We start from the raw sequence: 57,671 nt of genomic DNA, 5'->3' as shown, positions 1-57,671 counted from the left end.
GGGTGATCCCGGGATAACGGGACGCGGACAAAAGGGCGTTGCGCTCCGGGGCGGACCGGGTGCGGCACCGTGTGCGGCAGAAAACTCCGTGAGCATTGTCAGTGGTGCGCCTTACGCTCGCGAGTGTGGCCGATACCGCACAGACGACGCCCTTGCCCGAACCCGCCGCCTTGCCCCAACGCTCCGCCGTGCGCTCGCTGTTGCGCCTGTGGCCGTTCGTCCGTCCCGTGCGGGCGCGGCTCTTCACGGCCGCGTTCGTGGCGGTGCTCGCGTCGTGCATCGGGCTGGCGATTCCGCTGGTCCTCAAGTGGCTGGTGGACGGTCCGGTGGCGGCGGGGGATCCGGGCGGGGTGTGGCTGGGCGGCGGATATCTGCTGCTGCTCGGGGTGGCCGAGGCGGGGCTGTTCGGGCTGCGGCGGTGGCTGGTGGCGCGCCCGCTCGCCGGGGTGGCCATCAGTTCCCTGGACATCCCCGGCGAGCGCGCGGTGCAGCGCGCCATGGACACCGTCCTCCGCGGCCGCACGGCCGTGGTGATCGCCCACCGCCTGTCCACGGTCGAGATCGCCGACCGGGTCCTGGTCATGTCCGGCGGCCGGATCGTCGAGGACGGCCGGCCGGACGAACTGATAGCCGCCCGGGGCCGGTTCGCGGAGCTGCACCGGGCCTGGCGGGAGAGTGTGGGGTGAGGGGCGAGGGCACCCGCGGCCCGGGCTGACACCGCCGCCACGCAGGGCCCGGCCCACACCGTACTCGCGCCGTCCGGCCGCGCCATCCGTCCGTCTTCCGAACGCCGATTCCGCGCAACGGACGTTTTCCGGCCAATTAGTTGAACGGAGCCTGACAATCGGCTGTCCGCGGTGGGACTCTTCCCCGCAGCCGCCGCGCGGGCCCCCACAGCCCACGCCCCGCGGCAGCCCGTACCACCGGCATCCGCCGTGCACGCGTACGTCTCCCCCCACACGCTCCACGAGTTCTGCCTCGCTCTGCCCGGACGGCCGCTTTGCCGCCCGGTCCCCCTCGGCCGCACCGTCATGTCGCGGCCACCGCAGAAGGAGTCAGTGTGAGACGCACCCCCCATGGGCCGACCCGCATCACCCGCCCCAGACGCACCGTGGCGACCGGCGCACTGGTCGCCGTCACGGCGCTGCTCGCCGTCGGCGTACAGGCCGGCACCGGCACGGCGGCCGCCCAGCGGCCGGGCACCGCGCATGCCGTACCCGACCCCGGCGCACTGCCGGTCAAGCTGTCCCCGTCCCAGCGTGCGGAGCTGATACGGGCGGCCGGCGCCACCACCACCGGGACCGCGCGGCAGCTGAAGCTCGGCGCGCAGGAGAAGCTGGTCGTCAAGGACGTCGCCAAGGACGCCGACGGCACGGTCCACACCCGCTACGAACGCACCTACGCCGGACTGCCGGTCCTCGGCGGCGACCTCGTGGTGCACAAGAGCAAGGGCGGCGCTCTCAAGGGCGTCACCAAGGCCGTGCGCTCCCAGCTGAAGGTGGCGAGCACCACCGCGAAGGTGACGCCGGCCGCGGCCGAGGAAAAGGCCGTCGCGGCCGCCCGGACGCTGGGGTCGAAGAAGACCGCGGCCGCCAAGGCACCGCGCAAGGTGGTCTGGGTCGCCGACGGCACGCCACGGCTCGCGTACGAGACGGTGATCGGCGGGCTGCAGGACGACGGCACGCCCAATGAGCTGCATGTCATCACGGACGCCACGACCGGCGCCAGGATCTTCCAGTACCAGGGCATCGAGAACGGCGTCGGCAACAGCGAGTACAGCGGCAAGGTCACCATCGGGACGTCCGGTTCGGCGCCGAACTTCACGATGACCGACGGCACCCGCGGCAACCACAAGACGTACGACCTCAAGCACGGGTCGTCGGGGACGGGTTCGCTCTTCACCGACGCGGACGACACCTGGGGCGACGGTACGCCGCAGAACGCCCAGACCGCGGGGGTGGACGCCGCCTACGGCGCCCAGGAGACCTGGGACTACTACAAGAACGTGCACGGCCGCAGCGGCATCCGCGGTGACGGCGTCGGCGCCTACTCCCGTGTGCACTACGGCAACAGCTACGTCAACGCCTTCTGGGACGACGGCTGCTTCTGCATGACGTACGGCGACGGCAGCGGCAACGCCGCCCCGCTGACCTCCATCGACGTGGCCGGCCACGAGATGTCGCACGGCGTGACCGCGGCCACCGCCAACCTCACCTACAGCGGCGAGTCCGGCGGCCTGAACGAGGCGACCTCGGACATCTTCGGCACCTCGGTCGAGTTCTACGCCAACAACACATCGGACCCCGGTGACTACCTCATCGGCGAGAAGATCGACATCAACGGCGACGGCACCCCGCTGCGCTACATGGACAAGCCGAGCAAGGACGGCGCGTCCGCCGACTCCTGGTCGAGCAATGTCGGCGACAAGGACGTGCACTACTCGTCCGGCGTCGCCAACCACTTCTTCTACCTGCTGTCCGAGGGCAGCGGACCGAAGGACATCGGCGGCGTCCACTACGACAGCCCGACCTTCGACAACCTGCCCGTTGCGGGCATCGGCCGGGCCAACGCCGAGAAGGTGTGGTTCAAGGCGCTCAGCCAGTACATGAGCGCCAACACCAACTACGCGGGCGCCCGTACCGCCACCCTCCAGGCCGCGGCGGACCTCTTCGGCCAGGGCAGCGCCTCGTACAACGAGGTCGCCAACACCTGGGCGGCGGTCAACGTCGGCTCCCGTGTCCCGGACGGCGGCGGGGTCACCGTCACCCATCCGGGCAACCAGACCAGCACCGTGAACCAGGCGGCGAGCCTGCAGATCAAGGCGAGCAGCGGGACGGCGGGCGCGCTGTCGTACGCGGCGAGCGGGCTGCCGGCCGGGCTGTCGATCAATGCGGGCACCGGGCTGATCTCGGGGACGCCGACCGCCACCGGCACCGCCACTGTGACGGTGACGGTCACCGACGCCGCGAAGAAGACGGGTACGGCCGCCTTCACCTGGACGGTCAACCCGGCCGGCGGCGGCAATGTCTTCGAGAACGCCGACGATGTGGCGATCCCGGACGCGGGCGCGGCGGTCACCTCGCCGATCACCGTCAGCCGCAGCGGCAATGCGCCCAGCACGCTGAAGGTGGGCGTGGACATCGTCCACTCCTACCGCGGTGACCTGGTCATCGATCTGATCGCGCCGGACGGTACGGCGTACCGGCTGAAGAACTCCAGCGCGTTCGACTCGGCGGCCGATGTGAAGACGACCTACACCGTCAATGCCTCCTCGAAGGCGGCGAGCGGCACCTGGAAGCTGCGGGTCCGGGACGTCTACGCGCAGGACTCGGGCCACATCAACGGCTGGAAGCTCACCTTCTGACGGTCCGGCCGCACCTCGGCGTCATCTTCGTGTGGCAGAGAGCGGACGGTGAGTCGGCCGCATCTCAACTGGCCTGACAGAAAAGCGAGTTGGGCGTCGTCCTCGGATCTTCGGGGACGGCGCCCCATTCCGTTATACGAACAGCCGTCCTCGCTCTACGGACGATTTTCGGCCAACCTTTGCGCAGACTCCTGACATGCACGCGTTCGAATGGCAGTCTTCCCGACGCACGTCACACCCGCATCGCTTTGCACCCCCACCACTTGGCAAAGTTGAAGGAGTCCGCGTGACCCCCCGCATATCCCGTAAGACCCGTATAACCGGTACCGCCGTCGCCGCCGCTGCCCTTCTGGCCGCCGGCATCACCGTAGGTACCGCAGGCGCCTCGACCACCACGAAGACCGCCGCGCTGGGCGGCGCTCCGCTGAAGCTGAGCGCCTCGCACCGCGCCGAGCTGCTGCGTGACGCGGACGCCACCAAGGCGCAGACCGCCAAGGACCTCGGCCTCGGCTCGCAGGAGAAGCTGGTCGTCAAGGACGTCATCAAGGACGCCAACGGCACCACGCACACCCGCTACGAGCGGACCTACGCCGGACTGCCCGTGCTGGGCGGCGACATGGTCGTGCACACCGCCAAGGGCGGCGCCGTCAAGAGCACCACCAAGGCCACCGAGAAGTCCGTCAAGGTCGCCTCCACCACGGCGAAGATCGCCCCGCAGGCCGCGCAGAAGTCGGCGCAGGGCGTCGCGGTCAAGGCCAACAGCGCGAAGTCGGCCGCCGCGAAGACCGCCCGCAAGGTCGTCTGGGCCGCCTCCGGCAGCCCCGTCCTCGCGTACGACACCGTCGTCACCAGCGTCAAGAAGGACGGCACGCCGAGCCGGCTGCACGTCATCACCGACGCCAACAGCGGCAAGAAGCTCTTCCAGTACGACGAGATCCGTACCGGCAAGGGCGAGAGCGAGTACAGCGGCAGCGTCGAGCTGGGCACCAAGAAGGACGGCAACAAGTTCACGCTGACCGACGACGGTCGCGGCGGTCACAAGACCAGCAACCTGGAGAACTCCGAGAACGGTGAGGGCAAGCCGTTCACGGACGACGACGACGCCTGGGGCACCGGCAAGCCCGACGACCCGCAGACCGCGGCCGTCGACGCGCACTACGGCGCCGGCGTGACCTGGGACTACTACAAGAACGTGCACGGCCGCAGCGGCATCAAGGGCGACGGCAAGGGTGCCTCCTCGCGCGTCCACTACGGCGACAGCTACGTCAACGCCTTCTGGGACGACAGCTGCTTCTGCATGACGTACGGCGACGGCCAGGGCAACAAGGCCCCGCTCACCGCCCTCGACGTCGCCGCGCACGAGATGTCGCACGGTGTCACCTCCGCCACCGCCAACCTCACTTACAGCGGTGAGTCCGGCGGCCTCAACGAGGGCACCTCGGACATCTTCGGTACCTCCGCCGAGTTCTACGCCAAGAACGACAAGGACCCGGGCGACTACCTCATCGGCGAGAAGATCGACATCAACGGTGACGGCACCCCGCTGCGCTACATGGACAAGCCCAGCAAGGACGGCCAGTCGCAGGACAACTGGGACTCCAACACCGGCGGTCTCGACCCGCACTACTCCTCGGGCGTCGCCAACCACTTCTTCTACCTGCTGTCCGAGGGCAGCGGCCCGAAGGAGATCGGTGGCGTGAAGTACGACAGCCCGACGGCGGACGGCAAGAAGGTCGAGGGCATCGGCCGGGACAAGGCCGAGAAGATCTGGTTCAAGGCCCTGACCGAGTACATGACCTCGAACACCGACTACAAGGCCGCGCGCGAGGCGACCGTCAAGGCCGCCACCGACCTCTACAAGGCCGGCAGCCCCGAGGTCAAGGGCGTCGAGGCCGCGTGGACCGGCGTCGCGGTCAAGTAACCACCTCTGCAGGAGCGTTCGGCCGCATGCCGGGCGCTCCGGGGTAACGTGACCTCAAGAGCGGGCGGTGTCCGGAGTCCCTCCGGGCACCGCCCCTTCGCGTGCGACGGGGGTCCGGATGAGCCGAACGATCACAGTGCTGCTGGCCGACGACGAGCCGATGCTGCGGACCGGTGTCCGCACGATCCTCGGCGCGGATTCCGGGATCGGGGTCGTTGCGGAGGCCGCGGACGGCCGCGAGGCGGTCGAACTGGCCCGCAGCCACCGCCCGGACGTCTGCCTGCTGGACATCCGGATGCCCCGTCTGGACGGGCTCGCCGCCGCCGCGGAGCTGGCGCGGCTGGTCCCCCCAACGGCCGTCGTGATGCTGACGACATTCTCCGACGACGCCTACGTGGCGGACGCCCTCGGCTCCGGCGCCGCCGGGTTCCTGCTCAAGTCCGGTGACCCGCGGGAGCTGATCGCGGGGGTCCGGGCGGTCGCCGAGGGCGGCGCCGCGCTCTCGCCCGTCATCGCCCGCCGGGTCATCGCGCACCTGGGCGACGGCCGGCTGGGCCGCGGCGTGGCCGCCCGCGCCCGTACTGCCGAACTGACCGCACGCGAACGCGAGGTGCTCGCCCTGGTCGGCGCCGGGCTCTCCAACGCCGAGATCGCCCGGCGGCTGTTCCTGACCGAGGGCACCGTCAAGACGTATGTCAGCACCGTCCTGGCCCGCCTCGGCTTCAAGAACCGGGTGCAGGCGGCGATCCTCGCGTACGAGGCGGGGCTGGTCCCGGCGTCATGATCGGCCCGCATCCGCGCGGCCCGGTCCACCGCCGGCTCCCGGCCCGCCTGCGCGGGCGGCTCCCCGGTCTCGCGCTGTGGCTGATTCTGTGCGGTGGGCCCGCTGCCACGTTCGACTCCCCTGGCGCGCTCCAGCGGTGGGCGACGCTGGCCGGCTTCCCGCTGCTCGGCCTGGCCGTACTGCTGCGCAAGCGGTGGCCGCTGGGGGCGGTGGCGGTCCCGGTGGCGCCGAGCCTGATGATCTCCGTGCAGCTGGCCACCGGGGCGTACTCCCTCGCCCTGGCCCTCCTCGGCTATCTGGCCGGCGTCCGGATGGGGCGCGCCCAGCCCGCGCTGTGGTTCTTCACCGGCATTGCGGTGGCCGGGGTACCGCTGTGCGCGCTCGTCACCCACTCCCTGTGGCCCTGGTTCACCTTCCTGATCGCGCTGCTGCTCAATGTGGTGCTGCCGTGGCTGGTGGGCCGCCACGGCCGCCAGTACGCCGAACTGGCCCGCACCGGCTGGCAGCTCGCCGACCGGATGGAGCGCGAGCAGCAGGCCGTCGCCGACCGCACCCGGCTGCGCGAGCGGGCCAGGATCGCCGGTGACATGCATGACTCCCTCGGCCATGACCTGGCCCTGATCGCTTTGCGCGCGGGCGCACTGGAGATCGCTCCGGGGCCGGACGCGGACCGCCGGGCGGCCGCCGGGGAGCTGCGGGCGGCGGCCGCCACCGCCACCGAACGGCTGCGGGAGATCATCGGCGTACTGCGCACGGACGACGAGGGCGCGCCCCGGACCCCGGCCGCCGAGAGCGTGACCGCGCTGGTGCGGCGTGCGCGGGCGTCGGGGATGCGGGTGACGGTGGAGGAGGCCGGCGAGGTCCCCGACGCGGAGCTGCCGCCCATGACCGGCCACGCCCTGCACCGCGTCGTCCAGGAGGCGCTGACCAATGCCGCCAAGCACGCGCCGGGCGCGGCCGTCACGGTGCGGATCGTACGGTCCGCCGAGCGGCTCCGGGTGACGGTGGCCAACGGCCCGCGCCCGGAGGGTCCCGCGCCGGATCCGGCCTCCGGTGGCAGCGGGCTGGTGGGCCTGGACGAGCGGGTACGGCTGGCGGGCGGGACGCTGCGCAGCGGGCCGACGCCGGAGGGCGGCTTTGCGCTCACGGCGCGGCTGCCGCCGCACGGCGGGCCGGTCACCGCGGCGGCGGCGCCCGAACCGACCACCGCGGCACGGGAGTTGGCGAAGGCGCAGCGTCAGGTCCGGCGGCGGCTGCGGCAGACGGTGAGCCTCCCACTGGCGGCGCTCGTCGCGCTGCTCGCGCTGATGGGCGTCTTCGCGCTGGTCAGCCCCGGGTGGACGGCCCTGGACCGGGCGGCCTACGACGGCCTGCGGACCGGGATGCGGCGCGCCGAGGTGGTATCCGCGGCCCCGTTCTTCACGCTGGATGCCGCACCGGACAGCACACCGGCGCCCCCGCGCGGCTGGTCGTGCACGTACTACAGCGTGGGCCCGGACTCCTCGTCCGCGTACGAACTCTGCTTCGCCGACGACCGGCTGGTCCGCCGGCAGGTCGTGCACGCCCGCCGGGACGCCCCTTAGCGACGCACTCCCCGGCCCGACGAGGGCGGGCGGAGGCACCGGATCCGGCCGCCGCACGGCGGCGGCCGGTGCGCTCGCCCCGCCGTACGCATGCCCCTCCGCCCACTGCGCCGCGAAGCCGTGCCGCCGACCGTCGCCCCAGGTCAGGACCTCGTGCGCGACGACGACCCGCGGCCCCTGGCCACCGGTCCCGTCCCCCACCGTCACCTGTACACCGCCGGCCGCCCCGGTGTCCCTGCCGCCACCGCAGGCACGGCCGGCCCGTCCGTACTCCCGCGTCCGCCGATATGGCCGATTCCACCCCCTCAGGCGCTCTTGTACGGACCCCCTCCTGGCGAGAGGCTGCGGTGTGACGCCGACGGGCCCGGCGCGGCATCCACATCCGCACACCGCACCTCCCTTGTGATTCAAATCTCTTGTGATTCACCTGAGTTGAGGAGGCGACCCGATCGTGCCAGTGCTTTTCCGTTCCGCCCCGCGAGAGTTCTGAGGCATGCCCGACGGGTCGTGGCGGGCGAGGAGTTACGAACGAGTAGTTCACCTGCACACCGGATTGCCCGGGCGTGCGCGCCGGGCAGGCTCACCGAGTACGCCGCCACTCGCCGCACCCACCGCCAACCGAGTGAAAGCGGACAGGAGCGTCCATGCCCGCACCCCGTCCCCCTACCGTGGAGCGGATACAAAGGACAAAATCCCGCAAAGTATCACTAGCCCAGGTGAGCCCATGATCGGTCGCATCCCTGTACTGGACATCCGCCCGCAGATCGATTGCGGCCGCCGCCCGGCGAAGGCGGTGGCCGGCGAGACCCTCGAGGTCTCGGCCACCGTGTTCCGGGAAGGCCATGACGCGGTCGCCGCCAATGTGGTGTTGCGCAACCCCGCCGGCCGCTGCGGCCCCTGGACCCCGATGCGTGAGGCCGCACCCGGTACCGACCGGTGGACCGCCGAGGTCACCCCCGCCATCGAGGGCCGCTGGACCTACACCGTCGAGGCCTGGTCCGATCCGCTCACCACCTGGCGCCGGCACGCCGCGATCAAGATCCCGGCGGGCATCGACACCGAGCTGGTGCTCACCGAGGGCGCCGCACTGCACGAACGGGCCGCCGCCGACGTCCCCAAGAGCGACGGCCGCGAGACGGTGCTCGCCGCCGTGGACGCCCTGCGCAACGGCAAACTCCCCGCCGTCACGCGCCTCGCCGCCGCCCTCGCCCCCGAGGTCACCGACGCCCTCGACCGCCACCCGCTGCGCGAACTGCTCACCGTCTCCCGGGCGATGCCGCTGGTCGTCGAGCGCCAACGGGCCCTGTACGGCTCGTGGTACGAGCTCTTCCCGCGCTCCGAGGGGGCGATCACCGCACCCGACGGCAGCGTCATCAGCGGCACCCTGCGCACGGCCGCCGAACGGCTGCCCGCCGTCGCCGCGATGGGCTTCGACGTCGTCTATCTGCCGCCCGTACACCCCATCGGCACCGCCTTCCGCAAAGGCCCCGACAACGCGCTGTCCGCAGGCCCGGACGACGTCGGCTCCCCCTGGGCGATCGGCTCGTCCGACGGCGGCCACGACGCCCTCCACCCGGACCTGGGCACCTTCGAGGACTTCGACCACTTCGTGCGCACCGCCCGCGATCTGCGGATGGAAGTGGCCCTGGACTTCGCGCTGCAGTGCTCCCCCGACCACCCCTGGGTCGAGCAGCGCCCGCAGTGGTTCCACCACCGCGCCGACGGCTCCGTCGCCTACGCGGAGAACCCGCCGAAGAAGTACCAGGACATCTACCCCCTCGCCTTCGACACCGACTTCCGCGGGCTGGTGCGCGAGACGGAGCGGCTGCTGCGCTTCTGGATGGCCAAGGGCGTACGGATCTTCCGCGTCGACAACCCGCACACCAAGCCGGTGGCGTTCTGGGAGAAAGTGCTCGCCGACATCAACCGCACCGACCCCGATGTCCTTTTCCTGGCCGAGTCGTTCACCCGCCCCGCGATGCTGCACACCCTCGCCCAGATCGGCTTCCACCAGTCGTACACCTACTTCACATGGCGCAACACCAAGCAGGAACTCACCGAGTACCTCGGCGAACTGTCCGGTGAGAGTGCCGACTGTCTGCGGCCGAACTTCTTCGTCAACACCCCGGACATCCTGCACGCCTACCTTCAGGACGGCGGCCGCGCGGCCTTCGAGATCCGTGCCGTACTGGCCGCCACGCTCTCCCCGTCCTGGGGCGTCTACGCAGGTTATGAGCTCTGCGAAGGGACGCCCCTGCACCGCGGCAGCGAGGAGTACCTCGACTCCGAGAAGTACCAGCTGCGGCCCCGGGACTGGGAGGCGGCGGCCCGCGAAGGGCGTACCATCGCCCCGCTCATCACCGCGCTCAACCGCATCCGGCGCCGCCATCCCGCGCTCCAGCAGCTGCGCAACCTGCACTTCCACCACGTCGACAACGATTCCGTGATCGCGTTCTCCAAGCGGTCGGGACACGGCGACGGAGCCGACACAGTGCTCACAGTGGTCAACCTCGACCCGCACCACACCCACGAGGCGACGGTGTCGTTGGACATGCCGGAACTCGGCCTCGGCCGGCACGATTCCTTGCCGGTGCGCGACGAGCTCACCGGCGACACCTACCACTGGGGCAGGGACAACTATGTGCGCCTGGAGCCGGGCCGCTCGCTCGCGCCCGCTCATGTGCTGTCACTGCGACCGTCCTCACCGATCGGAGGGTCACCCAATTGATCGTCAATGAGCCCGTCCCCGACACGTTCGAGGACACACCGGCGAAGGACCGCGATCCCGACTGGTTCAAACGGGCCGTCTTCTACGAAGTTCTGGTGCGCTCGTTCCAGGACAGCAACGGCGACGGCATCGGGGATCTCAAGGGCATCACGGCGAAGCTCGACTATCTGCAATGGCTGGGGGTGGACTGCCTCTGGCTCCCGCCGTTCTTCAAATCCCCTCTGCGGGACGGCGGATACGACGTCTCCGACTACACCTCGGTGCTCCCCGAGTTCGGCGACCTGGCCGACTTCGTGGAATTCGTGGACGCCGCGCACCACCGCGGTATGCGGGTCATCATCGACATGGTGATGAACCACACCAGCGATCAGCACCCGTGGTTCCAGGAGTCCCGCACCGACCCGGAAGGGCCGTACGGCGACTACTACGTCTGGGCGGACGACGACAAGCAGTACGGCGACGCCCGGATCATCTTCGTCGACACCGAAGCCTCCAACTGGACCTTCGATCCGGTGCGCAAGCAGTACTACTGGCACCGCTTCTTCTCCCACCAGCCGGATCTCAACTACGAGAACCCCACGGTCCAGGAGGAGATGATCTCCGCCCTGCGGTTCTGGCTCGACCTGGGGATCGACGGCTTCCGACTGGACGCGGTGCCGTACCTCTACGCCGAAGAGGGCACCAACTGCGAGAACCTGCCCGCCTCGCACGCCTTCCTCAAGCGCGTCCGCGCCGAGATCGACGCGCATTATCCGGACACCGTGCTGCTGGCCGAGGCCAATCAGTGGCCCGAAGATGTCGTCGACTACTTCGGCGACTACGCCGTCGGCGGCGACGAGTGCCATATGGCATTCCATTTCCCGGTCATGCCCCGGATCTTCATGGCGGTACGCCGCGAATCCCGCTACCCGGTATCGGAAATCCTCGCCAAGACCCCGGCGATTCCGTCCGGCTGTCAGTGGGGCATCTTCCTTCGCAACCACGACGAGCTGACCCTCGAAATGGTCACGGACGAAGAACGCGACTACATGTACGCGGAATACGCCAAGGACCCGCGGATGCGCGCCAATATCGGCATCCGCCGCCGGCTCGCCCCGCTCCTCGACAACGACCGCAACCAGATCGAGCTCTTCACGGCCCTGCTGCTGTCACTGCCCGGCTCGCCGATCCTCTATTACGGCGACGAGATCGGCATGGGCGACAACATCTGGCTCGGCGACCGGGACGCGGTACGCACCCCGATGCAGTGGACGCCGGACCGCAACGCCGGCTTCTCCTCCTGCGACCCCGGCCGGCTCTCGCTGCCGACGATCATGGATCCGGTCTACGGGTACCAGGTCACCAACGTCGAGGCGGCGATGAGTTCACCGTCCTCGCTGCTGCACTGGACCCGCCGGATGATCGAGATCCGTAAGCAGAACCCGGCGTTCGGACTCGGCAGCTACACCGAACTCCCCTCCTCCAACCCGGCGGTGCTCGCCTATCTGCGGGAATCGCCCGGCACCGGAGGCGCGGACGACGACCTGGTGCTGTGCGTGAACAACTTCTCGCGCTTCGCGCAGCCGACGGAGCTGGACCTCCAGGCCTTCAGCGGCCGGCACCCGGTCGAGCTGATCGGCGGCGTCCGTTTCCCGCCGATCGGCGAACTGCCGTACCTGCTCACCCTCGCGGGCCACGGCTTCTACTGGTTCCGCCTGCGCAGGAACCCTGCGTGAGCGCCGCCTGACGGAGCCGCCCCGCCCGGCACGGGCTCCCAGAAATCCGCCCGTACGCGGCCGCACGCGCGTACGGGCGTTTTTTGACCTTTCGCCCGGGCAGTCTCCCTACTGCCGCGCGGGCCGGGTGAGTCACCGGCGGGCCCCGGGTTCCAGGGGCCCGCCGCGCACAGCATGCAGCGCCACCCCCGACTCCGTCTGGGGGTACCCCCACCGCGCCGCCGCACAGTCAAGGCCGCATTCCGGGACACTTTGCGCTATCTGTCGTGTGCCCGGGGAAAGGACGCGACGCCATGTCGGACACCGCCTCGACCCGTGCCATCCGAAACACCCCTGACCGTCCGCTCGTCACCGCACCCGATCTGCTGTCCTCGCTCGTGCCCCTGCTCGCCGAATGGGTGCCGCGCCAGCGCTGGTTCGCCGGCAAGGGACGGCTGATCACCGGATTCTCCCTGGTCTCGGCGACCGAACTGCTGCCGTGCACGGGCGAGGGCACCACACCGGGAATACTGCAGCTGCTCGTGCGCGCCCAGCAGTCGTCGCCGCCGAACCGGACAACCGTCGCGGGCGACTGCTATCAACTCCTGCTGGGCGTCCACCCCGCGCTGCCGCCGCAGCTGGCGCCCGCCGCGATCGGCCGCCCCTCCGGAGGCCCGCTGCGCGGCCGCAGCGTCTATGACGCGCTGCTCGACAACCGGTTGTGCGGGCTGCTGCTGGAGCGGCTGCGGGTGCCCGGCCGGATCGGCGCGCTGCGCTTCGGCCGCGAGCCGGGCACGGAGCTGCCCTCCGGGCTGCCGGCCCGGCCGATCGCCGTGGAACAGTCCAACTCCTCGGTCGTGTACGGGGATTCGTTCATCCTGAAAATCTTCCGGCGGATCGCGCCCGGCATCAACCCGGACCTGGAACTGCCCCGCGCGCTCGCCGACGCCAAGTGTGCGCGGGTGCCCGCGCCCGTGGCGTGGTTCGAGGCGGAGGCCGCCGAGGAGGGCGGCGAGGCGACCACGCTGGGCGTCCTCCAGCCGTATCTGCCGGGCTCCGCGGACGGCTGGCAGCTGGCGCTCAACGCGCTCGCCGTACGGGCCGACTTCACCGGCTCGGCACGGGCGCTCGGCCATGCCACCGCCGAGGTGCACACCGCCCTCGCGCAGACGCTGCCGACCACCGAACTGCACCGCCCGCAGCTGGCCGCGATCGCCGCCCGGATGAACGCCCGGCTGGAGGCCACCGCCCGCGCGGTACCCCTGCTGGAGCCCTACCGGCCCCGGCTGCGGGAGGCGTTCGACGCGCTCGCCGCCGTCGGCCGGGACGGGCACAGCTGGGCCGCCCAGCGCATCCACGGCGATCTGCATCTGGGCCAGACACTGCGCTCCGCCGACGAGGGCCGCTGGTCGCTGATCGACTTCGAGGGCGAACCGGCCCGCCCGCTGGCCGAACGGCGCCGGCCGCAGCCCGCGCTGCGCGATGTCGCCGCGATGCTGCGCTCCTTCGACTATGCGGCGCGCAGCGGCCCGGCCGGCGGCGACCCCTGGTCGCTGGAGTGGGCGCGCCGCACCCGCGACGCCTACTGCCTCGGCTATGCGGAGGCGGGCGGGCTCGACCCGAGCTCGGCGCCCGAGCTGATGCGCGCCTACGAGACCGACAAGGCCGTCTACGAGGTGCTGTACGAGGCCCGGCACCGGCCCGACTGGCTGGGCGTCCCGATGGCCGCCGTCCGGCGTCTGGCGGCGGGCGCCTGACCTCCATGTCTCCTGTGCCCCCCCGTACGCCTGCACCCCCGTGGTCCCCGTCCGTGGTCCCCGTCCCGCCCTTGCGATTCCTCCACTCCCCCGATTCCCGAGTTCCGGCCGATGCCCCGCACCGCCCCGAGGAGGCACTCACGTGACCGCCCGTCCGCCGTCCCGCCGTACCACCCCCGATCCCGCGCCCGGACCGCCCGAGCCCCGGACCGCGACCGCGACCGCCCGGGCAGCGAAACCCAAGGCCCCGAGCCGTGGCGTACGGGCCGCCGCCCCGCTCGGCGAGGAGGACCGGGGACGGCTGCTGGGCGGCTTCCATCACGATCCGCACGGGCTGCTCGGCGCACACCCGGTGCGCGGCGGGCTGCTCTTCCGGGTCCTGCGGCCGCACGCCAGGAGCGTCACCGTCGTGGCGAAGGGGCTGCGCGCGGCCCTGCACCCCGAGGGCGACGGGCTGTTCGCCGGGGTGCTGCCGCTGCGCAAGATCCCGGACTACGATCTGCTGGTCGAATACGACGACGGCACGGTGACCGTGCGCGATCCGTACCGCTTCCTCCCCGCGCTCGGCGAACTCGATCTGCACCTCTTCGCCGAGGGCCGGCACGAGCAGCTGTGGCGGGCGCTCGGCGCACGGACCATGGACCACCAGGGCGTGACCGGCACCCGCTTCACCGTCTGGGCGCCCAACGCCCAGGGCGTCCGGGTCGTCGGCAATCTCAACTTCTGGGACGGCACCGGGTATCCGATGCGGTCGCTGGGGTCGTCGGGCGTCTGGGAGCTGTTCGTGCCGGGCGTCGGCGAGGGCGAGCTCTACAAGTTCGAGATCACCCGGCCGGACGGCTCGAAGACCGTACGCGCCGACCCCATGGCCCGGCGGACCGAGTGCCCGCCCGCCAATGCCTCGGTCGTGGAGGAGTCGCACTACCGCTGGAAGGACGCCGACTGGATGGCACGGCGCGGCGAGCGCCCCGTGCACCGGGCACCGTTCTCCGTCTACGAGCTCCACCTCCCCTCCTGGCGCCCCGGCCTCACCTACCGCCAGCTCGCCGTCCAACTGCCCGCCTACGTCAAGGACCTGGGCTTCACCCACGTCGAGTTCATGCCGGTCTCCGAGCACCCCTTCGGCGGCTCCTGGGGCTACCAGGTCACCGGCTTCTACGCGCCCACCGCGCGGATGGGCACCCCGGACGACTTCAAGTACCTCATCGACGCGCTGCACCGGGCCGGTATCGGCGTGCTGATGGACTGGGTACCGGCGCACTTCCCGCGCGACGACTGGGCGCTGGCGGAGTTCGACGGGCGTCCGCTGTACGAGCCCCAGGATCCGGCACGGGCCGCGCACCCGGACTGGGGCACGCTGGAGTTCGACTACGGCCGCACCGAGGTCCGTAACTTCCTGGTCGCCAACGCCGTGTACTGGTGCGAGGAGTTCCATATCGACGGCCTGCGGGTGGATGCCGTCGCCTCCATGCTCTACCTCGACTACTCCCGCGAGGACGGCGGCTGGACCCCGAACATCCACGGTGGCCGGGAGAACCTCGACGCGGTCGCCTTCCTCCAGGAGATGAACGCGACGGTCTACCGCCGCTGCCCCGGCGTCGTCACCATCGCCGAGGAGTCCACCGCCTGGGACGGCGTCACCCGCGCCACGCACCACGTCGGGCCCGGCGGCTTCGGCGGTCTGGGCTTCGGCCTGAAGTGGAACATGGGCTGGATGCACGACTCCCTCGTGTACGTGTCCAAGGAGCCGGTGCACCGCAAGTACCACCACGGCGAGATGACCTTCTCCATGATCTACGCCTACTCCGAGAACTATGTGCTGCCGATCTCCCACGACGAGGTGGTGCACGGCAAACGCTCACTGGTGTCGAAGATGCCCGGCGACTGGTGGCAGCAGCGCGCCACCCACCGCGCCTACCTCGGCTACATGTGGGCCCACCCCGGCAAGCAACTCCTCTTCATGGGCCAGGAGTTCGCCCAGGGCGCCGAATGGGCGGAGAGCCATGGCCCGGACTGGTGGCTGCTGGATCCGTCGTACGAGGCGGAGCCGGACCACCGGGGCGTACGCGATCTCGTCCGCGATCTGAACCGCGGCTATACGGACGCGCCCGCGCTGTGGGAACGCGACACGGACCCGGCCGGGTTCTCCTGGATCGACGGCGACGCCGGCGAGGACAATGTCTTCTCCTTCCTCCGCTACGCCGCCGACGGCACCCCCCTGATCGCGGTCAGCAACTTCTCCCCCGTCGTCCGGCACGCCTACCGCCTCGGTGTGCCCTGCGAGGTCCCCGCCTGGCGCGAGGCCCTCAACACGGATGCGCTCCGCTATGGCGGCAGCGGGGTCACCAACCCGGAGCCCCTCAAGTCCGAGCCCACGCCGTGGAACAGCCGGGACGCCTCGCTTGCGGCCGTGCTGCCGCCGCTTGCCACGGTGTGGTTCCAGCCGGTCTTCTAGCTCCCCACGTTGTCGGCTTTCCCGCCGTGGGGGCTGGTCGCCGTTGCCGGTCCGCTGCGCTTTGCCGGGGCCCCACGTTGTTTTCTGCGGCGCCGCGGTGGTTTCTCGCCGTTGCGCCTGCGGCGGGCGTGGGTTTGTCGGGTGCGGTGACGGCCCTACACGGCTTCGCCGCTACGGTCCGGCCCCTCCCGTGGGTGGGTGGTGAGAGGCCGGTGGGGGCGGGCGTGGTCCCTCCAGTGCCCCATGACTGGGTCCACGGACAGCACCCGACCACGTACGCACACCCCCACCGGTCTTCCCCACCCACAACGGGGAGGGGCCGGGCCGCAGGACGGAGTCCGGAGGCCCGGTCCCGCAGCCGAACAGCCCCGCGCAAGCGGCACCGCCCGCCGCAGGCGCCACGGCGGGAAAGCCGGACGTCGGCCCAGGCAAAGCGCAGCGGACCGGCAACGGCGACAAACCCCCACGGCAGGACGGCCGAAAACGTGGGCCCCGACTCAGACCGTGGCGGACGGCTCCCGCGGATCCGTCGCCCCGCCGTCGCGCGGTGGGACCACCCCACCGGCGGCCGGGCCGGCCCCGGCCGCCGGCTCGTCGAACGGCACCCGGCCGGCCAGTACCTCGGACACCCGGGCCTTGTCGATCTCCTTGGTCCAGGTGCCGACCAGGACCGTGGCCACCGCGTTGCCCGCGAAGTTGGTCAGCGCCCGCGCCTCACTCATGAAGCGGTCGATGCCGACGATCAGGCCGACGCCGTCGACCAGTTCGGGGCGGTGCGACTGGAGTCCGCCCGCCAGCGTCGCCATGCCCGCGCCGGTGACCCCGGCCGCCCCCTTGGACGCGATGATCATGAAGACCAGGAGGGAGATCTGCTCGCCGAGGCCGAGCGGCTTGTCCATCGCCTCGGCGACGAAGAGCGAGGCCATCGTCAGATAGATCGCGGTGCCGTCGAGGTTGAAGGAGTAGCCCGTCGGGACCGTGATGCCGACCACCGGCTTGCTGACGCCCAGATGCTCCATCTTCGCGATCAGCCGCGGCAGCGCCGACTCGGAGGAGGAGGTCGACAGGATCAGCAGGAACTCCCGGCCCAGGTACTTCAGCAGGGCGAAGATGTTCACCCGGGCGACAAGGCGGAGCAGCGTACCGAGCACCACGATCACAAACAGCAGACAGGTGACATAGAAGCCGATCATGATGACCGCGAGGGACTTCAGCGCGTCCAGACCGGTCTCGCCGACCACCGCCGCGATGGCACCGAAGGCACCCACCGGCGCCGCCCACATGACCATGGCCAGTATCCGGAAGACCAGCTTCTGGAGGTGCCCGATGCCGCGCAGCACCGGCTCGCCCGCCGAGCCCATCGCCTGCAGGGCGAAGCCGGCGAGCAGGGCCACCAGCAGGGTCTGCAGCACCTTCTCCTGAGTGAAGGCGGAGACCAGGGTGGTCGGAATGATGCCGAGGAGGAAGTCCGCCGTGGACTCGCCGCCGCCCTCGGTCTGCGCCTGGCCGGCATGCCGGACCGACTCGGTCAGATGGAGCCCGGAGCCGGGCTCCAGGATGTTGCCGACGACCAGGCCGATGGCCAGCGCGACCGTCGACATCACCATGAAGTAGCCGAGTGCCAGCCCGCCGACCGCGCCGACCTTGGCGGCCTTACGGACCGAGCCGATGCCCAGCACGATGGTGCAGAAGATGACCGGCGAGATCATCATCTTGATGAGGTTGACGAACCCGGTGCCGAGCGGCTTGAGCTCGACGGCGACGCCGGGTGCGGCGAAGCCCACGATGATGCCGAGCAGCACCGCGCCGATCACTGCAAGGTAGAGAAAGTGGGTCCGGTCCCGCTTCTTGCGCGCGGACTCCTTGGTGATGCCCCCGGACGGCGGGGTCTGTGCAGCCACGGCTGCCTCCTCGGGTTACGGCTGTGCGCTGATCTGCGGCTCTGGTGCACAACAAGTCCCCGCGACTATGCACGCCGTTGTGGCGCCCGTCACCCTTACGTGCATTTCGTTCGCGCAAAAGTGACCGCACAGACGGTTACCGGGATGAGCGTGCAGACTGTTGTGTATGCAACTTCCCCGTCCCCGGCCGCCCCGGCGGCTGCGCGGCCCGCGCAGTCTGGCCGGGCAGCTGTTCGCCATGCAGGTGGTGCTGGTGGCGGCGGTGGTGGCGGGCTGCGCGCTGTTTGCGTATCTGAGCGCGCAGCGGCAGTCGGAGGAGACCGCGCGGCGGCAGACGACGGCGGTGGCCACCGCCGTCGCCGATTCCCCGGCGGTGGTGGCGGCGGCCCGTACGAAGGACCCGACGGCCGCGCTCCAGCCGTACGCCGAGCGGCTGCGGCGCGATGCGGGCGTCGACTTCGTGGTCGTGATGGCGCCGGACAAGACGCGCTGGACGCATCCGGAACCGTCCGCGATCGGCGGGAAGTACCTGGGGCACATCGGGCCCGCGCTGCGCGGCCGGATCGTCCCCGAGACGCATCTGGGAGTGCTCGGCCCGTCCGTACGGGTCGTCGCGCCGGTGCACGATCCCCGGCGCGGCGGGCGGATCACGGCGCTGGTCAGCGCCGGTATCACGGTCGAGACGATCAGCGCGCAGCTGCGGGACCAGGTGCTGGCGGTGATCGGGGTCGCGGCGGGCGCCCTGGCGCTCGGCGGGCTCGGGACGTATGTGATCAACGCCCGGCTGCGGCGGCACACCCACGGGATGAACGCCGCCGAGCTGGGCCGGATGCACGACTACCACCAGGCCGCGCTGCACGCCGTACGCGAGGGGCTGCTGATGCTCGACGGGCAGCGCAGGGTGGCCCTGATCAATGACGGCGGGCAGGAGCTGCTGGGGCTGTCGGAGGGCGCGGTGGGCCGGCTCGTCACGGAGCTGGGGCTGCCGCGGCCGCTGACCGAGGCGCTGCTCGCGCCCGGCCCGCGGGTCGACGAGCTGCATCTGACCGCCGAGCGGGTCCTGGTCGTCAACTCCTCGCCGGTCTCCGGCGGCGAGCGGCGCGGCAGTGTCGTGACCCTGCGCGACCACACCGAACTCCAGGCGCTTTCCGGTGAGTTGGACTCCGTACGGGGCTTCGCCGAGGCGCTGCGCTCGCAGGCGCACGAGGCCGCCAACCGGCTGCACACCGTCGTCTCGCTGATCGAACTGGGCCGGGCCGAGGAGGCGGTGGACTTCGCGACCGGCGAGCTGGAGCTGGCCCAGGCGTTGACCGACCAGGTCGTCGGCGCGGTCGCCGAGCCGGTGCTGGCCGCGCTGCTGCTCGGCAAGGCGGCGCAGGCCAACGAGCACGGCGTCGAGCTGACCCTGACCCCCGACAGCCGGATCGACGACGGGCTGCTGCCGCCCGGCCTGCCCGCCCGCGACCTGGTGACGGTGCTGGGCAACCTGATCGACAACGCCATCGACGCCGCCGCCCCGCCCCGAGCGGCGGTAGTCGTCTGTTCGGAGACCGCCTGCCGGGCGGGACCACCAACGGCCCCTGCCCCCGCCCACCGCGCCGCGGGGCGCCCGGCCGTACGGGTCACCGCGCGGGCGACGGACGGCGAACTGCTGCTGTGCGTCGCGGACAACGGGCCCGGGGTGGCCGCGGGCACCACGGAGGAGATCTTCCGGCGCGGCTGGTCCACCAAGGCCGGGCAGGGCCACGGCCTGGGCCTCGCCCTGGTGCAGCAGGCCGTACGCCGCAACCGCGGCAGCATCACCCTCGACCGGGCGCCGGAGGGCGGCGCACGGTTCACCGTACGGCTGCCGCTGCACCGGCCCGGCGCACGCGCCACCGGCGGGGACGCGACCGGCGGGGACGCCACCGGCGGGGACGCGACGAGAGGAGGTGCCCGGTGAGCACCCCCGACATCCGGGTCCTGGTCGTCGAGGACGATCCGGTCGCCGCCGACGCCCACGCCCTGTACGTCGGGCGGGTGCCCGGCTTCACCGTCTCCGGCACCGTGCACTCCATGGGCGATGCCCGCCGCCACCTCGACCAGCACGGCGTCGACCTGCTGCTGCTCGACCTCTACCTCCCCGACGGCCACGGGCTGCAGCTCGTACGGGCGCTGCGCGCGGCCGGGCACACCGCGGACATCATCGCCGTCACCTCGGCCCGTGACCTGACGATGGTGCGCGAGGGCGTCTCGCTCGGCGTGGTGCAGTACGTACTGAAGCCCTTCACCTTCGCCACCCTGCGCGACCGGCTCACCCGTTACGCCGCGTTCCGCGCCACCGCGGGCGAGGCCGGCAGCCAGGACGAGGTGGACCGGGCGATCGCCGCGCTGCGCGCGCCGCGGCCGGCCGCGCTGCCCAAGGGGCTGACCGCCGCCACCCTGCGCGCGGTGACCGATGCGCTGCGGGCCGCGGAGGGCGGGCTGACCGCGGCGGAGGCGGCCGCCGGTGTCGGGATCTCCCGGATCACCGCCCGCCGCTATCTGGAACATCTCGTCGAGAGCGGCCGGGCCGCGCGCGCCCCGCAGTACGGCCAGGTGGGCCGCCCGGAATTGCGCTATCGCTGGTCGGGCCATTGACCGACTGTGAGCGGTGACCTACTTTCGGCGGGCAACCCACCGTGGTTAGTGGCTAGTTGGAGGTCGTGCCGTGCGCCCCACCGCCCCGCTGATTCTGCTCACCGCCGCCATCCTGGCCGCCGGCTCGCTCACCGCCTGCGGCAGCGGGTCCGGGAGCGACCGGAACACCGTCAAGGTCGCCTTCATCAAGGACACCAACGGCAAGGTCCTGGTCCGCGACCAGTACATCGAGCTGGTGGCCCGGGAGTTCGAGAAGGCCAACCCCGGCAAGAAGGTCAAGCTCATCCCGATCCAGGCGTCGGAGAACGACTACTACACCAAGATCCAGCAGATGATGCGCTCCCCGAAGACCGCACCGGATCTGGTCTACGAGGACACGTTCCTGGTCAACTCCGACATCAAGGCCGGGCTGTTGCGCCCCCTTGACCCGTATCTGGCCACCTGGCACGACTGGGCGCAGTTCGAGCCGAGCGCGAAGACCGCGGCGAAGGCGCAGGACGGCAGGACGTACGGCGTCCCGGACGGCACGGACACCCGTGGGCTGTGGTTCAACAAGAAGATCTTCAAGAAGGCGGGGCTGCCGGCCGACTGGCGGCCGAAGAACTGGGACGAGGTGCTGGAGGCGGCCCGCACCGTCAAGGACAAGGTCCCCGGCGTCGTCCCCCTCAATGTCTTCACCGGCAAGGGCGCGGGCGAGGCCGCCGTGATGCAGGGCTTCGAAATGCTGCTGTACGGCACCGGCAAGGATCAGCTCTACGACCCCGGTACCAAGAAATGGGTCACCGGCAGCAAGGGCTTCAAGGACAGCCTGGAATTCCTCGACACCGTCTACCGGGAAAAGCTCGGGCCCGACGTCTCCGACGCCCTCAGCCCCAACATCCAGACAAATGTGGCCGCCGAACTGCTGCCCGAAGGGAAGCTCGCGATCGACCTGGACGGCTCGTGGCTCGGCCAGCAGTGGCAGAAGACGGGCGGCGGCAACCCCTGGCCCGAGTGGCCGGCCACGCTCGGGCAGGCACCGTTCCCCACCCAGCACGGCGCCCCGCCCGGCAAGGTCAGCCTGGCCGGCGGCTGGGTCTGGTCCGTACCGCAGAGGTCCCAACAGCCCGGCCTGGCCTGGAAGTTGATCAAAACTTTCCAGACGAGGAAGAACGCCCTGGAGTGGTGTGTGCGGGGCGCACAGATCGCGGTCCGCAAGGACGTCGCCGCCGACCCGCGCTATCTGAAGTCCGTCCCCCGCATCGGATTCTTCACCGGCCTGGTCAAGATCAGCCGCTACCGGCCCGCCCTGCCCGCCTACCCCAAGGTCTCCGCGGCCATCGGTGAGGCAATGGAGGCCGTCACCGCCGGCACCGCCACGCCCGGCCGGGCGGCCAAGGACTACGACGAGCAGCTGGCATCCCTCGTGGACGGCCGGACCGTCGCCAAGCCATGAGCGGCGACAAGTCCGCGCGCCCGGCGGTCCGTACGGCCGTGCTGCGCTGGTCCCCCCTCGCCCCCGCCACCGTCCTCCTGCTGCTCTTCCTCGCCGGCCCGATCGGCTACTGCGTCTACATCGCCTTCACCAACACCCAGCTGACCGGCCAGGAGTCGGCATCCTTCGTCGGCCTGGCCAACTTCCGCCGCGCCTTCGGCGACCGCAATTTCCTCAACGCGGTCGTCCTGACGCTGGTGTTCACCGTGCTCTCGTCGGTGCTCGGACAGAACACCCTGGGGCTGGCGCTGGCCGGGCTGATGCGGCGCGCCTCGCGGCCGCTGCGGTCCCTGACCGGCGCGATCGTGATCACCGCCTGGGTGATCCCGGAGATCGTCGCCGGCTTCCTCCTCTATACCTTCTTCGAGCGCCGCGGCACGCTCAACGCCCTGCTGGAGTGGCTCCATCTGCCCACCCAGAACTGGCTGTTCACGCTTCCCATCCTGGCGGTGTCGTTCGCCAACGTCTGGCGCGGCACCGCTTTCTCGATGCTCATCTACTCCGCGGCGCTCGACGGGATCCCCCGGGAGGTCACCGAGTCCGCCCAGGTGGACGGCGCGGGCGGGCCGCGGCGGCTGTGGCACATCACGCTGCCGATGATCCGCCGCTCCATCGGCACCAACCTGATGCTCAACACCCTCCAGACGCTCTCCGTCTTCGGCCTGATCTGGGCGATGACCCGCGGCGGGCCCGGCAACCGCAGCCAGACCCTCCCCGTGTTCATGTACGACCAGGCATTCCTGAAGTCCCTGATCGGCTACGGCACCGCGGTGGCGCTGCTGCTGCTCCTGGTGGGCGCGCTGTTCTCGGCCGTGTATCTGCGCCTGATGCGCGAGGAGGTCTGATGGACGGCCGCCCGGCCCCGAAGCGCCGACCGCCGGCCACCCGCCGGCCGCTGCTCACCCGCCCGACCGGCCGCCGCCTTGCCGCCGACGCGGCCCTGCTGGTCGTCGCGGCGGCCTTCGCGGTGCCGCTGGTCTGGCTGGTGCTGTCGTCGCTGAACACCGAGGCCACCCTGCGCGTCCGGCTGCCGGAGTCGCCCACCCTGCACAACTTCTCGGCGGTCATGAACGACGAGATCACCTTCACGCCGATGCTCAACAGCCTGCTGCTGTGCGGCGGCGCCACCCTGATCACGGTCGTCTGCGCGGCGCTGGCCGCCTACCCGCTCTCCCGGTTCCGCGCCCGCTTCAGCCGCCCGTACCTGCTGACCGTCCTGTTCTCGACATGTCTGCCGATCACCGCGGTGATGGTCCCGGTCTACGCCCTGTTCGTGCAGGTCAACCTGATCGACACCAGGTACGGCACGGCGCTGTTCCTGGCTGCCGCCCAGCTCCCGTTCGCCATCTGGCTGATGAAGAACTTCATGGACGGCGTCCCGAGGGCCCTGGAGGAGGCGGCCTGGACGGACGGCGCCTCCTGGTCGCAGACCCTGCTGCGGATCATCCTGCCGCTGATGGGCCCCGGCTTCACCGTCGTGTCGATCTACACCTTCATCATGATGTGGGGCAATTTCTTCGTCCCCTTCATGCTGCTGCTCTCCCCCGAACAGCTGCCCGCCTCCGTCAGCGTCTTCACTTTCTTCGGCAACGAGGGCAGCGTGGCCTTCGGGGAACTGGCCGCGTTCTCGATCCTTTACTCGACGCCGGTGATCCTGCTCTATGTGCTGATCGCGCGGCGACTGGGCGGCGGGTTCACGCTGGGCGGGGCAGTGAAGGGGTAGCGGACAGCTGCGATCCGTCACCCGTAGGAAGCTACGAGTTAACAACTTGTTCATATGCCCAATAGGTGGGAAAGCGCCACGTCACTTACCGTGTGCCAGTGAACACGCACGTCGGGGAGCCCCGCAGGCCCCCATTCAACGCCGAGGCCGCCCGCCGGTGCCGCGAGGCCCTCGGTATGACCCCCGCCCATGTGGCGTACGGGATGGCGGCCGCCTACGGCCTGCGGATCTCGCCCGCCATGGTGGCCTCCTGGGAGCGGGGTGACAGCGCCCCCACGGAAACCGAGCTGACCGCACTGGCGGGTGCGCTGTGGTGCGCGCCCGGGGAGCTGCTCGGGGCGCCCGGCACTCTGCGGGAGTACCGGCTGGCGGTCGGGCTGGCGGCGGCCGATCTGGCGCTGCGGATCGGCATGGACCAGCAGGCGTACGAGCAGCTGGAGGACGGCGGGAAGTGGACCGGCAACGAGCGCCAGGCCGCGGCGCTCGGCGAGGCGCTGGAGCTGCCGCTGCCCGCGCTGATCCGGTTCACCGGGCAGGACGCCAAGCTCACCGAGATGCTGACCAGCGCCGTCACCACGCGCTGGCAGGCCTATGTGCGGCCGGTCGGCAAGCTCGTACCGCTTCCCAAGGAGCGGATCCAGACCGTGCTGCGGGAGCTGCAGGACGACTATCAGGCGAGCATCACCGGCACGCTCAGCTGGGGCGACGGGGCCGGTTCCGAGGAATCCGGCAAGGCGGGGCGGGCGTTCCTCGACGGGATCCTGGCGGCGTTCTGGGAGCGGATCGAGGGGCGGCGGTCCTGAGGACGCCGGGACCGGCGCCGGGGCCGACCGCGATGCCGACCCTGAGACGGACCCTGAGATTCTGCGCCGCGGCGTATCGGCCGAAGGTCAGACGCGGGTCCCCCCACGGTAGGACGCACGGGGCCGGCGTCGCACCTGCGGCCGGTCCGGCATTGGGTCCCTCGGACTGACGACCGGGCTGACCTGCGGATTCGAGAATAGGGACATCGATTCGACCGTCACCGTTCAGGAGTCCCCGTGTCCCACGCGGCCGCTGTTTTTCCCGGTTCCCCCGGTTCCCCCGGTTCCCCCGGTTCCCCCGGTTCCCTTGCTTCCCCCACCTCCACCGTCGCCGCCCGCGCCACGGACCTGAGCAAGCTCTACGGCGAGGGCGAGACGCGCGTGGTCGCGCTGGACTCCGTCTCCGTCGAGTTCGGCAAGGCCCGGTTCACCGCGATCATGGGCCCGTCCGGCTCCGGCAAGTCCACGCTGATGCACTGCATGGCGGGGCTGGACGGCATCTCCGCCGGCTCCGCCCGGATCGGCGACACCGAGCTGGCGTCGCTGAACGACCGGCAGTTGACCCGGCTGCGCCGCGACAAGATCGGCTTCATCTTCCAGGCGTTCAATCTGCTGCCGACCCTGACCGCACTGGAGAACATCACGCTGCCGATGGACATCGCGGGCCGCCGGCCCGACCGCCAGTGGCTGGACACCGTCATCGACACGGTGGGCCTGTCCGGACGGCTGTCGCACCGGCCGGCGCAGCTCTCGGGCGGCCAGCAGCAGCGGGTAGCGGTCGCGCGGGCGCTGGCCGCCCAACCGGAGATCATCTTCGCGGACGAGCCGACCGGCAATCTCGACTCCCGGTCCGGCGCCGAGGTACTGGGCTTTCTGCGCGAGTCGGTCCAGGCGATGCAGCAGACCGTGGTGATGGTCACCCATGACCCGGTCGCCGCGGGCTATGCGGACCGGGTGGTCTTCCTCGCCGACGGCCGGATCGTCGAGGAGCTGCACGAGCCGACCGCCGACGCCGTCCTGGACCGCATGCGGCTGTTCGACTCCAAGGGCCGTACGAGCTGACGCGGGCGCGCCCCGCCCCGTACCGCACCCGCCGACCCCGGCTCCCGCCTCCGCCTCCGCGCACCCGGACTCCACGACTCCAGGACTGACACCACCACCATGCTGCGAACCGCCCTGCGCAACGTCCTTGCGCACAAAGCCCGATTGATGATGACCGCGCTCGCGGTCCTGCTCGGCGTCGCCTTTGTCGCCGGCACCCTGATCTTCAGCGACACCGTCGGCGAGGCGGTCAAGAACGCCTCCGCCAAGAACCTCAAGGATGTCGCCGTCTCCGTCCAGGCGACCAGCGACCCCGAAGCGCCCGACGCCGCCGGCGCGGACAAGGACGGCAAGCGGGCCACCGCCCTCGACAACAAGCTGGCGGACCGGATCCGGGCGCTGCCCGGGGTGGCCTCCGTACGGTCCGATGTCACCGGCGAGGCGACCCTCGCGGGCAAGGACGACCAGCCGGTCGGGAACGGCTGGCAGAACCGCGCGGTCAACTACCAGCCGGGCAAGGACGGCAAGGACAGCCGCTATCCGCTGGCGGCGGGGCGCGGTCCGGCCAACGGGAAGGAAATGGCGCTGGCCGAGAGCACGGCCAAGGCCGCCGGGTACCGCATCGGCGACACCGTCCGGTTCGCGACCGACGGGCCGGTGCTGACGAAGAAGCTGGTCGGGCTCGTCGCGACGGACGACCCGCAGGTGACCGCGGGCGGCAGTCTGGCGCTGTTCGACACCGCCACCGCGCAGCAGCTCTTTCTGCATCCGGGGCAGTTCGACGAGCTGGTGGTGGCGGCCACGCCCGGCACCGACCAGCGGGCGCTGACCGCGAAGGTCCGCGAGCTGCTGCCCAAGGACCGCGCCGAGGCGACCAGCGGCAGTGAACTCGCCGCCCAGCAGGCCAAGATGATCGCCCAGCAGAACAGCGCGCTGAGCAAGACCCTGCTGACCTTCGCCGGGATCGCCCTGTTCGTCGGGGTGTTCATCATCGCCAACACCTTCACCATGCTGATTTCCCAGCGCAGCCGTGAGATCGCGCTGCTGCGCGCGGTGGGCGCCTCGCGCCGGCAGGTCGTGCGCTCGGTGCTCGCCGAGGCGGGGCTGCTCGGGCTGATCTCCTCGGTCGTCGGCTTCGCGCTCGGCCTCGGGATCGCGGTGGGGCTGCGGGCGGTGCTCGACGCCAATGGCGCAGGCTTCCCGGACGGGCCGGTCATCATCACGCCGCCCACGGTGCTGGCCGCGCTCGCCGTCGGTGTCGTGGTGACCGTACTGGCCGCCTGGCTGCCGTCCCGCAAGGCCGCGAAGATCGCTCCGGTCGAGGCGCTGAGCACCGTCGAGGCGCCGCCCGCGCCGCGCAGCCTGGTCGTGCGCAACTCCCTCGGCGCGGTGATCACCGGCCTGGGCGTCGCGGTCATGCTCTGGGTCTCCACCCTGGATTCCAGCGACGATCTGCCGCTCGCCATGGCGGGCTCGATGCTCACGCTCATCGGCGTGATCATCCTGGCGCCGCTGCTGTCCCGGCCGCTGGTGTCGCTGGCCGGGCTGGTCACCACCCGGCTGTTCGGCATCGGCGGCAAGCTGGCCAAGGAGAACGCGCTGCGCAATCCGCGCCGTACGGCCGCCACCGCGTCCGCGCTGATGATCGGCCTCACCCTGATCACCGGGATGACGGTCGTCGGGAACTCCGCGCAGCGCGGCATGGACAAGATGGCGGCCAGCGATCTGACGGCCGACTACAAGATCGAGACCGCGACGTATGTCGGGCTGGACCCCGAGCTGTCCAAGAAGGTGGCCAAGCTCCCCGGAGTCGAGGCGATGGCCGCCTTCCAGGGGACGGGCATCAGCAGCGACGGCGGCTTCGGCTATCTGCGCGGCACCGACCTCTCTCAGATCGACAAGGTCACCCGGATCTCCTTCAAACAGGGCTCGCTGGACGCGGTCCGGGCCGGCGGGATGGCGATCTCGCAGACCTGGGCCAAGCAGCACGGCTGGCAGGCCGGTGATGTGGTGAATGCCGAGTTCAACGACAAGAAGAAGGCGAAACTGAAGATCGCCGCGGTCTACGCGGACAACGAGACGCTCGGCGACGGCTTCGCCGACATGTCCCTGCTCGGCCCGCACGCGGACCGGGCCAAGTACGACGAGCTGCTGGTCAAGACCACCGGCGGCGGCTCCCCTGAGCTGGTCAAAGAGATCCGGCACGCGCTCGGCGACAGCCCGCTGCTGAAGATCCAGAACCACGACGACATGCGCAAGGAGAACGCCGGGCAGATCGACACCATTCTGAACATGGTCTACGGCCTGCTGGGCATGGCCGTGATCATCGCGGTGGTCGGCGTCGTCAACACCCTGGCGATGTCGGTGTTCGAGCGGACCCGGGAGATCGGGATGCTGCGCGCGATCGGGCTGGCGCGCAGCGGCATCAAGCAGATGGTGCGGCTGGAGTCGGTGGTCATCTCGCTGTTCGGCGCGGTCCTCGGCATCGGCGTGGGGATCTTCCTGGCCTGGGCCGGCGGCAGCCTGGTCGGGTCGTCGTTCCCCACGTACGAGATGGTGCTGCCCTGGGGCCGGCTCGGCCTGTTCCTGCTGATCGCGCTGGTCGTGGGGGTGCTGGCCGCGCTGTGGCCGGCCCGCCGGGCCGCCCGGCTGAACATGCTGGAGGCCATCGGCGCGCAGTAGGCCCGTAGGGCACCGGCCCGTAACGCACCAGAAGGCGGCGCGCCCACCGGCGCGCCGCCTTCCGTGTGGTGATGCGGAGTCAGAAGACCGACTCGGCCTCGTCCATCCGGTTCGCCGGCACCGTCTTCAGCTCGGTGACCGCCTCCGCCAGCGGCACCATCGTGATGTCCGTGCCGCGCAGCGCGGTCATCCTGCCGAAGTCGCCGCGGTGCGCGGCCTCGACGGCGTGCCAGCCGAAGCGGGTGGCGAGGACGCGGTCGTAGGCGGTGGGGGTGCCGCCGCGCTGGACGTGTCCGAGGATGACCGGGCGGGCCTCCTTGCCCAGACGCTTCTCCAGCTCATGGGCGAGGGCGTTGCCGATGCCGGAGAACCGCTCGTGGCCGTAGAGGTCGATGGCGCCCTTCTTGTAGTCCATGGTGCCGGGGGCCGGGTGGGCGCCCTCGGCGACGCAGACCACGGCGAACTTCTTGCCCCGGGCGAAGCGTTCCTCGACCATCGCGACCAGGTCGTTGACATCGAATCCCCGCTCCGGCAGGCAGATGCCGTGGGCGCCGCCGGCCATCCCGGACTCCAGCGCGATCCAGCCCGCGTGCCGGCCCATGACCTCGACGACCATCACGCGCTGATGCGACTCGGCGGTGGTCTTGAGGCGGTCGATGGCCTCGGTCGCGACGCCGACGGCGGTGTCGAAGCCGAAGGTGCGGTCGGTGGAGGAGATGTCGTTGTCGATGGTCTTGGGCACACCGACGACCGGGAGCCCGGCGTCCGAGAGCATCCGGGCGGCGGTGAGGGTGCCCTCGCCGCCGATCGGGATCAGGACGTCGATGCCGTAGTCCTTGGAGTGGTCCTTGGCGTCCTCGCAGGCCTCCTGGAGCCGGGCGCGCTCCAGCCGGGACGAGCCCAGGATGGTGCCGCCGCGGGCGAGGATGCCGCTGACCGCCTCGAGGTCGAGTTTGCGGAAGCGGCCGTCGAGCAGGCCGGCGAAGCCGTCCTCGAAGCCGATGACCTCGTCGCCGTGGCCGGTGAGGGCGCGGTGGACAACAGACCGGATCACAGCGTTCAGGCCGGGGCAGTCGCCGCCTGCGGTGAGGACTCCGATACGCATCGTGCTGTGTCTCCTGTGCTCGCTGTCGGTTCCTGACCCGGTCCGATTGTTTCACGGTCGGACCGGCTCCGGGCTCACACACCGGCCCCACCCCTACTGTCCCCGTCCCGGCCGGACAAGGGAAACTGGAGGAGCGACCTAGCCACACCCACAGGTATTGTCAAGAGGGGCAAGCCCACAATAATGGCTGAATTTGACCTTGCGAGCAGGGACGGAGAGCACGCGTGACGCGCAGCGTGTACGTGACCGGGATCGACCGAGGAGACGGCCGCCAGGTCATCGAGCTGGGAGTCATGGAGCTCCTGACCCGCCATGTCGACCGGGTGGGCGTCTTCCGCCCGCTGATGCACAGCGACGGACCCGACCGGCTCTTCGATCTGCTGCGGGCCCGGTACCGGCTCGCCCAGTCCCCCGACACCGTATACGGCATGCGGTACGACGAGGCCGCCGCCCTCCAGGCCGAACGCGGCACCGACGAGCTGGTCTCCCGGCTCGTCGACCGCTTTCACGCGGTGGCCAGGGAGTACGAGTACGTCCTGGTCCTCGGCTCGGACTACGCCGACACCAACCTCCCGGCCGAACTGGCCCTCAACGCCCGCCTCGCCAATGAATTCGGCGCCGCGGTGCTGCCCGTCGTCGGCGGCCAGGGCCAGGAGGCCGATTCGATACGCGCCGAGGCCCGTAACGCCTACCGCGCCTACGCCTCGCTGGGCTGCGACGTCGTCGCCATGGTCGTCAACCGGGTCGCCCCCGAGCTGCGTACCGCCGTCGTCGACCGGCTCGCCGCGCGCCTGCCGGTGCCCTGCTACGCGCTCCCCGAGGAGGGCTCGCTCTCCGCACCGACCGTCGCCCAGATCGTGCACACCCTCGGCGCCGAGGTGCTGCTCGGCGACGACTCCGGGCTCGCCCGGGACGCCCGTGACTTCGTCTTCGGCGGCGCCATGCTGCCGACCTTCCTCAAGGCGCTGACCCCCGGCTGCCTGGTGATCACCCCCGGCGACCGCGCCGACCTGGTCATCGGCTCACTGGCCGCGCACAGCGCCGGCGCCCCCCCGATAGCCGGCGTGGTGCTCACCCTCGACGAGAAGCCCGGCCCCGACATCATGGCGCTGGCCGAGCGGCTGGCCCCCGGCACCCCGGTCGTCTCCGTACCCGGCGGGTCCTTCCCGACCGCGGGCGAGCTGTTCGCCATCGAGGGCAAGCTGAACGCCGCCTCGCCGCGCAAGGCGGAGACCGCGCTCGGCCTGTTCGAACGGCATGTGGACACCGTGGAGCTGACGAACCGTATCTCCGTCGCCCGCTCCGGCCGGGTCACGCCGATGATGTTCGAGCACGAGCTGATCGAGCGCTCCCGCTCCGGCCGCCGCCGCGTCGTCCTGCCCGAGGGCAGCGAGGAGCGGGTGCTGCGCGCCGCCGATGTGCTGCTGCGCCGCGACGTCTGCGACCTCACCCTGCTGGGCGAGGAGGAGTCGATCCGCAAGCGCGCCGCCGACCTCGCCATCGACCTGGCGGGTGCCCAGATCATCGACCCGCAGACCTCCGAGCTGCGCGAACGGTTCGCCGAGCTGTATGCGAAGCTGCGCGCCCACAAGGGCGTCAGTTACGAGCTGGCCTACGACGTCGTCGCGGATGTCTCGTACTTCGGCACGCTGATGGTGCAGGAGGGCCTGGCCGACGGCATGGTCTCCGGCGCGGTGCACTCCACCGCCGCGACCATCCGCCCGGCCTTCGAGATCATCAAGACCATGCCGGGCGCCCAGATCGTGTCGTCCGTCTTCTTCATGTGCCTGGCCGACCGGGTCCTGGTCTACGGCGACTGCGCGGTCAACCCGGACCCGAACGCCGAGCAACTGGCGGACATCGCCATCCAGTCGGCCACCACCGCCGCCCAGTTCGGCGTCGAGCCGCGGATCGCGATGCTCTCGTACTCCACCGGCACCTCCGGCTCCGGCGCGGACGTCGACAAGGTCCGCAAGGCCACCGAGATCGTCCGCGAGCGGCGCCCGGACCTGCTGGTCGAGGGGCCGATCCAGTACGACGCGGCGGTGGACTCGGCGGTCGCGCAGACCAAGCTCCCCGACTCCGACGTCGCCGGCAAGGCCACCGTGCTGATCTTCCCGGACCTCAACACCGGCAACAACACCTACAAGGCCGTCCAGCGCTCGGCCGGTGCGGTCGCCGTCGGCCCGGTCCTGCAGGGTCTGCGCAAGCCCGTCAACGACCTCTCGCGCGGCGCCCTCGTCCAGGACATCGTCAACACCGTCGCCATCACCGCCATCCAGGCCCAGGGCGCCCGGCCCGGCGCCGGACACTCCGCCTGACCTCCCCTCACCGGAAAGCCGTACATGACTGCCACCGCCTCCCGCGTCCTCGTCCTCAACTCCGGCTCCTCGTCGGTGAAATACCAGCTGCTCGACATGACCGACGGCACCCGGCTCGCCGTCGGCCTGGTGGAGCGGATCGGTGAGGAGACCTCGCGCCTGGCCCACACCCCGCTGGCCACCGGCGGCGACAAGCGTGAGACCGAGGGCCCGATGGCCGACCACGGGGCCGCGCTGAAGGCCGTCGCCGCGGAGCTGGCCGCCGACGGGCTCGGCCTCGACTCCCCGGAGCTGGCCGCGATCGGGCACCGGGTGGTGCACGGCGGGCTGAAGTTCACCGAGCCGACCGTGATCGACGATGCGGTCCTCGAGGAGATCGAGCGGCTGGTGCCGGTCGCGCCGCTGCACAACCCGGCGAACATCACCGGCATCCGGACCGCCCGGGGCCTGCGCCCCGACCTGCCGCAGGTCGCGGTCTTCGACACCGCCTTCCACACCACGATGCCGGAGTACGCGGCCCGCTACGCCATCGACGTCGAGACCGCCGACGCGCACCGCATCCGCCGCTACGGCTTCCACGGCACCTCGCACGCCTATGTCTCCCGCAGGACGGCGGCGCTGCTGGGCAAGGCGCCGCAGGACGTCAATGTGATCGTCCTCCACCTGGGCAACGGCGCCTCCGCGTCGGCCGTCCAGGGCGGCCGGTGCGTGGACACCTCCATGGGCCTGACCCCGCTGGAGGGCCTGGTCATGGGCACCCGCTCCGGTGACATCGACCCGGCGGTCACCTTCCACCTCAAGCGAGTGGCGGGGATGTCGGAGGACGATGTCGATGTGCTGCTCAACAAGAAGAGCGGGCTGATCGGGCTCTGCGGCGACAACGACATGCGGGAGATCCGGCGCCGTATCGACGAGGGCGACAAGCGGGCGAAGCTCGCGTTCGACATCTACATCCACCGGCTGAAGAAGTACATCGGCGCCTACAGCGCGGTGCTCGGCCGGGTCGACGCGGTCGCCTTCACCGCGGGCGTCGGCGAGAACGCCGCCCCGGTGCGGGAGGCCGCCATCGCCGGCCTGGAGGAGATGGGCATGGCCGTGGACGCAGCGCTGAACGCCGTACGGTCCGACGAGCCCCGGCTGATCTCGCCCGAATACGCCCGGGTTGCGGTCGCCGTGGTGCCCACCGACGAGGAACTGGAGATCGCTCAGCAGACATACGCCCTGGTCAACGCCTAGGCGTTGGTGTTTCCGCCTACCGGAATATTCCGCTCCGAAACAAACCGATAGGATTAAGCCATGCGCCGTTCCAAAATCGTCTGCACCCTGGGCCCTGCCGTCGACTCCTTCGATCAGCTCAAGACGCTGATCGAGGCCGGTATGAACGTGGCCCGTTTCAACATGAGCCACGGAACCCACTCGGAGCACGAGGAGCGGTACCACCGCCTCCGCAAGGCTCAGGAGGAGACCGGCCGCGCCATCGGCGTGCTGGCCGACCTCCAGGGCCCCAAGATCCGGCTGGAGACCTTCGCCGACGGGCCGGTGGAGCTGGTACGCGGCGACGAGTTCGTCATCACCACCGAGGACGTGCCCGGCGACAAGACCATCTGCGGCACGACCTACAAGGGCCTGCCCGGTGACGTCTCCAAGGGCGACCCGGTCCTGATCAACGACGGCAACGTCGCCCTCCAGGTCGTCGAGGTCGACGGCCCCAAGGTGCGCACCATCGTCATCGAGGGCGGGGTCATCTCCGACCACAAGGGCATCAACCTGCCCGGCGCCGCGGTGAACGTCCCGGCACTGTCCGAGAAGGACATCGACGACCTCAAGTTCGCCCTGAACATGGGCTGCGACATGGTCGCGCTGTCCTTCGTCCGGGACGCCAAGGACGTCCAGGACGTGCACCGCGTCATGGACGAGGTCGGCCGCCGGGTCCCGGTCATCGCCAAGGTCGAGAAGCCGCAGGCGGTCAACAACATGGAAGAGGTCGTGATGGCGTTCGACGCCGTCATGGTCGCCCGTGGTGACCTGGCGGTGGAGTATCCGCTGGAGAAGGTCCCGATGGTGCAGAAGCGCCTGGTGGAGATGTGCCGCAGGAACGCCAAGCCGGTGATCGTGGCGACCCAGATGATGGAGTCGATGATCACCAACTCGCGGCCGACCCGCGCCGAGGCGTCCGACGTCGCCAACGCCATCCTCGACGGCGCGGACGCGGTCATGCTCTCCGCGGAGTCCTCGGTCGGCGCCTACCCGATCGAGACCGTCAAGACGATGTCGAAGATCGTCGAGGCGGCCGAGGAGGAGCTGCTGTCCAAGGGCCTGCAGCCGCTGGTGCCCGGCAAGAAGCCGCGTACGCAGGGCGGTGCGGTGGCCCGCGCGGCGTGCGAGATGGCGGACTTCCTCAACGGCAAGGCGCTGGTGGCCTTCACCAAGTCCGGTGACACCGCCCGCCGGCTCTCCCGCTACCGCGCGGCCCAGCCGATCCTGGCCTTCACCACCGAGGCCTCCACCCGCAACCAGCTGGCGCTGAGCTGGGGCGTGGATGCCTTCGTCGTCCCGCACGTCGACAACACCGACGCGATGGTCGACCTGGTGGACGCCGAGCTGCTCCGGCTCAAGCTCTACAGCAAGGGCGACACCATGCTGATCACCGCCGGTTCGCCCCCCGGCGTCCCCGGCACCACCAACATGGTGCGGGTGCACCACCTGGGCGGCCAGAGCGCCTGACGGACGCCCGGCACGACGAAACGGCTGTGGGCCGCCCCCCTCAGGGGGGCGGCCCACAGCCGTTTTCCGCCGGTTCTCCCGGTCAGTCCTCGATGGTCACATGCATGCCCGGGACGTGGAGGTTACCGCCGAACTGGCCCGCCTGGTCCAGCTTCACCTTGGTGAAGTAGGCGAACGAGACATTGATCGGCGGCGGGTGCTCCGGGTCGAACACGATCGGGATCAGGCCGAAGAGGTTGCCCTGCAGCCGCTCGGTGTACAGGGTCACCTTGCCACCGCGGATCGTGGACGTGGACCCGGGTGTGGACCGGACGTGGTACTTCTTGCCGGATGCCGGGTCGTCGACGATCTGGTGCAGATCGCCGATGTCGATGGTGTCGGCGGTGAACTTCAGAGCCTGCTTGGTCTGGCCGTTCTGCGTGGTGACATTGACGACGCCCGCGTAGTCCAGACCGCGCAGGGTGAGCCCGCTGGACTCCAGGTGCCAGGGGGCATCGGGCAGGGTGACGGGCGTCTGCTCGTCCTTGCCCTTCTGCGTGTTCTTGACGACACAGGGGAACGCCTTCTTGCCGTCGGCATCCTGGCCGTCCAGTCCGCCGCCGGGCAGGGCGTTGTCCACCGTGCCGATGCCGCCGTGGACGGTGTCGTTGGCCGCGCGGGCCGGGTCCTTGACGGCCCTGGTGGCGCCGTCCTTGAGACCGTTGAGCGTGTCCGAGACCTTGTCGGTCCCGGACCCGGATTCCTTGGCAGTGGAGTCCTTGGCCGTGGAGTCCTGGGACGCGGACGGCGACGGGCTCGGCGTGGCCGCCGGCTCCTCGGACTCCTTGTCGTCCGGGGTGAAGACGTCCTTGACCTTCTCGCCCAGACCGGCCAGACCACCCAGCAGACCTCCGCCGTCGTCCTTCGTCTCCTCGGAGGCCGACGGCGACGGGGTCGCGGAGCCGGAGGGCTCGTCGGTCTTCGCGGAGCCGGAGGGCGTGGGCTCGGGCGACTTGCCCGCGTCCGGGGTGGCCGAGGGCGAGGCGGAGGGCTTGGCGGACGGCTTGGCGGCGTCCTCCTTGGCCTTCGCGTCCTCCTTGGCCTTGGCCTCTTCCTTGGCCTTGGCGTCCTTCTGCTCCACCTTGTCCGGGGCAGTGACGCACGGGCCGTCCTTGTACGGACTCTTGGGCGCAGGCTTGGCTATCGCCATCTGGGGCGTGAGCCCCATTCCCATGAGTACGGCGGACGGCATGGCGGCGATGGCTATCGCCTTGCCCGCGGGCACGTGGAGCCGAGTCAGCAGCGGCTTCCTCGGCGCCGCGTGCCGCGGCCCGGTTCTCTGCCCGGCGGCTGCGTTGTCGTGCAGCTCGTCACCCGGCACGGTGCCTCCCGTTCGTTCCGTTGGTCGGGCTCGTTCCTGACAGGTCGTCCAGTCCGAAGCCCAACCCGGAACCGCCGCCGGTGGCCGGTGCGGAGTTCGTGGCGACCACCGGTCCGGCGATCACATCGCGGGCCGGCTCACCTGCATCACCCTCGGCCTTCGGCTCGCCCGGTGCCCAGGCCACGGCCAGCGCACCGCCGAGCAGCCCCATCAGGTAGCCGATCAGGAAGCCGCCGAAGTTGGAGACGACCAGGGAGACCAGGGAGAGCAGGATCGCCGCCACACCCGCGAAGACCCGCGAGACGGGCTGGAACCACATGGTGAGACCGAGCACGACCAGCAGTACGCCGATGATCAGCGAGCCGGCGCCGGCAGTGGTCGCCATGCTGAGGGTCATGCCACCGAGCGAGAGATGCGCGTAAGGGAAGTACATGATCGGGACCCCGCCGAGCAGAGCCAGCAGGCCGCCCCAGAACGGACGGCGGCCGCGCCATTCCTGGAACGAATGACGCTTGTGGCCGATGGTCTCGATCAGCCGTGGTCGCGTGTCGGCGCTCATGTTGTACAGCTCCTCGGGACTGGCAAATCGGTGGTACTGAGCTCGAGTGCTACATGGTGCAACCGGCGTACGGGCACGGGGCACGGCGCTGGCCGCCGTACAGCTCACCCCGCGCCCGCACGCTCAGTGCGTCAGTAGCACTCGTTCTTGCCCTTGGCGACGCTCATCTTCAGGCCGCTGAGCTTGAACGTGCCGGCCGTGGTGGCCCAGGCGCGCTGCTTGACATTGGTCAGCGTGGCCGACTCGGCCTGCTGGGCGAACGAGCCGGGGTCGGCCTTGTCGCCCTTGTGCATGCCCGGACCCTTGGTCGTCGAGCCCGCAGCAACACCGATGTCGATGTTGTTGAAGGTCGCGTCCGCGTCCAGCTGATCCAGATCGATGTAGAGGTTCTTGGCCTCCACCGGGGTGCCGCCGCCACCGGCGGTCAGCTTCATCGACACATCGCCGAACACCGGGACCGGCACGACGACGGACTGGCACAGGTTCTTGATCTTGGCGCTCGAGAACCCCGAGACCGCCACCGGGACCTGCTTGCCGCCCTTCTGGGCGTCAATGGCTCCGTACTGCACGAACCCGGTGCCGTCCAGGCGCTCGGTAGCAACCTTGAACTGCTGGCCGGACACGCTGAACGATGCCGCGAGCGCGCCCTGCGAGAGGGCTACACCGATCGCTGCCGTCGCAGCAACGCTCGGCACCATGACGACGGCGAACCGCTTCCATCTGGTCCCGCCACGAGCCAGGGACTCCATGACTTTCCTCCTTCTCGGACGTACATCTCCGGTACCCGCCCTCTCAGTTGAGAGCAGCCGCACCTGGGATGGGAGAAGTGCTACGTCCTCGGGAAGGAGAGCGCCCGACCTCGGAGGCGTTGTTGCGTTCCGATGACCGGCGATCACCCCCGAGCGACAACCACTGGCCACGCTCTCGCGCAACCGCACTGGACAGGCCCTGCCGGATGGGGCAGAGACCCCCCTGTCCAAGGCCGGCGCTCACTGCCGCCGGCCACTCGGTGGGGACCCAAGTACCCCGCGGCTCCGACCGGATGCCGGGCTGCGGGAAGGGACCGAGCGTGGCCGATCGTCGTGCATTCGGAGCCGCCGCACAAGGGGCTCGTTACTTGCGGGTAACGGACCGATAACCGAGCCGCGACGCACTGAAACCGGACGGCCACACACCGTCGCACTGACGGTGACGGAACATCGGGCAATTACGGTCACAACACCGCAAGAATGGCGGCCGGACTTACTCCAAGTAACAGCGCCTACGATTACCAAGATTTGGTAAAGCGTAGGCGCCATTCCGTTTGGCGAGACACCTCGAGGAAGGTGTGAAGGTCAGACGGGTCCGGCCGGAGCCGGCCCGTTCACCCGAGCGTGGGTCAGAACAGCACGCGGGCCAGGGCGGTGCGCCCGGCGGTCACCCTCGGGTCATCCGCACCGATCACCTCGAACAGCTCCAGCAGCCGCACCCGCGCGGCCTCCCGGTCCTCACCCGAGGTCCGCTTCACCGCGTCGACCAGCCGCCCGAAGGCGTCCTCGACATGCCCGCCGATCAGGTCGAGGTCGGCGGCGCGGATCTGCGCCTCGACGTTCGCCGGGTTCTCCGCGGCCTCCCTGCGCACCGCCTGCGGGTCCAGGTCCTGCACCCGGCGCAGCAGCTCGGCCTGCGCCAGGCCCAGCTTGGCCTCCGGGTTGGCCGGGTCGTCGGCGAGCACGTTCTTGTACGCCTGGATGGCGCCGCCGAGGTCGCCGGAGTCCAGCGCCTGGCTCGCCGCCTCCAGCAGCGCGTCGTACGGGCCGACCGGCTCCGGCGCCGCCGCGGCCTCCTCCGGGCCCTGCTCGGCGGCGTCGACCGGCGCGCCCACGATGCCGAACTGCTGCTCGGCGGCCTGCACCAGCTGGTCCAGCACCTGCCGGATCTGGGCCTCGGGGGCGGCGCCCTGGAACAGCGGGATGGGCTGGCCGGCGACCACCGCGAAGACGGCCGGGATGCCCTGCACCCCGAACTGCTGGAAGAGCGTCTGGTTGGCGTCGACGTCGATCTTGGCGAGTACGAACTTCCCGGCGTACTCGGTGGCGAGGCGCTCCAGCAGCGGACCCAGCTGCTTGCACGGCTCGCACCACTCGGCCCAGAAGTCGATGACGACCGGAACCTCGGTGGAGCGCTGCAGGATGTCCCTTTCGAACCCTGCCTCGTCGACGTCGAACACCAGGCGGGCGCCGCCCGCGGGTGCCTGACCGGTACGGGCCGCCTCGGCGCGCGCGTGCTCGGCCTTCTGCTTCGCTTCCCCGGCCGCCTTCACCGCTGCGAGGTCGACGACTCCACTCATGGACATGTTGCGTGGCTGCATGAGTCCATCCTCCCCCCTGGGCGCCTTGTTCCGAAAAGCGATGCGGAAATTACGGCGGGATGGCACCGTCGTGCCTGCCGTCGCAGCTGCCGCCGGGCACCCCCACCGCACGTCCGCCCCGCCGGAATGCGGACGTACGTCCGGGAAGGTGCCCGAGCCGGTCCCGAGGAGGACCGTGGTGTGGTCCCGAGGAGGACCGCTTCGTGCGGCCGTGGGTCCCCACCCACGGCCTGTGGTTGTCGCCGCGCGAGCCCGTACCCATCGAGCTCTTACGCTACGACCCGTAGCGTAACTGGCCGCGGCCCCCGCCCGGCACCCCGCCTCGGCCCACCACGACGTGATCTGCCTCACGATCCTCGCCGCCGGGCCGCCTACCGGCCGGTATGGTCGCCCGCATGCACGACTCCACCAGCCCCCGGAAAGGCCGCACCGGCCGCCCGCGCAGCGCCGAGGCCGACCGCGCGATCCTCGACGCGACCCGCGCCGCGCTCGTCGACCTGGGCTGGGGAAAACTCACCATGGGCGATGTCGCGGCGCGGGCCGGCGTCGCCAAGACCACCCTCTACCGCCGCTGGGCCAACAAGAACGAGCTCGTCGTGGACGCCGTGGCGGTCCTCTTCGACGAGCTCGAACTGCCCGACCGGGGCTGTCTGAAAGACGACATCGAGGGCGTGGTGCTCCAGTTCGGCGCGCTGCTCGCCCGGCCCGAGACCAAGACGGCGCTGATGGCCGTGGTCGCCGAGTCCACCACCGACGACGCGCTGCGCGAGCGGATCCGCTCGGCGATCGTCGACCGCCAGAAGCGGCTGGTCGTCCTCGGCCGCGAACGCGCCCAGCAGCGCGGCGAACTGCCGCCCGACAGCCCCGGCCCCGAGGGTGCGCTGGCCGCCGCGCAGGCCGTCGGCCTGATCTTCGACGTCATCGCCGGCGCGATCGTCCACCGCACCCTGGTCAGCTCCGAGCCGGTGGACCCCGCCTGGGCCCACCAGTTCTCGACGGTGCTGCTGACCGGCCTGGTCGGGCTGGGCTGACGGGCCGGACGGGACCTCAGACCTGGTAGCGGTCGGCCGCGAACAGCCGCACATTCTCGGCCACCCACGCCGACGTCCGCGCCAGCCCCTCCTCCAGCGACACCCGCGGCTCCCACGACGCCCACTCGCGCGCCCGCGAGTTGTCCGACAGCAGCCGCTCGACCTCGCTCCCCGAGGGCCTCAGCCGCGCGCTGTCCACCACGACCTCCGCCTCCCGCCCCGAGGCCGCGATCAGCGCCTGGGCGAGCGCACCGATGGAGATCTCCCGGCCACTGCCGAGGTTGACGACCCGGCCCAGCGCCCGGTCGCAGTCCGCCATCGCCAGAAAGCCCGCCGCCGTGTCCGTCACATAGGTGAAGTCGCGGGTCGGGGTGAGCGAACCGAGCTTGATCTGCCGGGCGCCGGAGTGCAGTTGGGCCAGGATCGTGGGGATCACGGCACGCGCCGACTGCCGGGGGCCGTAGGTGTTGAAGGGCCGCACGACCGTCACCGGCAGCTCGAAGGCGTGCCAGTGCGACAGCGCCGTCATATCGGCGCCGATCTTCGAGGCGGAATACGGCGACTGGGGCTGGAGCGGGTGCTCCTCGCTGATCGGGGCCGTCAGCGCGGTCCCGTAGACCTCACCTGATTCCTCCGAGGATCCCCCCCGCTTCAGCGGGGGGAGGAATTTGACTCCTGCGGAGCAGGGGCAGGGATAGCCAGATCGCCGTCAGGGCGATCCGGCGTCCACCCCGAGACGGGGTGAGGCAGCCCGCAATGATCAAGAGCTCTCAACTGTCAGTCCTCCCGGATAGGTTCGGGTTCATGACGACACGAGCGCAGACGGCGGAGGGGGCGGGGCATGCCCGGTACACCTTCCGTGTGCGTGTGTCGTCCACGGCCCGCACGCTGCTTGAAGCGGAGTGGGCGCGGTGCAGGTGGTTGTGGAACGAATGCGTCGCCAAGTCGAAGGCCGTGCACGCGCACAACCGGGCGACCGGCGAGAGCGTGACGTGTGGTCCGGCGCGGCTCGACAAGATGCTGACCGAAGCCCGCGCCCGTACCCCGTGGCTCGCGTCGGGGGCGTCGGTTCCTCAGCAGCAGCTCATTCGCGACTTTGCGAAGTCGCGGGCCAAAGCCTTGAAGGACATCAAGGCTCGGCTGCCGATGCAGCAGCGGGCCGGGATGCCCCGCTTCAAGAAGAAGCGGGATGCCGATCCGAGCCTGAACTACACCCAGCGCGGCTTCCGCCTCAAGGACGGCCGCCTGCACGTCGCCGGCGGGATCGTGCTGGGCGTGGTGTGGTCGCGGAAACTGCCCACGCCACCGTCCAGCGTGCGCGTGTACCGGGACAGTCTTGGACATTGGTACGCGTCGTTTGTGGTCGCCACGACCACCGAACAGCTTCCCGAAACCGGCGCCGTGATCGGCATCGACTGGGGCGTGAAGGAGACGGCGACCACCACCAGCGACGACCACGACCTTCCCCATGCCCAGCACGGAAAGAACGCCGCGCAGAAGCTCGCGCGGTACCAGCGGATGATGGCGCGCCGTAAGCCGAAGCGCGGGCAGCCCGCGTCGAAGGGCTACCGGGAAGCGAAGCGGCAGGCCGCAAAGGTCCACAAGAAGGTGGCCCGGCAGCGTGAGGACACCGGCCGCAAATGGGCCAAGCGCGTGGTCCGCGACCACGACGCTTTGGCCGTCGAGGACTTCAAGCCGAAGTTCCTGGCCAAGTCGACCATGGCGCGCAAAGCGGCCGACGCCGCCATCAGCGCCACCAAACGCGCCCTGGTCGAGATGGGCCGCAAGCACGGCCGTGCCGTGCACCTGGTCCACCCCGCGCACACCACCATGGACTGTGCGCAGTGCGGAGCGAGAACCAAGCACGCACTCCCCCTTTCCGAGAGAACGTATGCCTGCACCGCGTGCGGAGCCGTATCCCCCAGGGACAAGAACTCCGCTCGCGTGATGTCCCCCAGCTACCGCTGGGAGGTGCCCCCAGGTCCGGGCTGGTCTTCAACCCGGCTGGTGCTGATCGTGTAAGACCTGCGCGCCCGCCGGGCCGCAGGCAACGTGAGCCAGGAATCCCCCTCGTTTACGAGGGGGAGGAGTCAAGACAGAGAGTGGTGTGCGCATGGCCGCCACGCTCGCCAAGCGCCGTAAGAAGCTTCTAAGAGAGCCGTTTGGGAGCCTAGGGGCATGCCGCACCAGCCACCGAAGCCGCCCGCGCCCGCCCCCAGGATTCTCGTCGTCGACGACGAACCGGAGGTGCGCGCCGCCGTCGAGGACGGACTCGCCGTCGAGGGCTACACGGTGCGCGGCGCCGCCGACGGCCTGGCGGCGCTCTCCGAGGTCGCCGCCTGGCAGCCGGACGCCCTCGTCCTCGATGTGATGATGCCGGTCCTGGACGGGCTCGCCGTCTGCCGCCGCCTGCGCGCCCTGGACGACCGCACGCCCATCCTCGTCCTGACCGCACTGGACTCGGTCAGTGAACGCGTCGACGGCCTGGACGCCGGAGCCGACGACTACCTGGTCAAACCCTTCGCCCTGGACGAACTCCTCGCCCGCCTGCGGGCCCTGCTCCGCCGGGCCGCCGCCACCACCGCCGACGACGACACCACCCTCGCCTTCGACGACCTGGTCGTCGACCCGCACACCCGCAGCGGCCACCGGGCGGGCCGCCCCCTGGAGTTCAGCCGCACCGAATGGGCCCTGCTGGAGCTGCTCCTGCTGCACCCCGGACAGGTGATGCCGCGCGAGGTGATCCTGGAGCGGGTCTGGGGCCGCGACTTCGGCCCGGACTCCAACTCCCTTGCCGTATACGTGGGTTACCTCCGCCGCAAGCTGGAGGCGGGCGGCGAGCCCCGTATCGTCCACACCGTGCACGGCGTCGGCTACCGCCTCGGCCGGCCGGAGGAGGCATGACCGGCCGACGCGGACTGGGCGGCCGCTGGGTACGCCGCCGCCCGCTGCGCACCCGGCTGGCGCTGGCCGCCTCCGCCGCGGTCGCACTCGTGGCGCTCGGCGTCTGCGCGGCCGCCTTCCTCGTCCTCCGCGTCCAGATGACCCGCCAGCTCGACCTCAACCTGGCCCAGACCGCCACCCAGCTCACCCACCAGACCCGCGGCTGGGGCCCCACCGCGGGCGACACCTCCTGCCAGTACCAGGCCGTGCCCTGCGTCCAGATCGTGCCGTCCGACCCGGCCAAGGACCCCGACAAGCGCTACGGGCTGCCGGTCTCCGACGCCACCCGCCAGGTGGCCGCCGGACACCGCCCCGCCTACTACACCAATCTGACGGTCGCCGGACACCCCGTCCGGATGGTCACCACGCACCTGCCGCACAAGGCCGAGGCGCTCCAGGTGGCGCTGCGCTCCGACACCGTGGAGCGGGGCGTACGGCACGCTGCCTGGGCGCTGTCCGCGATCGGCGGCGCCGGAGTACTGCTGGCCGCCGCGCTCGGCTACTGGGTCTCCCGTACGGGCCTGGCGCCGGTCGCCCGGCTCACCGCCACCGCGGAGCGCATCGCCGCCACCCGCGACGCCCGCCACCGCATCGAGCTGCCCAGCGGCCCACCGGCCCGCGAGGACGAGGTCACCCGCCTCGCCACCAGCTTCAACATCATGCTCGGCGAACTGGAACAGTCCGTCACCGCACAGCGCCGCCTGGTCGCCGACGCCTCCCACGAGCTACGGACCCCGCTGACGGCTCTCCGTACGAACGCCGAACTCCTCGCCCGCGCCGGCCGCCTGACCGACGCCCAGCGCGACCGCGCATCCGCGGCCCTCGGCCGTCAGCTGCGCGAGGTCACCACCCTGGTCAACGACCTGATCGAGCTGGCCCGCGACGAGGAGCCGCAGCCCCTGGTGGAGCAGGTGCGCCCGGCCGCCCTCCTGGAGCATGCGGTCGGCGCGGCCCGCGAACACTGGCCGGAAATCACCTTCACCACCCGCGTCACCCCGGACTCGGCCACGGTCACCGTCCCCGGCGTACCGCCCCGCCTGGCCCGGCTGCTCTCCAACCTCCTCGACAACGCCGCCAAGTTCTCCCCGCCGGGCGGCCCCGTCGACGCCGAACTCACCCTGACATCGGGGAAGCCGGGGGCGACGACCCTGGACCTGACCGTCCGCGACCACGGCCCCGGCATCGCCCCCGACGACCTCCCCCACGTCTTCGACCGCTTCTACCGCGCCGAGGCGGCCCGCGCCCTCCCCGGCTCCGGCCTCGGCCTGGCCATGGCCCGCCAGATCGCCCGCGCGCACGGCGCCGAACTCACGGCGGAACGGGCGCCGGGCGGCGGTGCGCTGTTCCGGCTGCGGGTGCCGGTCACGGAGGCGTAGCGGCGGCGAACCGGATCCTGCCGATCAGCTCCCGCACTCCGCATCGGCTCATTCGGTACCGGCCCCTTCCGCATCGACCTGCCACACCACAGGTAAAGACCGGATAAGGCTCATGGCATACGGTGGCCGATGTCCGCGACGGCCACGGTGAGCGGACGGCAACGATCCATTCGCCTTCGGTGCACTTCGGAAAGGGAATATCCCGTCATGCCCCAGCTCCCCTCCGTATCCGAAATAAAGCGCCTATGGGGGCGTTGCCTCCATGTGGCCGCCATCGTGGCCCTCCTGGCCGCCAGTTGCGTCTGCGTCTGGCTGGGACTGACCCAAGCGCGCGTCGTGGGCACGCACGGAACGCTCACGGTCGAGTACTGCTACGCGAATCACCATGTCACCACCAAACGCCGCTACAGCAGCCCGCCGCCCGACGACTACACCTGCAATGGAACGTTCCGCTCGGACGACGGCAAAGTCCTGTCCGACAATGCCCACCTGAGCGTGGGCACGACCACCTACCCCAAGGGACACACCTTCCCGGCCACGCGCACCGGCGCTGACGTCATGCGGGACGACCACCGCGCGGTGACGACCACGTTCCTGCTCGCCTTCGGGCTCCTCCTCCTCGACGCCTTCGTCCTCTTCTGGTTTCTCACCCAGTTCGACAAGAACGGCAAGACCTTGAAGGACACCTGGCATACGACCAAGGGGACGCCGACCCGCACGGTCGTGGTCTCCATCGCGGCGGTGGCCCTCACCGGCCTCGCCGCCAGCCCGCTCCTCGACCTCGCGCTCACCGGCTGAGCCGGCGCACCGCCCGGCCGACGGCGGCGCGCCGTATGTCACGCGCCGCCACCCGGTGCCCGGCCGCCACCCCCTCTGCCCGGCACAACTGCCCGGCGCCGGCCCGGCCGTCGGCCACCGGCCGAAGGCCGGGCTCAGAAGCCGGCCGGCTCCGTGTAGATCCCCCACTCGTCCCGCAGCACCCCGCAGATCTCGCCGAGCGTCGCCTCGGCGCGGACCGCCTCCAGCATCGGCTCGATCATGTTGCCGCCGTTGCGGGCGGCGGCGAGCATGGCCTCCAGCGATGCCTTCACCCGGGCGTCGTCGCGGGCCGCCTTACGGTCCGCCAGGACCCGTACCTGCTCGCGCTCGACCTCATGACTGACCCGCAGGATCTCCAGGTCGCCGGTGACCGAACCGTGGTGGCAGTTGACGCCGACCACCCGCTTGTCACCCTTCTCCAGGGACTGCTGGTACCGGAACGCGGATTCGGCGATCTCGCCGGTGAACCAGCCGTCCTCGATACCGCGCAGAATCCCGGAGGTGATCGGGCCGATCGGGTGCTGCCCGTTCGGGACCGCCCGTGCGCCGCGCTCCTTGATCTGCTCGAAGATCTTCTCGGCGTCCGCCTCGATCCGGTCCGTGAGCGACTCGATGAACCAGGAACCGCCCAGCGGATCCGCCACATTGGCGACGCCGGTCTCCTCCATCAGCACCTGCTGGGTACGCAGCGCGATCTCCGCGGCCTGCTCACTGGGCAGCGCCAGGGTCTCGTCCAGCGCGTTGGTGTGCAGCGAGTTGGTGCCGCCGAGCACCGCCGCCAGCGCCTCCACCGCAGTACGGACTACGTTGTTGTACGGCTGCTGAGCGGTCAGCGAGACACCGGCGGTCTGCGTGTGGAAGCGCAGCCACTGGGCCTTCTCGCTGGTCGCACCGTAGACGTCGCGCATCCAGCGGGCCCAGATCCGGCGCGCCGCACGGAACTTGGCGATCTCCTCGAAGAAGTCGAGATGGGCGTCGAAGAAGAAGGACAGGCCCGGCGCGAAGGTGTTGACGTCCAGCCCGCGGCTCAGCCCCAGCTCGACGTAGCCGAAGCCGTCGGCGAGCGTGTACGCCAGCTCCTGCGCGGCCGTCGCACCCGCCTCGCGGATGTGGTACCCGGAGACCGAGAGCGGCTTGTACGCGGGGATGCCGTGGGCGCAGTGCTCCATCAGGTCGCCGATGAGGCGCAGATGCGGCTCGGGCTGGAAGAGCCACTCCTTCTGCGCGATGTACTCCTTGAAGATGTCCGTCTGGAGTGTGCCGTTCAGGACCGCCGGGTCCACGCCCTGCCGCTCCGCCGCCACCAGATACATGCAGAAGACGGGGACGGCGGGCCCGCTGATGGTCATGGACGTCGTGACATCACCCAGCGGGATGTCCTTGAACAGGACCTCCATATCGGCCGCGGAGTCGATCGCGACCCCGCAGTGGCCGACCTCGCCGAGCGAGCGCGGGTCGTCGGAGTCCCGTCCCATCAGCGTCGGCATGTCGAAGGCGACCGAGAGGCCGCCGCCGCCCGCCTTGAGGATCATCTTGTAGCGCTCGTTGGTCTGCTCGGCGTTACCGAAGCCCGCGAACTGGCGGATCGTCCACGTACGCCCCCGGTAGCCGGTCGCATACAGACCGCGCGTGAACGGGTACTCCCCCGGCCAGCCGATCCGCTCGAACCCCTCGACGCTGTCACCGGGCCGGGGGCCGTACGCCGGCTCCACCGGGTCGCCGGAGAGCGTGGTGAAGTCCGCATCGCGCTTCCGGGCGGAGTCGTACCGGGTCTGCCAGCGGCGGCGGCCCTCTTCGATCGCGTCAGCGTCCATACCTTCGAATTTACTAGGACGTCCTAGTAATTGTCGATGGGAAGCGGGCTGCAAGTCGGGGAATCAGGGAGTCGGGCAGCCGGGGATTCAGGGATTTCGGGGATTCGCGCCGAGGGGGCCACCCCTCAGAGCCTCTCGGGAACCGGAAACGGAACCGGAAACGCAAACGCGCCTGTCCCCTCCCTAGGGGACAGGCGCATCCAAGCCATCGTGCGACGGGCGTGCGACAGGCATTACACCTTGACCGGCTGGGGCGCACCCTCCGCCAGCTGCGGCTCGATCTCGCGGACGACCTTGCGTTCGACGAAGAAGGCGGCCGTCGGAATGGTCCCGGCGACCAGCACCCACAGCAGCTTGCCCACCGGCCACTTGGCCTTGGAGCCCAGGTCGAAGGCGAAGACCAGGTAGATGATGAAGAGCACGCCGTGGATCTGGGAGACCACGAGGGTGAGGTCCTTGCCCATCTCGAAGCCGTACTTGAAGATCATGCAGGCGCAGAGCACGAGCAGCATCACCGCGGTGATGTAGGCCATCACCCGGTATCGGGTCAGGACGCTTCGCTTCATGCCCCAGAGCGTAACCGCCCGTTCCGGGGCGATCTTCGCCGCCCCCCGGCACGCGGGACGGAGCCCTCCCCCTCCTTCACTCCTCCGCGAAGTCCGCCGCCGCCACCCGCAGCGGCCGCAGCATCGCAAAGATCTCGGCGCACTCCTCGGCGTCGTACGCCTTCAGACCGAAGTCCATCTCCATCAGGTCATGAGTGGCGGCGTCGCACACCTTGCGGCCGTTGTCGGTGATGGAGGCGAGGGTGCCGCGACCGTCGTTCGGGTTGGGCCGCTTGGCCACCAGACCCGACTTGACCAGCCGGTCGACGGTGTTCGTCACCGAGGTCGGGTGCACCATCAGCCGCTCACCGATCTTCGACATCGGCAGCTCACCGGCCTTCGAGAAGGTCAGCAGCACCAGCGCCTCGTAGCGCGCGAAGGTCAGCCCGTACGGCTTGACCACGGCGTCCACCTCGGCCAGCAGGATCTGATGCGCCCGCATGATCGAGGTGATCGCGGCCATCGACGGCACGGCGCCCCATCGCTGCTGCCACAACTCGTCGGCACGCGCGATGGGATCAAAGGCAAGGCTGAGCGGCTTCGACACATCTCCGACCCTACCCGCCGGTCATATCGTGGTCAGCCTTGTCTCAGGTTTCGGTCCGGAAGGCTCGCGTCGTCGAGCCGGGACGATCACATTCGGACCCGGCCGCACCTCCTTCCATCACCCCACCGCCCCACCCGCTCACCCACCACGCGGCGCGACGCAGCGCGACACGGCGCGACACGGCGCGAGGAACTAATCACTCTCCGTAATCGTTGCTGAGTTATAAGGAGGCATCGCGAGGCAGGGGACGTGAGGCAGACGGGAGGCAGACAGGTGGAAGCGCCAGGGCCCGGCCGCAGGCGCGAGGATCAAGCGCCCGGCCGCATCCGCACAAGCATCGGGCGCCCGACCTGAGGCACAAGGCGTCAGGCAGCATCAGGCGCCCGCGCACAAACGCCAGGGCGCATCGGCCGCCGGCACAAGCGCCAGGGAGCCCGGTCGCAGACACAAGCGTCAGGGCACCCCGGCCGCAGGCACCGCCGGGCCGCAGCCGACGTCCGTACGCCGTACCTCGAAGATCACCGCGAGGACGCACACCGAGCCCACCACCCCCGCCGTCGGCATCACCATCTGGAGCGGCGCGTATTCGGCGGCCACCCCGGCCAGGCCCATGCCCAGGCCCATGATCGTCATCCGGCCCGCCTGCATCACGGTCATCGCCTGGCCCAGCAGCTCTTCGGGGACCGCGGCCACGAACCAGCGATCGACGCCGAAGTTGTACGAGATTCCGGTGCCGGTGAGGACGAGCAGGAGGACGGACCAGCCGAGGGACGGGCCGGTCGCGAAGCCCAAGGAGGGGAGGACGGCGAAGAGGCCCATGGGGTAAGTGAGGCGGGTGCGGGCGGGCGGGGAGAGGAAGGTGCCGACCAGGGTTTCGGCGGTGATCGCGCCGATGGGCATGCTGCACAGGAGGAGGCCCAGGCCGGCCGGGCCGGTGCCGAGGAGGTCGCCGTAGGGGATCAGCAGGGCCTCGGGGACGACCACGAACGTCGGGGGCAGCCAGGTCAGGAGCAGGAGCGCGCGGATACGGCGGTCGGCCAGGAGGCGGCGGGTGCCGGTGAGGGAGGCCCCGAGGAGCGCGCCGCGGGCGGTGTCGCGGGCGGGGCGGGCACGGGTGCCCAGGCGCAGCAGGAGCGCGGAGCCGATGAAGGTGCAGGCGGTAATGGCGAGCACCGCTCGGGGTTGCACGACGGCGAGCAGCAGGCCGCCGGCGGCGAAGCCGGCCAGCTGGGCGCCCTGGTTGACGATGCGGATGACGGAGCGGCCCAGGACGAAGAGTTCGCCGTCGCCGAGGATCTCGCCGAGGGTGGCGGCCCGGGTGCCGGCGAAGACCGGGGCGATGGCGGCGGTCACGCAGCGGAGGAACAGCAGGAGGGCGATCGGGGTGCCGGGCGCCACCATGCCCGCCGCGGCCAGGGCGCACAGGACGTCGCAGACGACAAGGACGGTGCGCGCCGGGTAGCGGTCGGCGACGGCCGACAGCAGGGTGCCGCCGAGGACGTACGGGAGCAGGCCGAGGGCGAAGGTCAGGGCGCTGAGCAGCGGCGAGCCGGTGAGGTCGAAGACCAGGAGGGAGAGGGCGATCTCGCAGACGACGACGCCCAGGGAGGAGAGCAGGTGGGCGGCGAAGACGGAGCGGAATTCGGGGACCGCGAAGACGGCGCGGTAGCCGGGCGCGGCGGGGCGCGCGGAGGCGGCGGGGCGGTCGGCCGCGGCAGGGCGTGGGGAGGCGGCGGCCCGGTCGGCGGCGCCGGGCCGGTCGGCGGCGGGGCCCGGCCGTGCGGGCCCGGTGGGCGAGGGCATGGCGGCAGCGTGCCGGGAGCGAGCACCCGGCCGTAGTGTTTCGGCTGGAGACGAATCCTGGGGAGGGAGTGGGCCCCCGAGGGGCCTGGAGCCGGATCCGGGGAGGGGAGGCGCCACCGTGCCGCTGCATCTGCATTTCGGGGCGGACGACTTTCTGCGGGTCCGGTTCGCCATTTCGCCGCTGTGCGAGACACACGAGGCGGTACGGACCCTGCGGCGCGCGGACCGGCACGGCTATCACCTGCCGTGGCTGCGGCGGATGCGCGAGACGGTGGCCGGGCTGGACCTGTCGCCGCTGTGGCTGTTCATGCCGTCGTCGCCGCCCGGGTACACGCCGGATTTCCTGGGGCGGCCGCCGGGCGTACCGCTGGCCGGGTTCGAGGAGGAGCTGGCGCTGTTACGGGCCACGGATCCGGCGATCGCGCGCGCCGAGATGGCCAAGTCGCTGGCATGTGTGCCGGGGGCGGCCGAGTCGGCTCCCGGGCGGGCGGCACTGGCGGATCCGGCGCGGGCGGTCCGGGAGCTGGCGGACGTCACCGAGCGGGCCTGGCACACCCTGCTGGCCCCGGACTGGCCGCGGCTGCGTGCCCTGCTGGAGGCGGAGATCGCCTACCGGTCGCGCCAGCTGGCGGGCGGCGGGCTGCGGCGGCTGTTCGCCGATCTGCATCCGCGGCTGTCGTGGTCGGGGGACACCCTCACGGTCCGTACGCGCAGCGACTTCCTGCAGATGCAGGACCTGGACGGGCGCGGGGTGCTGCTGCTGCCGAGCGTGTTCGTCTGGCCGGATGTGGTGAGCGGCTTCGATCCGCCGTGGCAGCCCACCGTCATCTATCCGGCGCGCGGGATCGGCGGGCTGTGGAGCGAGCCGCGGACCGGACCCGCGCTGGTACGGCTGCTGGGCGCCAACCGGGCCGCCGTCCTGGCGGCCCTCGACACCCCGTCGACCACCTCGGCCCTGGCCCACCGTCTGGGCCTCACGCCCTCGTCCGTATCGGCGCATCTGTCCGTGCTGCGCGACGCCGGCCTGCTGACCTCGCGCCGGTACGGACATCAGGTGCGCTACGAGCGGACGCCGCTGGGGATCGCCCTGGCGGCGGGCGGCTGAGGCGGGCGCCCCGGGCGGCCGGGCGCCCCTTCGGCGGCCAATCGACGGGCGCCTGCCCGGGTCATCCGCCAGGAACCTGCCCGTCGGCCGCCTGCCGTCGGCCGCCCCGGGGCAAGCCTCTCAGCCGTCCTGCCCCAGATACCGCTCCACCGTGTCCACCTTCGACGTCAGGCCATCCGTGACACCGGGCCGGATATCGGCCTTGAGCACCAGCGAGACCCTCCCGGAGCGGGCCTCGACGGCCGCGACGGCGCGCTTGACGACGTCCATGACCTCGTCCCACTCGCCCTCGATGGAGGTGAACATGGCGTCCGTACGGTTGGGCAGCCCGGACTCGCGGACCACCCGGACCGCGTCGGCGACGTATTCGCCGACGTCCTCGCCGACGCCCAGCGGGCTGACGGAAAAGGCGACGATCATGCGCCCACGACGCCTTCCTTGCGCGCGCGGGCGGCGATCACGCCGGCCTCTTCCTCACGCTTGAGGATCCGGTCCCCGTACAGCCCGCCGAACGGCAGGATCGCGAGGACGAAGAAGAAGGCGATGCGCTTGAAGGGCCACTTGGTCTGGTTCCAGACGTCCAGCAGCAGCACCACGTACGTGATGAACAGCACGCCGTGCAGCAGGCCGAGCGGCATCACCAGGGTGTCGTAGTCGAAGGCCAGCCGGGCACCGGTGCCGAAGATCAGCAGCGCCGGGAAGGAGAGCGCCTCGGGAATGGAAGCCAGGCGCAGTCGGTGCAGGGCAGCGGCGGTCTTGATGTCCACGGGAACCTCGTCAAATACGGCGGGGGGAGGCGGCAATTGCTTGTGCAAGAGTTCACAAACTTCGCCCATTGTTACAGCCGCCCGGACGATCGCCGCGGGCGGGTCACTCCACGGCCGTCCGGGGGCAGACCGTGACCAAAAGGCCTCATCGGCCAAAAGGGCCTGCCTCTCGCGGCTCCGGCCGACTACCGTCTGATCCGTGGCTCAGTTTCGGCTCCAGGGGAGCAAGGTGCTCGCCGTCGATATGACGGGCGACGCCGTCAAGGCGAAAAACGGTGCGATGGTCGCGTACGACGGCGAGATGTCGTTCAAGAAGATGACCGGGGGCGGCGAGGGTCTGCGCGGCATGGTCACCCGGCGGCTGACGGGCGAGCAGATGGCCGTGATGGAGGTGAAGGGCCACGGCACCTGCTTCTTCGCCGACCGCGCGAGCGAGATCAACCTGGTGCAGCTGCACGGCGAGAAGCTGTACGTCGAGGCCAGCAATCTGCTCTGCTCGGACGCGGCGCTGCGGACGGGCACGACCTTCACCGGGCTGCGCGGCGCCTCGCAGGGCAACGGCCTGTTCACCACGACGGTCGAGGGCAGCGGGCAGGCGGCGATCACCTCCGACGGTCCCGCGGTGGTGCTGCGGGTCACCAAGCAGTACCCGCTCCAGGTGGATCCGGGCGCGTATGTCGCGCACACCGGCGACTTCAAGCAGCACTTCCAGTCCGGGGTGAATTTCCGGACCTTCATAGGGGAGGGCTCCGGCGAGGCGTTCCAGATCCGGTTCGAGGGCGAGGGCCTGGTGTACGTCCAGCCCAGCGAGCGCAACACCGTGGGCGGTGAGGTCTGATGCCGTTCACGGCGCTCAATCCCCGCATGGTGGAGGCCCGTATCGGCCCGGGGCAGCGGATGTTCAGCCAGCGCGGCGCGATGCTCGCCTACCGCGGCGAGGTCTCCTTCACCCCGAACATCCAGGGCGGGCAGGGCGGTATCGGCTCGATGATCGGCCGCCGGATCGCCGGTGAGGCCACGCCCCTGATGACGGTGGAGGGCAGTGGCACGGTGATGTTCGGCCACGGCGGCCATCACGTCCATGTCGTGGATCTGACGGGCGAGACGCTCTACGTCGAGGCCGACCGGCTGCTGGCGTTCGACGGCTCGCTGGACCAGGGCACGATGTTCATGGGTTCGCAGGGCGGCGTGATGGGCATGGTGCGCGGCCAGGTCACCGGCCAGGGCCTGTTCACCACCACCCTCAAGGGCGTCGGCTCGGCCGCGGTGATGGCGCACGGCGGCGTCATCGAGCTGCCGATCACGCCGCAGCGGCCGGTCCATGTCGACCCGCAGGCCTATGTCGCGCACCGCGGCGAGGTCCGCAACAAGCTGTCCACGGCACTCGGCTGGCGCGACATGGTCGGCCGCGGCTCCGGGGAGGCCTTCCAGCTGGAGCTGTCGGGCCAGGGCACCGTCTATGTACAGGCGTCGGAGGAAAAGCTGTGACCGGTCCCGTCGTCCACGACGTCAGCACGCTCCCGAGCGACGACAACGTCAATCCGTACGCCTTCAGCGTGGACCTGAACGGCCAGTGGTTCCTGCAGAAGGGGAAGATGATCGCCTATTACGGGCGGATCGACTTCCACGGCATCGGGCACGGCCGCCTCGACGGGCTGATCGCGGGCAGTTTCCACTCCCCCCTGCACGCCGCCGACTGGGTCGTCGCCGAAGGCCAGGGCAAGATGGTGCTCGCCGACCGCGCCTTCGACGTCAATTCCTTCGACCTCGACGAGGGCAACCTCACCATCCGTTCCGGCAACCTGCTCGCGTTTCAGCCATCTCTGTCGCTGAAGCAGTCGATCATCCCGGGCTTTCTCACCCTCGTCGGAACGGGCAAGTTCGTGGCTGCCTCCAACGGCCCGGTGGTCTTCATGGAGCCGCCGATCCGGGTGGACCCGCAGGCGCTCGTCGGCTGGGCGGACTGCCCTTCCCCGTGCCACCACTACGACCACCAGTACCTGCGGGGATTCCTCGGCGGGCTGCGTGCGCACACCGGCATCGGCGGGGCCTCGGGCGAGGAGCACCAGTTCGAGTTCGTGGGGGCCGGTACGGTCCTGCTCCAGTCGACGGAGGTGCTGATGCCGGAGCTGGCCACGGGCGCGGTGCCGGACGAGGCGGGCGTTCCGGGCGGCAGCGGGCACGCGGCGCAAAGTGGCTCACAACTGCCCCAGCTGCCCGGCAGCCTTGGGGGCCTCCAGCGTCGCTTCGGGCTGTGAGCGGTACTCTGCGGACGGTGACCTCGAACATCTGACCAACCACATGAACCCCACCGGCGTCCGACCAGCCCGGTACGGGTCAAGGGCCGCCCGCCACCACGGCACGCAATTTAATTCGCAATTCAACTTTTACGGGTAGAATTCTTTCATGACGACCGAGACGACCGACAGCGACACCCCCTGGCTGACCGACCAGGAGCAGTGTGCCTGGCGCACCCATCTGGACGTCAGCCGACTGCTGATGCACCAACTCGAGCGCGATCTGCAGCCGTTCGGCCTGACCAACAACGACTACGAGATCCTGGTCAACCTCTCCGAGGCCGACGACCGCCGGCTGCGGATGAGCGACCTGGCGGCCGGCACCCTGCAGTCCAAGAGCCGTCTCTCCCACCAGATCACCCGCATGGAGAACGCCGGCCTGGTACGCCGCGAAAGCTGCGAGTCGGACCGCCGAGGCCTCTATGCCGTCCTGACGGACGAGGGCTGGGACACCATGCGCCGGGTCGCCCCGCACCATGTCGCGTCCGTACGCAAGCACTTCATCGACCTGTTCTCCGCCGAGGACCTCGAGGCGCTGCGCACCTCGCTGACCCCGGTGGCCGAACACCTCCGGGCCCACCGCGGCGGCCTCTGAAGAACCCGCCACGGCACCGTCATCGAGGTGGACCGGGGCAGTCGGTTGCTGTGGGTGTCCCGGCCAGGACCTAGGTGTCCCGCCGCGGCACCGGCAGCCTCAGCTCGAACACCGAGCCCTCCCGTACGGCCAGCGAGCCGCCGTGCCGCACCGCGACATCCCGCGCGATGGCCAGCCCCAGCCCGGCCCCGCCGTCGTCCCGCGCCCGCGCGTCATCGAGCCGTACGAACCGCTCGAAGATCCGCTCCCGCTCCCCCTCCGGCACCCCGGGCCCGTCGTCGTCGACCCGCAGCACCGCCCACTCCCCCTCGCGCACCACGGCCACCCGTACGGCCGACGCGGCATTGCGCTGCGCATTGTCCAGCAGGTTGCCCAGCACCCGCCCCAGCTGCCCGCGCGAACCGGCCACTTCGACATTCCCCAGGTCCCCCAGCCGCACCGGGATCCGGTCCCCGACCCGCTGCGAGCCCTCCTCCCGTACCAGCGCGGCCAGATCGATCCGCCTCTCCGCGGGCCGCTCCCCCGCATCCAGCCGGGCCAGCAGCAGCAGATCCGCCGCCAGCCGCTGGAGCCGTACGGTGTCCTCCACCGCACCCGGCACATCCAGCAACTCCGGGTGCGCCACGCCCACTTCCAGCTGCGTCCGCAGACTCGCGATCGGGCTGCGCAGCTCGTGCGAGGCATCCGCGACGAACCGCCGCTGGCGCTCGACGGACGACTCCAGAGCCGTCAGCGTCTCATTGGTCGTACGGGCCAGCCGCCCGATCTCGTCCTGCGCCGCGGGCACCGGCACCCGCCGGCTCAGATCCGTGCTCGCGGTGATCGCCGCCATCTCCGACCGGATGCCCTCCACCGGGCGCAGCGCCCGCCGGGTCACCAGCCAGGTCACCCCGGCCACCACCAGGAGCAGCAGCGGCAGACCCGTCAGCATCGCCGTGCGCACCGTACCGACGGTGTTGCGCTCGGGTGCCAGCGCCGAACCGGCCCGCACCGTGGCCGTTGCGCCGCCGGTGTCCTTGGCCTCGACCGAGGCGAAGCGGTAGTCGGCCACCTTGCCGTCGACGTTCGCGGTGCCGTCGCGGTAGTGCGCGTCGTCATCGACCTCGCCGGGCCGCGGGCCGCCCCCGTCGTCGTCCTCGTCCTCGTCGTCGTCCTGCGGCGGGGCGCTCCCGCGCTTCGACGGCCCTACGGTCTTCCCGTCCACCGCCCGCACTTCGTCGCCGGCCGCCAGCACCCGCCCGTCGTCGTCCAGCACCACGACCGGGTGGTCGTCCCCGTCCGGCAGGTCCAGCCCGTCGTACGCCGTGCCCGTGGCGATCTGCGTGGCGACCTCCCGCGCCGCGACCTCGGCCTGCAGCCCCGCCTGGTCCCTGAGGTTGCTCCACAGCACCAGCAGCACCGCCGTACCGGCCGCGACCAGCGCCACCGCCACGACGACCGTCGCCCCGGCCGCCGCCCTGGCCCGTACCGAGCCCAGCGCCCTACGCACCGGACACCAGCCGGTATCCCGCACCGCGCACCGTCACGATGCGCCCGGAGCCGAGCTTGCGCCGCAGCGCGCTCACATACACCTCGATGATGTTGACGTCGCCCTCGTACGCGAAGTCCCAGACATGCTCGAGGATCTCCGCCTTGGACACCACATCGCCCGCCCGCAGCGCCAGCTGCTCCAGTACGGCGAACTCCTTGGCGGTCAGGGTGATCTCCGCCCCGTCGAGCGCCACCTTGCGCGCGCCCTGGTCGACGGCCAGCTCCCCCGCCCGCAGCACCGGCTGCGCGCTCCGCCCGCGCCGCCGCAGCAGCGCCTTCACCCGCGCCACCAGCACCACGTACGAGAACGGCTTGGTCAGATAGTCGTCGGCGCCGGTGTCCAGCCCCTCGGCCTCGTCGTACTCGCCGTCCTTGGCGGTCAGCATCAGGATCGGTACGTCGTGGCCCGCGGCCCGCAGCGCACCGCACACGCGGTAGCCGTTCATGCCGGGCAGCATGATGTCCAGGACGATCAGGTCGTACGTGCCCGCACCCGCCTGGTGCAGCCCTTCCAGGCCGTCGTGCACCACATCGACGGCGTACCCCTCGGCCCGCAGGCCCTTGGCCAGCGAGAGGGCCAGCCGCCGCTCGTCCTCGACAATCAACAGGCGCATGGGCACAACCCTGTCACCCCGAACCTGAAGACGCCTTCAGGCGGCTTCAGCTCCCCTTCAGGTTCGTTGGGCAACTGTGGTGTCACAGCCGATCGAAGGGGAGAACACATGAAGCGCCACATCGTCATCGCCACCGCCGCCGCGGCCGCCCTGATCGCGGGCGGCACCGCCACCGCGGTCGCCGTCAACAGCGCGGACGCGCCCGGCAGCACCCAGTCCGGCGTCCGGTCGACCGCCCAGCTCGCGGCGCACGACGACCGGGGCCGGGACGACCGCGACGACGACCACGGCCAGGAGGACATCCGCGAGGCGCACGCCGCCAAGGTGGACGCGCCGGCCGCCGCGGCGGCCGCGCTGAAGGCCGTCCCGGGCACCGTGACCGGCCTCGACCTGGACCGGGACCGGCCCGGCCTGGTCTGGGACGCGGATGTCCTGGGCAAGGACGGCAAGTGGCACGAGATCACGCTGGATGCCGTCAACGGCCGCGTACTGAACCAGCACATCGATCACGAGGACGACGGCCCGAGCCTCAAGGGCGCGAAGATCGACGCCGCGGCCGCCGCCCGAACCGCCGCCACGCACGGCACGGTGACCTCCGTCGACCTGGACGACGACCACCGGGCGAAGGCCGTCTGGGAGGTGGAGACGGTCACCAAGGACGGCAAGGAGCACAAGGTGCTGGTCGACCCGCAGTCGGGGAAGCCGACGGTCGCTCCGGCGCAGGACGCGGACGATGATGACAACGACGGTGCGGACGACTGACCGCTGGTTCGTGGCCGGGGCGGTTCGCCGTCGCTTCGTGGGTGGGGCCGGAGGGGACGCCCCGCAACCCGTCCTCGGGCCGGGCGCTTCTGGTCCCGGACAACGGAACCCCGGC

At 70.7% G+C, this 57,671-nt stretch carries 44 protein-coding genes and 3 pseudogenes (1 of these 47 running past the window's edge); 32 read left to right on the top strand and 15 right to left on the bottom strand.

The genetic code is table 11. The features are described 5' to 3' along the window. The 10 genes and pseudogenes from glgX to glgB all read left to right on the top strand — a co-directional run. On the top strand, positions 1–17 hold the 3' portion of the coding sequence (gene glgX / locus AB0D04_RS19120; protein ID WP_362704417.1) for a glycogen debranching protein GlgX. 2,245 nt of this gene lie to the left of the window's left edge; 17 of the gene's 2,262 nt are visible here — the last part of the coding sequence; its start codon lies off the left edge, out of view; it ends in the stop codon at positions 15–17. A 135-nt stretch (positions 18–152) separates the two neighbouring features. Then, positions 153–449 (top strand): annotated as a pseudogene (locus tag AB0D04_RS19115) (ABC transporter ATP-binding protein); the annotation flags it as partial. Between the two features lie 611 nt (positions 450–1,060). Then, positions 1,061–3,364: a M4 family metallopeptidase gene (locus AB0D04_RS19110; RefSeq protein ID WP_362704415.1), complete on the top strand. Its 2,304-nt coding sequence runs from the start codon at positions 1,061–1,063 to the stop codon at positions 3,362–3,364. Between the two features lie 286 nt (positions 3,365–3,650). Next, positions 3,651–5,285, top strand: coding sequence for a M4 family metallopeptidase (locus AB0D04_RS19105; protein ID WP_362704413.1), 1,635 nt, complete (start codon positions 3,651–3,653; stop codon positions 5,283–5,285). A 118-nt stretch (positions 5,286–5,403) separates the two neighbouring features. Further along, positions 5,404–6,069 (top strand): response regulator transcription factor, encoded by a 666-nt coding sequence (locus AB0D04_RS19100; protein ID WP_362704411.1) that lies wholly within the window; start codon positions 5,404–5,406, stop codon positions 6,067–6,069. Beyond that, positions 6,066–7,652, top strand: coding sequence for a histidine kinase (locus AB0D04_RS19095; protein ID WP_362704409.1), 1,587 nt, complete (start codon positions 6,066–6,068; stop codon positions 7,650–7,652). Before AB0D04_RS19100 ends, AB0D04_RS19095 begins: the two co-directional genes overlap by 4 nt. A 724-nt stretch (positions 7,653–8,376) precedes the next feature. Then, on the top strand, positions 8,377–10,380 hold the full coding sequence (locus AB0D04_RS19090; RefSeq protein WP_362704406.1) for a maltotransferase domain-containing protein: 2,004 nt from the start codon (positions 8,377–8,379) through the stop codon (positions 10,378–10,380). Next, positions 10,377–12,095 carry a maltose alpha-D-glucosyltransferase gene (treS, locus tag AB0D04_RS19085; RefSeq protein ID WP_362704403.1) on the top strand — a complete coding sequence of 573 codons (1,719 nt, stop codon included), beginning with the start codon at positions 10,377–10,379 and terminating at the stop codon, positions 12,093–12,095. The genes AB0D04_RS19090 and treS overlap by 4 nt, the downstream gene beginning before the upstream one ends. Positions 12,096–12,388: 293 nt before the next feature. Further along, a complete protein-coding gene (locus tag AB0D04_RS19080) occupies positions 12,389–13,831 on the top strand; it encodes a maltokinase (RefSeq protein ID WP_362704400.1) in 1,443 nt (480 codons plus the stop codon). Between the two features lie 142 nt (positions 13,832–13,973). After that, positions 13,974–16,286 (top strand): 1,4-alpha-glucan branching enzyme, encoded by a 2,313-nt coding sequence (glgB, locus tag AB0D04_RS19075; RefSeq protein WP_362704398.1) that lies wholly within the window; start codon positions 13,974–13,976, stop codon positions 16,284–16,286. A gap of 497 nt (positions 16,287–16,783) precedes the next feature. Here the strand turns inward: glgB and AB0D04_RS19070 are convergent, their stop codons facing one another. Further along, the gene (locus AB0D04_RS19070; RefSeq protein ID WP_362704396.1) at positions 16,784–18,187 is read right to left on the bottom strand and encodes a cation:dicarboxylase symporter family transporter; all 1,404 of its coding nucleotides are present in this window, start codon (positions 18,185–18,187) and stop codon (positions 16,784–16,786) included. A 166-nt stretch (positions 18,188–18,353) separates the two neighbouring features. On the opposite strand from AB0D04_RS19070, the gene AB0D04_RS19065 reads away from it, so the two are divergent. The 8 genes from AB0D04_RS19065 (at position 18,354) to AB0D04_RS19030 (ending at position 28,529) form a co-directional block, all read left to right on the top strand. Beyond that, entirely contained in the window at positions 18,354–20,129 is a 1,776-nt protein-coding gene (locus AB0D04_RS19065) for a sensor histidine kinase (protein WP_362704394.1), read from the top strand. After that, positions 20,126–20,806: a response regulator gene (locus tag AB0D04_RS19060; RefSeq protein WP_362704392.1), complete on the top strand. Its 681-nt coding sequence runs from the start codon at positions 20,126–20,128 to the stop codon at positions 20,804–20,806. The genes AB0D04_RS19065 and AB0D04_RS19060 overlap by 4 nt, the downstream gene beginning before the upstream one ends. A 70-nt stretch (positions 20,807–20,876) precedes the next feature. Next, entirely contained in the window at positions 20,877–22,241 is a 1,365-nt protein-coding gene (locus AB0D04_RS19055; protein ID WP_362704390.1) for an extracellular solute-binding protein, read from the top strand. Then, the gene (locus tag AB0D04_RS19050; protein WP_362704388.1) at positions 22,238–23,125 is read left to right on the top strand and encodes a sugar ABC transporter permease; all 888 of its coding nucleotides are present in this window, start codon (positions 22,238–22,240) and stop codon (positions 23,123–23,125) included. Before AB0D04_RS19055 ends, AB0D04_RS19050 begins: the two co-directional genes overlap by 4 nt. Then, entirely contained in the window at positions 23,125–24,003 is an 879-nt protein-coding gene (locus tag AB0D04_RS19045) for a carbohydrate ABC transporter permease (protein WP_362704386.1), read from the top strand. Before AB0D04_RS19050 ends, AB0D04_RS19045 begins: the two co-directional genes overlap by 1 nt. Before the next feature lie 92 nt (positions 24,004–24,095). Beyond that, positions 24,096–24,806 carry a helix-turn-helix transcriptional regulator gene (locus AB0D04_RS19040; protein ID WP_362704384.1) on the top strand — a complete coding sequence of 237 codons (711 nt, stop codon included), beginning with the start codon at positions 24,096–24,098 and terminating at the stop codon, positions 24,804–24,806. A 348-nt stretch (positions 24,807–25,154) separates the two neighbouring features. Next, positions 25,155–25,868: an ABC transporter ATP-binding protein gene (locus tag AB0D04_RS19035; protein ID WP_362704464.1), complete on the top strand. Its 714-nt coding sequence runs from the start codon at positions 25,155–25,157 to the stop codon at positions 25,866–25,868. A gap of 99 nt (positions 25,869–25,967) precedes the next feature. After that, positions 25,968–28,529, top strand: a complete 2,562-nt coding sequence (locus AB0D04_RS19030) for an ABC transporter permease (RefSeq protein ID WP_362704382.1) — start codon at positions 25,968–25,970, stop codon at positions 28,527–28,529. A 79-nt stretch (positions 28,530–28,608) separates the two neighbouring features. On the opposite strand, the gene AB0D04_RS19025 is transcribed toward AB0D04_RS19030, so the two are convergent. Continuing rightward, on the bottom strand, positions 28,609–29,634 hold the full coding sequence (locus tag AB0D04_RS19025; RefSeq protein ID WP_362704379.1) for an ATP-dependent 6-phosphofructokinase: 1,026 nt from the start codon (positions 29,632–29,634) through the stop codon (positions 28,609–28,611). A gap of 224 nt (positions 29,635–29,858) precedes the next feature. Between AB0D04_RS19025 and pta the strand changes: the two genes are divergently transcribed. The 3 genes from pta to pyk are packed head-to-tail and all read left to right on the top strand — an operon-like array spanning position 29,859 to position 34,679. Further along, the gene (pta, locus tag AB0D04_RS19020; protein WP_362704377.1) at positions 29,859–31,955 is read left to right on the top strand and encodes a phosphate acetyltransferase; all 2,097 of its coding nucleotides are present in this window, start codon (positions 29,859–29,861) and stop codon (positions 31,953–31,955) included. A gap of 24 nt (positions 31,956–31,979) precedes the next feature. Then, entirely contained in the window at positions 31,980–33,191 is a 1,212-nt protein-coding gene (locus AB0D04_RS19015) for an acetate kinase (RefSeq protein WP_362704375.1), read from the top strand. Positions 33,192–33,251: 60 nt separating this feature from the next. Beyond that, positions 33,252–34,679, top strand: a complete 1,428-nt coding sequence (pyk, locus tag AB0D04_RS19010; RefSeq protein WP_362704373.1) for a pyruvate kinase — start codon at positions 33,252–33,254, stop codon at positions 34,677–34,679. Positions 34,680–34,761: 82 nt separating this feature from the next. Here pyk and AB0D04_RS19005 read toward each other — a convergent pair whose 3' ends face one another. From AB0D04_RS19005 to AB0D04_RS18990, 4 genes are all read right to left on the bottom strand, one after another. Then, positions 34,762–36,039 carry a hypothetical protein gene (locus AB0D04_RS19005; RefSeq protein WP_362704372.1) on the bottom strand — a complete coding sequence of 426 codons (1,278 nt, stop codon included), beginning with the start codon at positions 36,037–36,039 and terminating at the stop codon, positions 34,762–34,764. Beyond that, positions 36,029–36,598 carry a DUF6114 domain-containing protein gene (locus AB0D04_RS19000; RefSeq protein WP_362704370.1) on the bottom strand — a complete coding sequence of 190 codons (570 nt, stop codon included), beginning with the start codon at positions 36,596–36,598 and terminating at the stop codon, positions 36,029–36,031. The genes AB0D04_RS19005 and AB0D04_RS19000 overlap by 11 nt, the downstream gene beginning before the upstream one ends. Before the next feature lie 131 nt (positions 36,599–36,729). Beyond that, on the bottom strand, positions 36,730–37,347 hold the full coding sequence (locus AB0D04_RS18995; protein ID WP_362704368.1) for a DUF6230 family protein: 618 nt from the start codon (positions 37,345–37,347) through the stop codon (positions 36,730–36,732). Positions 37,348–37,976: 629 nt separating this feature from the next. Continuing rightward, on the bottom strand, positions 37,977–38,948 hold the full coding sequence (locus tag AB0D04_RS18990; RefSeq protein ID WP_362704366.1) for a tetratricopeptide repeat protein: 972 nt from the start codon (positions 38,946–38,948) through the stop codon (positions 37,977–37,979). A gap of 395 nt (positions 38,949–39,343) precedes the next feature. Between AB0D04_RS18990 and AB0D04_RS18985 the strand changes: the two genes are divergently transcribed. Further along, on the top strand, positions 39,344–39,979 hold the full coding sequence (locus AB0D04_RS18985; RefSeq protein WP_362704363.1) for a TetR/AcrR family transcriptional regulator: 636 nt from the start codon (positions 39,344–39,346) through the stop codon (positions 39,977–39,979). A gap of 16 nt (positions 39,980–39,995) precedes the next feature. Here AB0D04_RS18985 and AB0D04_RS18980 read toward each other — a convergent pair. After that, positions 39,996–40,601: pseudogene (locus AB0D04_RS18980) on the bottom strand (GDP-mannose 4,6-dehydratase); the annotation flags it as partial. 182 nt (positions 40,602–40,783) lie between these two features. Here AB0D04_RS18980 and AB0D04_RS18975 point away from each other — a divergent pair. The 4 genes and pseudogenes from AB0D04_RS18975 to AB0D04_RS18960 form a co-directional block, all read left to right on the top strand. After that, positions 40,784–42,009 (top strand): annotated as a pseudogene (locus AB0D04_RS18975) (transposase); the annotation flags it as partial. 148 nt (positions 42,010–42,157) lie between these two features. Next, positions 42,158–42,883, top strand: a complete 726-nt coding sequence (locus AB0D04_RS18970; RefSeq protein WP_362704360.1) for a response regulator transcription factor — start codon at positions 42,158–42,160, stop codon at positions 42,881–42,883. Beyond that, the gene (locus tag AB0D04_RS18965; RefSeq protein WP_362704357.1) at positions 42,880–44,298 is read left to right on the top strand and encodes a HAMP domain-containing sensor histidine kinase; all 1,419 of its coding nucleotides are present in this window, start codon (positions 42,880–42,882) and stop codon (positions 44,296–44,298) included. Before AB0D04_RS18970 ends, AB0D04_RS18965 begins: the two co-directional genes overlap by 4 nt. Positions 44,299–44,505: 207 nt before the next feature. After that, complete coding sequence (locus AB0D04_RS18960) at positions 44,506–45,096, top strand: hypothetical protein (RefSeq protein ID WP_362704354.1); 591 nt, start codon at positions 44,506–44,508, stop codon at positions 45,094–45,096. A 134-nt stretch (positions 45,097–45,230) separates the two neighbouring features. Here AB0D04_RS18960 and AB0D04_RS18955 read toward each other — a convergent pair whose 3' ends face one another. The 4 genes from AB0D04_RS18955 to AB0D04_RS18940 all read right to left on the bottom strand — a co-directional run bounded on the left by AB0D04_RS18955 (position 45,231) and on the right by AB0D04_RS18940 (position 49,886). Then, the gene (locus AB0D04_RS18955; RefSeq protein ID WP_362704352.1) at positions 45,231–46,931 is read right to left on the bottom strand and encodes a methylmalonyl-CoA mutase family protein; all 1,701 of its coding nucleotides are present in this window, start codon (positions 46,929–46,931) and stop codon (positions 45,231–45,233) included. Positions 46,932–47,164: 233 nt separating this feature from the next. Further along, a complete protein-coding gene (locus tag AB0D04_RS18950; RefSeq protein ID WP_362704349.1) occupies positions 47,165–47,497 on the bottom strand; it encodes a DUF3817 domain-containing protein in 333 nt (110 codons plus the stop codon). 76 nt (positions 47,498–47,573) lie between these two features. Further along, positions 47,574–48,083 (bottom strand): MarR family transcriptional regulator, encoded by a 510-nt coding sequence (locus AB0D04_RS18945; RefSeq protein WP_362704347.1) that lies wholly within the window; start codon positions 48,081–48,083, stop codon positions 47,574–47,576. 453 nt (positions 48,084–48,536) lie between these two features. Continuing rightward, on the bottom strand, positions 48,537–49,886 hold the full coding sequence (locus AB0D04_RS18940; RefSeq protein WP_362704345.1) for an MFS transporter: 1,350 nt from the start codon (positions 49,884–49,886) through the stop codon (positions 48,537–48,539). A gap of 118 nt (positions 49,887–50,004) precedes the next feature. Between AB0D04_RS18940 and AB0D04_RS18935 the strand changes: the two genes are divergently transcribed. Continuing rightward, positions 50,005–50,991 (top strand): DUF5937 family protein, encoded by a 987-nt coding sequence (locus AB0D04_RS18935; RefSeq protein ID WP_362704342.1) that lies wholly within the window; start codon positions 50,005–50,007, stop codon positions 50,989–50,991. A gap of 120 nt (positions 50,992–51,111) precedes the next feature. On the opposite strand, the gene AB0D04_RS18930 is transcribed toward AB0D04_RS18935, so the two are convergent. Next, positions 51,112–51,411, bottom strand: coding sequence for an MTH1187 family thiamine-binding protein (locus AB0D04_RS18930; protein WP_362704340.1), 300 nt, complete (start codon positions 51,409–51,411; stop codon positions 51,112–51,114). Next, positions 51,408–51,758: a DUF3817 domain-containing protein gene (locus tag AB0D04_RS18925; RefSeq protein ID WP_362704338.1), complete on the bottom strand. Its 351-nt coding sequence runs from the start codon at positions 51,756–51,758 to the stop codon at positions 51,408–51,410. Before AB0D04_RS18925 ends, AB0D04_RS18930 begins: the two co-directional genes overlap by 4 nt. Before the next feature lie 199 nt (positions 51,759–51,957). Here AB0D04_RS18925 and AB0D04_RS18920 point away from each other — a divergent pair, with 199 nt between their 5' ends. From AB0D04_RS18920 to AB0D04_RS18905, 4 genes are all read left to right on the top strand, one after another. Beyond that, on the top strand, positions 51,958–52,596 hold the full coding sequence (locus AB0D04_RS18920) for an AIM24 family protein (RefSeq protein WP_362704336.1): 639 nt from the start codon (positions 51,958–51,960) through the stop codon (positions 52,594–52,596). Then, the gene (locus AB0D04_RS18915; RefSeq protein WP_362704334.1) at positions 52,596–53,246 is read left to right on the top strand and encodes an AIM24 family protein; all 651 of its coding nucleotides are present in this window, start codon (positions 52,596–52,598) and stop codon (positions 53,244–53,246) included. Before AB0D04_RS18920 ends, AB0D04_RS18915 begins: the two co-directional genes overlap by 1 nt. Further along, positions 53,243–54,016, top strand: a complete 774-nt coding sequence (locus tag AB0D04_RS18910; protein ID WP_362704331.1) for an AIM24 family protein — start codon at positions 53,243–53,245, stop codon at positions 54,014–54,016. The genes AB0D04_RS18915 and AB0D04_RS18910 overlap by 4 nt, the downstream gene beginning before the upstream one ends. Before the next feature lie 148 nt (positions 54,017–54,164). Further along, positions 54,165–54,650: a MarR family transcriptional regulator gene (locus AB0D04_RS18905; RefSeq protein ID WP_362704329.1), complete on the top strand. Its 486-nt coding sequence runs from the start codon at positions 54,165–54,167 to the stop codon at positions 54,648–54,650. A 70-nt stretch (positions 54,651–54,720) separates the two neighbouring features. On the opposite strand, the gene AB0D04_RS18900 is transcribed toward AB0D04_RS18905, so the two are convergent. Both AB0D04_RS18900 and AB0D04_RS18895 read right to left on the bottom strand, forming a co-directional pair. Next, positions 54,721–56,127: a HAMP domain-containing sensor histidine kinase gene (locus AB0D04_RS18900; protein ID WP_362704461.1), complete on the bottom strand. Its 1,407-nt coding sequence runs from the start codon at positions 56,125–56,127 to the stop codon at positions 54,721–54,723. A gap of 4 nt (positions 56,128–56,131) precedes the next feature. After that, positions 56,132–56,794, bottom strand: coding sequence for a response regulator transcription factor (locus tag AB0D04_RS18895; RefSeq protein WP_362704327.1), 663 nt, complete (start codon positions 56,792–56,794; stop codon positions 56,132–56,134). Positions 56,795–56,902: 108 nt separating this feature from the next. On the opposite strand from AB0D04_RS18895, the gene AB0D04_RS18890 reads away from it, so the two are divergent. After that, complete coding sequence (locus AB0D04_RS18890; RefSeq protein ID WP_362704324.1) at positions 56,903–57,556, top strand: PepSY domain-containing protein; 654 nt, start codon at positions 56,903–56,905, stop codon at positions 57,554–57,556. The last annotated feature ends 115 nt before the right edge of the window (positions 57,557–57,671 follow it).

The sequence above is a fragment of the Streptomyces sp. NPDC048483 genome (assembly GCF_040651455.1).
Lineage (GTDB): Bacteria > Actinomycetota > Actinomycetes > Streptomycetales > Streptomycetaceae > Streptomyces.
This window is presented reverse-complemented; position numbering and strand designations above follow the sequence as displayed.

What these genes read in the sequence shown, in the direction of transcription:
- AB0D04_RS19100 (WP_362704411.1), top strand. Translation starts at nt 5,404, where the DNA reads ATGAGCCGAACGATCACAGTGCTGCTGGCCGACGACGAGCCGATGCTG.
- AB0D04_RS19095 (WP_362704409.1), top strand. Translation starts at nt 6,066, where the DNA reads ATGATCGGCCCGCATCCGCGCGGCCCGGTCCACCGCCGGCTCCCGGCC.
- AB0D04_RS19090 (WP_362704406.1), top strand. Translation starts at nt 8,377, where the DNA reads ATGATCGGTCGCATCCCTGTACTGGACATCCGCCCGCAGATCGATTGC.
- AB0D04_RS19080 (WP_362704400.1), top strand. Translation starts at nt 12,389, where the DNA reads ATGTCGGACACCGCCTCGACCCGTGCCATCCGAAACACCCCTGACCGT.
- AB0D04_RS19065 (WP_362704394.1), top strand. Translation starts at nt 18,354, where the DNA reads ATGCAACTTCCCCGTCCCCGGCCGCCCCGGCGGCTGCGCGGCCCGCGC.
- AB0D04_RS19050 (WP_362704388.1), top strand. Translation starts at nt 22,238, where the DNA reads ATGAGCGGCGACAAGTCCGCGCGCCCGGCGGTCCGTACGGCCGTGCTG.
- AB0D04_RS19045 (WP_362704386.1), top strand. Translation starts at nt 23,125, where the DNA reads ATGGACGGCCGCCCGGCCCCGAAGCGCCGACCGCCGGCCACCCGCCGG.
- AB0D04_RS19030 (WP_362704382.1), top strand. Translation starts at nt 25,968, where the DNA reads ATGCTGCGAACCGCCCTGCGCAACGTCCTTGCGCACAAAGCCCGATTG.
- AB0D04_RS19025 (WP_362704379.1), bottom strand. Translation starts at nt 29,634, where the DNA reads ATGCGTATCGGAGTCCTCACCGCAGGCGGCGACTGCCCCGGCCTGAAC.
- AB0D04_RS19015 (WP_362704375.1), top strand. Translation starts at nt 31,980, where the DNA reads ATGACTGCCACCGCCTCCCGCGTCCTCGTCCTCAACTCCGGCTCCTCG.
- pyk (WP_362704373.1), top strand. Translation starts at nt 33,252, where the DNA reads ATGCGCCGTTCCAAAATCGTCTGCACCCTGGGCCCTGCCGTCGACTCC.
- AB0D04_RS19000 (WP_362704370.1), bottom strand. Translation starts at nt 36,598, where the DNA reads ATGAGCGCCGACACGCGACCACGGCTGATCGAGACCATCGGCCACAAG.
- AB0D04_RS18995 (WP_362704368.1), bottom strand. Translation starts at nt 37,347, where the DNA reads ATGGAGTCCCTGGCTCGTGGCGGGACCAGATGGAAGCGGTTCGCCGTC.
- AB0D04_RS18990 (WP_362704366.1), bottom strand. Translation starts at nt 38,948, where the DNA reads ATGCAGCCACGCAACATGTCCATGAGTGGAGTCGTCGACCTCGCAGCG.
- AB0D04_RS18985 (WP_362704363.1), top strand. Translation starts at nt 39,344, where the DNA reads ATGCACGACTCCACCAGCCCCCGGAAAGGCCGCACCGGCCGCCCGCGC.
- AB0D04_RS18970 (WP_362704360.1), top strand. Translation starts at nt 42,158, where the DNA reads ATGCCGCACCAGCCACCGAAGCCGCCCGCGCCCGCCCCCAGGATTCTC.
- AB0D04_RS18965 (WP_362704357.1), top strand. Translation starts at nt 42,880, where the DNA reads ATGACCGGCCGACGCGGACTGGGCGGCCGCTGGGTACGCCGCCGCCCG.
- AB0D04_RS18960 (WP_362704354.1), top strand. Translation starts at nt 44,506, where the DNA reads ATGCCCCAGCTCCCCTCCGTATCCGAAATAAAGCGCCTATGGGGGCGT.
- AB0D04_RS18955 (WP_362704352.1), bottom strand. Translation starts at nt 46,931, where the DNA reads ATGGACGCTGACGCGATCGAAGAGGGCCGCCGCCGCTGGCAGACCCGG.
- AB0D04_RS18950 (WP_362704349.1), bottom strand. Translation starts at nt 47,497, where the DNA reads ATGAAGCGAAGCGTCCTGACCCGATACCGGGTGATGGCCTACATCACC.
- AB0D04_RS18940 (WP_362704345.1), bottom strand. Translation starts at nt 49,886, where the DNA reads ATGCCCTCGCCCACCGGGCCCGCACGGCCGGGCCCCGCCGCCGACCGG.
- AB0D04_RS18930 (WP_362704340.1), bottom strand. Translation starts at nt 51,411, where the DNA reads ATGATCGTCGCCTTTTCCGTCAGCCCGCTGGGCGTCGGCGAGGACGTC.
- AB0D04_RS18915 (WP_362704334.1), top strand. Translation starts at nt 52,596, where the DNA reads ATGCCGTTCACGGCGCTCAATCCCCGCATGGTGGAGGCCCGTATCGGC.
- AB0D04_RS18905 (WP_362704329.1), top strand. Translation starts at nt 54,165, where the DNA reads ATGACGACCGAGACGACCGACAGCGACACCCCCTGGCTGACCGACCAG.
- AB0D04_RS18895 (WP_362704327.1), bottom strand. Translation starts at nt 56,794, where the DNA reads ATGCGCCTGTTGATTGTCGAGGACGAGCGGCGGCTGGCCCTCTCGCTG.
- AB0D04_RS18890 (WP_362704324.1), top strand. Translation starts at nt 56,903, where the DNA reads ATGAAGCGCCACATCGTCATCGCCACCGCCGCCGCGGCCGCCCTGATC.